The organism is Streptomyces sp. WM6378 (genome assembly GCF_001279695.1).
Lineage (GTDB): Bacteria > Actinomycetota > Actinomycetes > Streptomycetales > Streptomycetaceae > Streptomyces.
This window is the reverse complement of record NZ_LGDD01000306.1, coordinates 1-57,671: the sequence shown is the minus strand read 5'-3', so window position 1 is coordinate 57,671 and position 57,671 is coordinate 1. Positions and strand designations below refer to the sequence as shown.

The 57,671-nt window shown below is 71.6% G+C and carries 41 protein-coding genes and 1 pseudogene (1 of these 42 running past the window's edge); 28 read left to right on the top strand and 14 right to left on the bottom strand.

The genetic code is table 11. The annotated features are described in order from the left end of the window. Positions 1-150: the 5' end (the start) of a class II aldolase/adducin family protein gene (locus ADK54_RS28010; RefSeq protein ID WP_078966691.1), read on the bottom strand. It extends 675 nt beyond the left edge of the window; the window shows 150 of its 825 coding nt (coding positions 1-150); its start codon is at positions 148-150; its stop codon lies beyond the left edge, outside the window. 138 nt (positions 151-288) lie between these two features. Between ADK54_RS28010 and ADK54_RS28005 the strand changes: the two genes are divergently transcribed. From ADK54_RS28005 to ADK54_RS27985, 5 genes are all read left to right on the top strand, one after another. Next, on the top strand, positions 289-897 hold the full coding sequence (locus ADK54_RS28005; protein WP_053728511.1) for a TetR/AcrR family transcriptional regulator: 609 nt from the start codon (positions 289-291) through the stop codon (positions 895-897). Positions 898-986: 89 nt separating this feature from the next. Then, entirely contained in the window at positions 987-2,075 is a 1,089-nt protein-coding gene (locus tag ADK54_RS28000) for a WD40/YVTN/BNR-like repeat-containing protein (RefSeq protein ID WP_053728510.1), read from the top strand. A gap of 45 nt (positions 2,076-2,120) precedes the next feature. Beyond that, positions 2,121-2,798, top strand: coding sequence for a uracil-DNA glycosylase (locus tag ADK54_RS27995; RefSeq protein WP_053728668.1), 678 nt, complete (start codon positions 2,121-2,123; stop codon positions 2,796-2,798). Beyond that, on the top strand, positions 2,795-3,778 hold the full coding sequence (locus ADK54_RS27990; RefSeq protein ID WP_107090636.1) for an N-acetylglucosamine kinase: 984 nt from the start codon (positions 2,795-2,797) through the stop codon (positions 3,776-3,778). Before ADK54_RS27995 ends, ADK54_RS27990 begins: the two co-directional genes overlap by 4 nt. A 131-nt stretch (positions 3,779-3,909) precedes the next feature. Beyond that, on the top strand, positions 3,910-4,839 hold the full coding sequence (locus tag ADK54_RS27985; protein ID WP_078966690.1) for a sirohydrochlorin chelatase: 930 nt from the start codon (positions 3,910-3,912) through the stop codon (positions 4,837-4,839). Positions 4,840-4,906: 67 nt separating this feature from the next. Here the strand turns inward: ADK54_RS27985 and ADK54_RS27980 are convergent, their stop codons facing one another. Together ADK54_RS27980 and ADK54_RS27975 are read right to left on the bottom strand one after the other, a co-directional pair. Continuing rightward, entirely contained in the window at positions 4,907-5,950 is a 1,044-nt protein-coding gene (locus ADK54_RS27980) for a lactonase family protein (protein WP_053728508.1), read from the bottom strand. 117 nt (positions 5,951-6,067) lie between these two features. After that, on the bottom strand, positions 6,068-6,289 hold the full coding sequence (locus tag ADK54_RS27975; protein ID WP_053728507.1) for a hypothetical protein: 222 nt from the start codon (positions 6,287-6,289) through the stop codon (positions 6,068-6,070). Positions 6,290-6,618: 329 nt separating this feature from the next. On the opposite strand from ADK54_RS27975, the gene ADK54_RS27970 reads away from it, so the two are divergent. Continuing rightward, positions 6,619-7,206, top strand: coding sequence for a DNA-binding protein (locus ADK54_RS27970; RefSeq protein WP_053728666.1), 588 nt, complete (start codon positions 6,619-6,621; stop codon positions 7,204-7,206). A 40-nt stretch (positions 7,207-7,246) separates the two neighbouring features. Here the strand turns inward: ADK54_RS27970 and ADK54_RS27965 are convergent, their stop codons facing one another. Next, on the bottom strand, positions 7,247-8,752 hold the full coding sequence (locus ADK54_RS27965) for an FUSC family protein (protein WP_053728506.1): 1,506 nt from the start codon (positions 8,750-8,752) through the stop codon (positions 7,247-7,249). A 236-nt stretch (positions 8,753-8,988) separates the two neighbouring features. On the opposite strand from ADK54_RS27965, the gene ADK54_RS27960 reads away from it, so the two are divergent. The 3 genes from ADK54_RS27960 to ADK54_RS27950 all read left to right on the top strand — a co-directional run bounded on the left by ADK54_RS27960 (position 8,989) and on the right by ADK54_RS27950 (position 11,476). Then, the gene (locus ADK54_RS27960) at positions 8,989-9,465 is read left to right on the top strand and encodes an Lrp/AsnC family transcriptional regulator (protein ID WP_053728505.1); all 477 of its coding nucleotides are present in this window, start codon (positions 8,989-8,991) and stop codon (positions 9,463-9,465) included. 28 nt (positions 9,466-9,493) lie between these two features. Continuing rightward, complete coding sequence (locus ADK54_RS27955) at positions 9,494-10,192, top strand: HAD family hydrolase (RefSeq protein WP_053728504.1); 699 nt, start codon at positions 9,494-9,496, stop codon at positions 10,190-10,192. Positions 10,193-10,423: 231 nt separating this feature from the next. Continuing rightward, complete coding sequence (locus ADK54_RS27950; protein WP_053728503.1) at positions 10,424-11,476, top strand: chitinase; 1,053 nt, start codon at positions 10,424-10,426, stop codon at positions 11,474-11,476. A gap of 86 nt (positions 11,477-11,562) precedes the next feature. On the opposite strand, the gene ADK54_RS46275 is transcribed toward ADK54_RS27950, so the two are convergent. Further along, on the bottom strand, positions 11,563-12,015 hold the full coding sequence (locus ADK54_RS46275) for a luciferase family protein (RefSeq protein ID WP_234392237.1): 453 nt from the start codon (positions 12,013-12,015) through the stop codon (positions 11,563-11,565). Positions 12,016-12,150: 135 nt separating this feature from the next. Beyond that, the gene (locus ADK54_RS27940; protein ID WP_078966689.1) at positions 12,151-15,267 is read right to left on the bottom strand and encodes a non-ribosomal peptide synthetase; all 3,117 of its coding nucleotides are present in this window, start codon (positions 15,265-15,267) and stop codon (positions 12,151-12,153) included. A gap of 596 nt (positions 15,268-15,863) precedes the next feature. On the opposite strand from ADK54_RS27940, the gene ADK54_RS27935 reads away from it, so the two are divergent. The 5 genes from ADK54_RS27935 to ADK54_RS27915 are packed head-to-tail and all read left to right on the top strand — an operon-like array spanning position 15,864 to position 31,527. After that, positions 15,864-19,784 (top strand): non-ribosomal peptide synthetase, encoded by a 3,921-nt coding sequence (locus ADK54_RS27935; protein WP_063802069.1) that lies wholly within the window; start codon positions 15,864-15,866, stop codon positions 19,782-19,784. Continuing rightward, complete coding sequence (locus tag ADK54_RS27930) at positions 19,781-28,906, top strand: non-ribosomal peptide synthetase (protein ID WP_078966687.1); 9,126 nt, start codon at positions 19,781-19,783, stop codon at positions 28,904-28,906. The genes ADK54_RS27935 and ADK54_RS27930 overlap by 4 nt, the downstream gene beginning before the upstream one ends. Then, entirely contained in the window at positions 28,903-29,946 is a 1,044-nt protein-coding gene (locus ADK54_RS27925) for a GSCFA domain-containing protein (protein WP_053728502.1), read from the top strand. The genes ADK54_RS27930 and ADK54_RS27925 overlap by 4 nt, the downstream gene beginning before the upstream one ends. Beyond that, positions 29,912-30,622 carry a hypothetical protein gene (locus ADK54_RS27920; protein ID WP_199827040.1) on the top strand — a complete coding sequence of 237 codons (711 nt, stop codon included), beginning with the start codon at positions 29,912-29,914 and terminating at the stop codon, positions 30,620-30,622. Before ADK54_RS27925 ends, ADK54_RS27920 begins: the two co-directional genes overlap by 35 nt. Positions 30,623-30,654: 32 nt before the next feature. Beyond that, positions 30,655-31,527 (top strand): TauD/TfdA dioxygenase family protein, encoded by an 873-nt coding sequence (locus tag ADK54_RS27915; protein ID WP_053728501.1) that lies wholly within the window; start codon positions 30,655-30,657, stop codon positions 31,525-31,527. A gap of 48 nt (positions 31,528-31,575) precedes the next feature. Here the strand turns inward: ADK54_RS27915 and ADK54_RS27910 are convergent, their stop codons facing one another. Next, positions 31,576-32,310, bottom strand: coding sequence for a hypothetical protein (locus ADK54_RS27910; protein ID WP_053728500.1), 735 nt, complete (start codon positions 32,308-32,310; stop codon positions 31,576-31,578). Between the two features lie 499 nt (positions 32,311-32,809). Here ADK54_RS27910 and ADK54_RS27905 point away from each other — a divergent pair, with 499 nt between their 5' ends. From ADK54_RS27905 to ADK54_RS27875, 7 genes are all read left to right on the top strand, one after another. Then, the gene (locus ADK54_RS27905; protein ID WP_053728499.1) at positions 32,810-33,037 is read left to right on the top strand and encodes a hypothetical protein; all 228 of its coding nucleotides are present in this window, start codon (positions 32,810-32,812) and stop codon (positions 33,035-33,037) included. A gap of 84 nt (positions 33,038-33,121) precedes the next feature. Then, entirely contained in the window at positions 33,122-33,928 is an 807-nt protein-coding gene (locus ADK54_RS27900) for an HlyD family efflux transporter periplasmic adaptor subunit (RefSeq protein WP_053728498.1), read from the top strand. Next, positions 33,925-36,204, top strand: coding sequence for an NHLP family bacteriocin export ABC transporter peptidase/permease/ATPase subunit (locus ADK54_RS27895; RefSeq protein WP_053728497.1), 2,280 nt, complete (start codon positions 33,925-33,927; stop codon positions 36,202-36,204). Before ADK54_RS27900 ends, ADK54_RS27895 begins: the two co-directional genes overlap by 4 nt. 1 nt (position 36,205) lies before the next feature. Next, positions 36,206-39,046, top strand: a complete 2,841-nt coding sequence (locus ADK54_RS27890) for an NHLP bacteriocin export ABC transporter permease/ATPase subunit (RefSeq protein ID WP_053728496.1) — start codon at positions 36,206-36,208, stop codon at positions 39,044-39,046. A gap of 161 nt (positions 39,047-39,207) precedes the next feature. Continuing rightward, positions 39,208-40,113, top strand: a complete 906-nt coding sequence (gene htpX, locus ADK54_RS27885; protein ID WP_053728664.1) for a zinc metalloprotease HtpX — start codon at positions 39,208-39,210, stop codon at positions 40,111-40,113. A 28-nt stretch (positions 40,114-40,141) separates the two neighbouring features. Then, positions 40,142-40,720, top strand: a complete 579-nt coding sequence (gene pspAB, locus ADK54_RS27880) for a PspA-associated protein PspAB (protein ID WP_053728495.1) — start codon at positions 40,142-40,144, stop codon at positions 40,718-40,720. Between the two features lie 104 nt (positions 40,721-40,824). Then, positions 40,825-41,379, top strand: a complete 555-nt coding sequence (locus ADK54_RS27875) for a phospholipase domain-containing protein (RefSeq protein WP_159047917.1) — start codon at positions 40,825-40,827, stop codon at positions 41,377-41,379. 33 nt (positions 41,380-41,412) lie between these two features. Here ADK54_RS27875 and ADK54_RS27870 read toward each other — a convergent pair whose 3' ends face one another. The 5 genes from ADK54_RS27870 to ADK54_RS27850 all read right to left on the bottom strand — a co-directional run bounded on the left by ADK54_RS27870 (position 41,413) and on the right by ADK54_RS27850 (position 45,260). After that, positions 41,413-41,886, bottom strand: a complete 474-nt coding sequence (locus ADK54_RS27870) for a DUF3574 domain-containing protein (RefSeq protein WP_053728493.1) — start codon at positions 41,884-41,886, stop codon at positions 41,413-41,415. A gap of 56 nt (positions 41,887-41,942) precedes the next feature. Next, positions 41,943-42,896: a DNA-binding protein gene (locus ADK54_RS27865; protein WP_234392228.1), complete on the bottom strand. Its 954-nt coding sequence runs from the start codon at positions 42,894-42,896 to the stop codon at positions 41,943-41,945. Next, entirely contained in the window at positions 42,893-44,107 is a 1,215-nt protein-coding gene (locus tag ADK54_RS27860; protein ID WP_053728492.1) for an MAB_1171c family putative transporter, read from the bottom strand. Before ADK54_RS27860 ends, ADK54_RS27865 begins: the two co-directional genes overlap by 4 nt. Continuing rightward, positions 44,104-44,679 (bottom strand): hypothetical protein, encoded by a 576-nt coding sequence (locus ADK54_RS27855; protein WP_159047916.1) that lies wholly within the window; start codon positions 44,677-44,679, stop codon positions 44,104-44,106. Before ADK54_RS27855 ends, ADK54_RS27860 begins: the two co-directional genes overlap by 4 nt. A 158-nt stretch (positions 44,680-44,837) precedes the next feature. Next, positions 44,838-45,260 carry a secondary thiamine-phosphate synthase enzyme YjbQ gene (locus ADK54_RS27850; RefSeq protein ID WP_053728490.1) on the bottom strand — a complete coding sequence of 141 codons (423 nt, stop codon included), beginning with the start codon at positions 45,258-45,260 and terminating at the stop codon, positions 44,838-44,840. 539 nt (positions 45,261-45,799) lie between these two features. On the opposite strand from ADK54_RS27850, the gene ADK54_RS27845 reads away from it, so the two are divergent. From ADK54_RS27845 to ADK54_RS27825, 5 genes are read left to right on the top strand one after another with little or no spacing between them, the layout of a single operon-like run. Continuing rightward, a complete protein-coding gene (locus ADK54_RS27845) occupies positions 45,800-46,690 on the top strand; it encodes an ABC transporter permease (protein ID WP_078966686.1) in 891 nt (296 codons plus the stop codon). After that, positions 46,663-47,418 (top strand): ABC transporter ATP-binding protein, encoded by a 756-nt coding sequence (locus ADK54_RS27840; RefSeq protein WP_053728488.1) that lies wholly within the window; start codon positions 46,663-46,665, stop codon positions 47,416-47,418. The genes ADK54_RS27845 and ADK54_RS27840 overlap by 28 nt, the downstream gene beginning before the upstream one ends. 38 nt (positions 47,419-47,456) lie before the next feature. Next, the gene (locus ADK54_RS27835; protein ID WP_053728487.1) at positions 47,457-48,488 is read left to right on the top strand and encodes an ABC transporter substrate-binding protein; all 1,032 of its coding nucleotides are present in this window, start codon (positions 47,457-47,459) and stop codon (positions 48,486-48,488) included. Next, entirely contained in the window at positions 48,488-49,696 is a 1,209-nt protein-coding gene (locus ADK54_RS27830) for an LLM class flavin-dependent oxidoreductase (protein ID WP_053728486.1), read from the top strand. The genes ADK54_RS27835 and ADK54_RS27830 overlap by 1 nt, the downstream gene beginning before the upstream one ends. A gap of 48 nt (positions 49,697-49,744) precedes the next feature. Then, complete coding sequence (locus ADK54_RS27825) at positions 49,745-50,827, top strand: NAD(P)-binding domain-containing protein (protein WP_053728485.1); 1,083 nt, start codon at positions 49,745-49,747, stop codon at positions 50,825-50,827. A gap of 54 nt (positions 50,828-50,881) precedes the next feature. Here ADK54_RS27825 and mltG read toward each other — a convergent pair whose 3' ends face one another. After that, positions 50,882-51,712 (bottom strand): endolytic transglycosylase MltG, encoded by an 831-nt coding sequence (mltG, locus tag ADK54_RS27820; protein WP_053728484.1) that lies wholly within the window; start codon positions 51,710-51,712, stop codon positions 50,882-50,884. A gap of 390 nt (positions 51,713-52,102) precedes the next feature. After that, positions 52,103-53,914 (bottom strand): ABC transporter ATP-binding protein, encoded by a 1,812-nt coding sequence (locus tag ADK54_RS27815; RefSeq protein WP_053728483.1) that lies wholly within the window; start codon positions 53,912-53,914, stop codon positions 52,103-52,105. Between the two features lie 116 nt (positions 53,915-54,030). On the opposite strand from ADK54_RS27815, the gene ADK54_RS27810 reads away from it, so the two are divergent. Both ADK54_RS27810 and ADK54_RS27805 read left to right on the top strand, forming a co-directional pair. Beyond that, positions 54,031-54,489: a MarR family winged helix-turn-helix transcriptional regulator gene (locus tag ADK54_RS27810; RefSeq protein ID WP_053728482.1), complete on the top strand. Its 459-nt coding sequence runs from the start codon at positions 54,031-54,033 to the stop codon at positions 54,487-54,489. A gap of 22 nt (positions 54,490-54,511) precedes the next feature. Then, positions 54,512-57,459 (top strand): annotated as a pseudogene (locus ADK54_RS27805) (FAD-binding and (Fe-S)-binding domain-containing protein). The last annotated feature ends 212 nt before the right edge of the window (positions 57,460-57,671 follow it).

The following is a 57,671-nucleotide window of genomic DNA, read 5'->3' as shown; positions in this document are numbered from 1 at the left end:
TCCGGCGGCGAGTTGCTCCTTGCGGTAGCGGCGCTCCTCCTCGACGTCCTCGAAGACGGGCGGCAGGGGAATGGTGACCCCTTCGGGCATGGGGCCCGCCGCGCCCGCGATCAGCTCGGCGGGGGCGGGGGCCGCGCCTTCGTCACTCATGTGCGTTCCTCCTGGCGGGACTTGCGGGTGGGCTGAAAGGAGTTGCCGGGGAGCCCGTATCGGATACATTCACGTATCCGATACGCGTTCGGATGCTTTCCGAGCGCGTACGCGCTGTCAAGGGTCCGGGAGTGACGAGTGCCCAAGGGAACGACGAAGCGCCGGCCGCAGACGCTGGCCCGGCTGCTCGACGCCGCGCTGGAGGTGTTCGCCGAGTCGGGGTTCGGGGCGGCCAGGATCGAGGACGTCTGCCGGCGCGCGGGCTACACCCGGGGCGCCTTCTACTCCAACTTCTCCTCCAAGGAGGAGCTGTTCTTCGCCCTCTTCGACGCGCACGCGGCACGCGAGCTGGAGCGGATCACCAGGCTGGCCGACGAGACGGACGACCGGGACCTGTCAGCGGCGCGGATCGCCGCTCTGCTCGCGCACGTCGAGCCCGACGAGCGCACCTGGTTCCTGGTGACCACCGAGTTCACGCTGTACGCGATCCGCAAGCCGGAGGCGGCCGCCCGGCTCGCCGATCATGACGCACGCCTGCGCGAGGAGGCGGCGGCCCTGCTCGGCGGCCTCCTCACGAGGGCCGGGCTCCGGCCGCGCGGCGATCTGGCGGAACTCGTGCGGGTCGTGGTCGCGCTGCGTGAGGGGGCGCTCGGCCAGAGTTACGTGGAGCCGGATGTCCTGGCCCCCGGCACCCTTGCCGAACGGTTCCTGCCCTACCTCGTGGAAGCGGTGACGAGACCCCTCTGAGCTGCCGCTTTCCCGCCATGTGGGCCGTTGTCAGTGGCCGGGTGCACACTGGCCACTATCCGGAACAACGGCGTTTTGGAGGGACCGGCATGACCGAGGTATTGCTCACGGTGGGTACGCGCAAGGGGCTCTTCGTCGGCCGCAGGCGCGGCGGGACCTGGGAGTTCGAGGGGCCGCACTTCAACGCCCAGGCGGTGTACTCCGTCGCCATCGACACGCGGTACGAGCCGTCGCCCCGGCTCCTGGTCGGCGGGGACAGCGCGCACTGGGGGCCGTCCGTGTTCCACTCCGACGACCTGGGCCGCACCTGGACCGAGCCGAAGCAACCGGCGGTGAAATTCCCGGAGTTCACGGGCGCTTCGCTGGAGCGGGTGTGGCAGCTGCGCCCGGCGGGGCCCGAGGCGCCGGGTGTGGTGTACGCGGGGACGGAGCCGGCCGCGCTGTTCCGCTCGGCGGACGGCGGGGAGAGCTTCGAGCTCGTACGGCCCCTGTGGGAGCATCCGACGCGCTCGCGGTGGGTGCCCGGCGGCGGGGGCGAGGGACTGCACACCATCGTCACGGACCCGCGCGACACCCGGGCGCTGACGGTCGCCGTGTCGACGGCGGGGGTGTTCCGCACCAAGGACGGCGGGGAGAGCTGGGCCCCGGCGAACAAGGGCGTCTCGGCGGTGTTCTTGCCGGACCCGAACCCGGAGTTCGGCCAGTGCGTCCACAAGATCGCCCAGGACCCGGCCGACCCGGACCGGCTCTATCTGCAGAACCACTGGGGCGTCTACCGCAGCGACGACGCCGGTGAGCAGTGGACGGACATCGGCGCGGGCCTGCCCTCCACCTTCGGCTTCGCGGCCGCCACCCACCCGCGCCGCTCCGGCACCGCCTACGTCTTTCCGATCACGGCCGACTCCGACCGGGTTCCGGCGGACAACAAGTGCCGGGTCTTCCGCACCGAGGACGCGGGCAAGAACTGGGAGCCGCTCTCGGCGGGCCTGCCGCAGGACGCCCACTACGGCACGGTGCTGCGCGACGCGCTGTGCACCGACGACGCCGATCCGGCCGGGGTGTACTTCGGCAACCGCAACGGCGAGGTGTACGCGAGCGCCGATGACGGCGACAGCTGGAGCCTGCTCGCCTCGCACCTGCCGGACGTGCTGTGCGTACGGGCGGCGGTGATCGGTTGACGGGGGCGGGAATGCGGCGGGTGCTGCGCCAGTAGAGTGACGGCCGTGGCAGCACGACCGTTGAAAGAGATCGTCGAGCCCGGCTGGGCGGACGCACTGGAACCCGTGGCCGGAAGGGTCGCCGCGATGGGCGACTTCCTCCGGGAAGAGATCGCGGCAGGACGCACTTATTTGCCGTCAGGACCGAATGTGCTGCGCGCTTTCCAGCAGCCGTTCCACGAGGTGCGGGTGCTGATCGTCGGCCAGGACCCCTATCCGACGCCGGGGCACGCGGTGGGCCTGTCGTTCTCGGTGGCGCCCGAAGTGCGGCCGCTGCCGGGCAGTTTGGAGAACATCTTCCGCGAGCTGAACTCCGACCTGGGCGCGCCGAGGCCGGCCAACGGCGACCTGACGCCCTGGACGAAACAGGGGGTGCTGCTGCTCAACAGGGCGCTCACGACGGCACCCCGCAAGCCCGCCGCCCACCGGGGCAAGGGCTGGGAAGAGGTCACCGAACAGGCCATCCGGGCGCTGGTCGCCCGCGGCACCCCGCTGGTGTCGGTGCTGTGGGGCCGCGACGCCCGCAATCTGCGCCCGCTGCTCGGCGACCTCCCGGCGATCGAGTCCGCGCACCCCTCCCCCATGTCGGCGGACCGCGGCTTCTTCGGCTCGCGCCCCTTCAGCCGTACGAACGAACTTCTTCAGCGGCAGGGCGCGCAGCCTGTCGACTGGCGCCTTCCGTGACGGACGCCGGCGCGCCCTGGGTGCTGGGGGTCGACTCCGGGGGATCCGGTGTTCGGTTCGCGCTGCGCCGTGCCGAGCCGGGCTCCCCGGCCGAGGTCATCACCTCGAAGGAGCCGGTACGGACCGGTCCCGGCGGGATCGACGCCGGGCACCTTCTCGGTCAACTGCTCCCCGCCGTCGAGGAGTTGAGGGTGCGCGCCGGGGCGGACCGGATCGCGGCAGTGGCGGTGGGAGCTGCCGGGATGGCCACGCTCGGTGACGAGTTGCGGGCCGAACTGCCCGGCGCCCTGGCCCGTTCGCTCGGCGTTCGCACGCTCGCCCTGGCCGCCGATGCGGTCACCGCGTACGCGGGCGCGCTCGGCCAGCGGGCCGGGGCGGTCGTCGCCGCGGGGACGGGGATGATCGCGCTCGGCACGGATCTCGCAGCATGGCGGCGGGCCGACGGCTGGGGGCATCTGCTCGGCGACTGCGGCAGCGGCGCCTGGATCGGCCGGGCCGGTCTGGAAGCGGCGCTGCGCGGCCACGACGGGCGACGGGGCGGTTCGGCGGCGCTGCTCGACCGCCTCACGGCGGTGTTCGGTGCGCCCGGGGACCTTCCGGGACTGCTGTATCCGCGCAGCGACCGGCCCGCCGTGCTCGCCTCGTTCGCGCCCGAGGTCGCGGGCTGCGCCGAGGCCGACCCGGTGGCCGCGGGCATCCTGCGGGACGCGGCCCGGCACATCGTCGAGGCGGCCGCCGCGGTCTGCCCGGCGGGCACCGGCGAGGAGCCCCAAGTGGCGCTCACCGGCGGCCTGTTCAAACTGGGCGAGCCTCTTCTCGTACCGCTGCGGCGGGAGTTGCGCCGCCAACTCCCGCAGGCCCGGACGGCCGAGGCGGCCGGCGATCCCCTCGACGGCTCGTTGCTCATCGCGGCGGGCCTCGCGGGCGGGGGGCTGCGACTGCCGCGGGACCCGCGCATGTTGTGGATCGCGACCGAGTGAGCGCGAGTGAGTGCCGAGACAGATCAGGACAGTTGATCTTTATGCCACTCTCCGGGAAAAACGGGACAGATACCGCTCAGCTGTCCCCTCCCCGAACAGCCGCCCACGCAAAACCAGTAGCATGCGACGCCATGAGCACCCCCACTGGGCCAGCATCCGGCCTGCCCGTACGAATGCCGCGACCCCGCCAGTCCGGCCGGCACCGCCGCCCGGAACCGGTGGTTGCTCCGGAGGGCGCGCCCGCGCTCGTTCTCGCCGTTCCCGGCGCTCCCGGCCCCGCTGTGCGCAGCCTGGCCGAAGAAGTCATCAGCATCGCCCGCTCCGAGCTGCCCGGCCTGCACGCCCGTATCGGCTACCTGGACAGCACCGAAGCCGAATCCGCCGAGTACCCCACGCTCGACGCCGTTCTCGCCCACACCGCCGCCGAGCGCAGCGCGCGCGTCGAGCAGGCGCGTGCCGCGGGCCGCGAGGTCGCCGAGCCCGAGGGCCCGGCCGCCGTGGTCGTCCCGCTGCTCGCGGGCCCCGACAGCGCCCTGATCCGCCGGATACGGCAGGCGGTCATGGACAGCCGCGCGGCCGCCGAGCTGACCGATGTGCTCGGCCCGCACCCGCTGCTCGCCGAGGGCCTGCACGTGCGGCTCTCCGAGGCCGGTCTGGCCCGCGCCGACCGCGCCCGGCTCTTCACGGTCGCGACCGCCGCCGACGGGATCATCCTGGCGACGGTGGGCGGCGAGGAGGCCGTCCAGGCCGCCGGGATCACCGGCATGCTGCTCGCCGCGCGCCTCGCCGTGCCGGTGATGGCCGCGGCCCTCGACCAGGAGGGCGCGATCGCGGCGATGGCCGCACAGCTGCGCGGCTCGGGTTCGGTGCAGCTCGCCGTCGCCCCGTACCTGATCGGCCCGGAAGTGGCCGAGGGGCTGCTCGACGCCGCCGCCAAGGAAGCCGAGTGCGCCGTCGCCGAGGCGCTCGGCGCCTACCCGGCGATCGGCAAGCTGGTCCTGTCGCAGTACGCGGCCGCGCTGGGCATCACCCCGCAGCCGCAGGGATCGCCGGTCCACTGACCGTACGTACGACCTGAGAGGCGGGGCCCGCACCGGACGTCCGGTGCGGGCCCCGTCGCGTCACCGGTCAGCGGAAGACGACGCACGAGGCGGCGGGCGCCTCGATGGAACCGGCCCGGGCGGGGATGCCGGTGGCCGGGTCGATGTCGAACCAGGTCACGTCGCCAGAGCGCTCGTTGGCGGCGTACAGGCGGCGCCCGGACGGGTCCAGGGTGAGATCGCGCGGCCAGCGCCCGCCGCAGTCCACGGTGGTGACGAGGCGGGCCTGCTCGCCCGTCGCGTCCAGCGCGAGAACGGCGATCGAGTCGTGCCCGCGGTTGGCCGCCCAGACGAAGCGCCCGTCGTGCGCGACGACGACCTCCGAGGGGTACGTCGCCGTACTCACGCCGTCCTCGACGACGGGCACCTCGTGGAGGGCTTCGAGGCTGCCGCCCTCCGCGTCCCAGCGGCACACGGTGAGCGTCGGCACGAGCTCGTTGAGGACGTACGCGTGGCGGCCACCGGGGTGGAAGGCGAGGTGGCGGGGACCGGTTCCGGGCCGCAGCGCGGTCTCGGCGTGCAGCCGCAGGGCGCCGGTCCCTGGGTCGAGCGCACAGACGCGTACGGAGTCGGTGCCGAGGTCGACGCTCACGACCCAGCGGCCGCTCGGATCGGCCAGCACCTGGTGGGCGTGCGGCCCCTGCTGGCGGTCGGGGTGCGGGCCGGAGCCGTGGTGCGCGAGCACGGACGCGGCCGGGCCCGGGCTGCCGTCGGGACGGACCGGGAGCGCGGTGACGCTGCCGGAGTCGTAGTTGGCGGTGACGAGATGCCCGGCGGCGAGGGCGAGATGGGTGGGCCCGGCGCCGCGTACGGGCACGGGCTCGCCGAGGAGCAGGGGAACGTCTTCGCCGACATCGAAGGCGGCGGCCGTCCCGACGGCGTTCTCCCCCACGGCGTACAGGAGGGCTCCGTCCACGGAGGGCACCATGAACGAAGGATTGGCGAGGGCGTCCGTGGACCCGAGCGGGGTGAGCGCCCCGGTTGCCTCGTCCACGGCGACCGCGGTCACCCCGTGCCCGCCCGCCGTGGTGAACGACCCGATGAATGCCCGCGCGACCCTGTCCGTGCCCACCCTGCAGCCCCTCTCCACCGTGACCGCCCCGCACTCCGGGACCCGGCCCGCACACCGCTGTGCTCCGGCGACGGTAGCAGGGGGGGTCTAGACCAGCTGGGAGTTGTGCTCGGCCGCTCAGCCCGCGAAGAACGGGATCTCCGTGCCGTGCACTTGGCGCATGTGACGCCTGATCTTCACCCGCGCGTCCACCTCGGCCGAGGCATTGCCGCCCTGCACCGCGTGGCGAAGCTCGGCGAGGAGGAGGGAGCACGGTCCGCACCCTTGCACTCCGTGGATCGGCGGGGCCGAGGGCGGCATCTCGTAGTCGCCGTTGCCCGGCGGATGGCTGGCATACATGGGTTGCTCCCTTGGATCGGGCCGGCCCGCTGTAGGCGGCTAGGAGATCGTCGCTCGCCCTCTCGGACGTATCTCTCCCCGAACCAACACCAGTTGGGACACCTCGGCGGTAGCTTCGGAGAAGGCCCAAACGTCTGCACCAAGGGGGTTGACAGGTGAATATGGGACTGCGCTCAGCCCTGGACGACGCGGGCATGACCCCCCGCAGGCTGGCCAACCTGGTGGGGGTGTCGGCGAAGCAGGTGGAACGATGGCTCGGTGACGCCGAGTTGACACCGCACGCGAGGAACAGGGCCGATGCCTGCCGGGCGCTGGGAGTGGATGAAGAGATGGTGTGGCCGCAAGCCGTGAAGGACCGGATCAAGACGGGCAACGACCGCGAGCTCGTGCACTCGTACCCGTATCGCTCCGCCTGCCCGTCCACCGTGTGGGCCGAGCTGGTGGAAGGGGCCGAGGAAGAGCTGTTCCTCGCGGGGTACACGAACTACTTCTTCTTCACGCAGGTCCCGGCGTTCCCCGAGACGCTTCGCCGGAAGGTGAAGTCAGGGTGCCGGGTGCGGTTCCTGCTGGGCGACCCCGGAGGCGAGGTGACACGGCAGCGGGAGGCCGTCGAGGACGTGGCCCTGAGCGTGTCCACCCGGATCCGGATCACGCTGGAGCACCTGGACCGTCTCGCCGTGGAAGGGCTGGAGGCTCGCTTCAGCGCCGCTCTGGATGCCATCAACCATGTGTCGCTGTCCGTGTTCCGGTTCGACCACGACGCGCTGGTCACCCCGCACCTCGCGAGGCTGGTCGGCCACGATTCGCCCTTGATGCACCTGCGGCGCCATGGCGACGGCGGCATGTTCGACCGGTTCGCGGAGCACGCCGAGGAGCTCTGGAGCAGGGGCGTACCGGTCGGGGAGCGCCGGGCCTGACGCGGCCCCGCCATCCACTCGGTGACGGGGCCGGCCCGGCTCAGGCCACCGCCAAGGCCGCCCGAGGCGAGGACCGCAGTGGTGCGGCCAGCTCTCCCAGGGCCCGCTCCAAGCCGTGCAGGTGGGTGAGGGCGGCTTCCGCGCCCGGGTGGTGGTGGGGGGCCGGGAGCGCGGTGAGGGCGGTCCACGGGGACGGGTCCGGCGACGGGGAGACCAGGGTCGCCACCGCCGCTTCCACGCGCTGGCACGCCGCGGTGAGGCGGGCGTCGTGGGAGGCGGCCGGGTCGGCGGCCACCGCGGCGAGGCCCCGCACCTCGCGGGCACAGTCGTCGAGCAGGACGAGGACCTGGTGGGCGCGGGCCCTGCGGGCGCGCAGCGGGCTCAGGGGGTGGACGAGCGGGGCCAGCGAGAGGCGTACGCGGCCGAGCAGGATCTCCAGTTCGGCGGCGCGGGGCGCGGGGTCGGCGCTCTCGTCCCCGGCGAGCCGGTGCGCGGCCGCCGCGGTGCAGCGGTGTACGCAGTGCAGGGCCCGCTGGATCCACGCGTCGGTGGCGGCGTGCGTGCTGACCGGCAGGACCAGGGCGACGCCGACGACCGCGCCAAGGGCGCCCACCGCCGTCTCCTGGACGCGGAGCACGAGCAGCCCGGGGTGCAGCACGCCGAGCAGGCCGTAGAGCAGGCCCGCCATGACGGTGACGAAGAACATCATCCAGCTGTAGCTGGGCGCGGCCGTGTAGAAGATGCCGAAGACGCACACCGCGACCAGCACCGCGGTGGGGGCCGGGGCTCCGTGCAGCGGGATCGCGATGAGCAGCCCGGCGGCGATGCCGGTGACCGTGCCGAGCACCCGGCGGAAGCCGCGTACCAGGGTCTCGCCACGCGACGCGGTGTTCACGAAGATCCACCAGGCGGCGCCGACGGCCCAGTACCAGCGGGCCTCGGAGAGCACCTGGCCCACGCCGAGCGCGATGGCGCAGGCCACCGTCGCCTGGAAGGCCTGGCGGGTGGTGGGGCGGGCGAGTCCGCGACCGGTGAGCGCAGCCGGGGCGGCGGGCGGGGCGGTGCGCCGCTCGATGCACCACACCCCGAACCTGACGCCCGCCGAGGCCGCGATCGCGAGTGCAACTGCCCCGTAGAGTTCGGGTAGTTGAGAGGGAACCGCGTGCAGGAACTGGGTCGTGAAGAACATCATGAAGGCGAAGATCCCGAGCGCCTGGCCGCGCGGGCCCCAGCGCCGGGCGTACACCCCTGCGAAGATCACCGCGAGCCAGCAGGCGTCGCGCGGCAGCGGGGTGCCGTGCAGCGCGGCCGCCAGGGCGAGCACAGGAAAACCGACGGCGGGGAGCAGCGCGGTGGTGGTCGCCTGGGCGCGGACGGTGGCGTCGCCGACCGTGAACAGGGCGAGCAGCGAGGCTAGGCCCGCGGTGATCGACGCGGGCAGGGGGAGCCCGCAGAGTTCCGCGGCGGTCACCGACAGGCTCACGCCGACAACGGCTCGCAGCGAAACACGCAGTCGCAAAAGCCCCGGGTCCGGAGCCACAAACATCCTCTTCACGGCGATTGCCGCGCCCCCTTTACGTGAACTACGCGAACATTCGCTTCAGGCATGACAAAGGCGCCGCTGGGCCAGGACCGGCATCGTCACCGTCCCGCGCGCTGCGCGGCGCCATCTACCCCAGAGGAAAACATCCGGAGTGACACTGGCTCAACCGAGCTCCGGATCACTGCGCCATTGGTACAGTCGATGCCCTGTTGACAGGACCAGAAGGGAGCCATCGGGACGTGACGGTGGACACACTCGACACCCGGATCCTGCGGTTGCTCATCGAGCAGCCGCGCACCAGCATCCGCGAGTACGCGCGCATCCTCGGCGTCGCCCGCGGCACGCTCCAGGCCCGCCTCGACCGGATGGAGCGGGACGGCGTGATCACCGGCACCGGCCCCGCGCTCTCCCCCGCGGCCCTCGGCCACCCGGTGCTCGCCTTCGTCCACATCGAGGTGACCCAGGGCCACCTGGACGAGGTCGGCGACGCGCTCGCCGCCGTGCCCGAGATCATCGAGGCGTTCTCGATCACCGGCGGCGGCGATCTCCTGACCCGGGTCGCGGCCCGCGACAACGCCCACCTCGAAGACGTCATCCAGCGCCTCATCCAACTCCCCGGCGTCGTCCGCACGCGTACGGAAGTGGCGCTGCGCGAGCGGGTGGCGCACCGGCTGCTGCCGCTGGTCGAGTCGGTGGGGCGCGCCTCCGCGAAGTGACCGACGCGCGACGCCCCCACCCCTTGGCATGCTGGGACGCATGCGCACATCACATACCACTTCGGTCATCTTCGATCTCGACGGCACACTCGTGGACAGCGAGCCGAACTATTACGAGGCCGCGCGTCAGGTGCTCGCGCGCTACGGCCTGCCCGACTTCACCTGGGAGCAGCACGCCCGCTTCATCGGCATCGGAACCCGCGAGACGCTGGAGATCCTGGACCGGCAGCACACGCTGACCGGGCCGATCGAGGAGATGCTGGCGGCGAAGAACGCCGCCTATCTGGAGCTGGCGCGCGCCTCCACCGAGGTCTTCCCCGAGATGCGCAAGTTCGTGGAGCGGCTGCATGCGGAGGGCGTACGGATGGCGGTGGCCTCGGGTTCCTCGCGCTCGGCGATCGACGCGATCCTGGCGGGCACCGGCCTCGATTCCTTCATGGAGCTCGTCGTGTCGGCCGAAGAGGTCGAGCACGGGAAGCCCGAGCCCGACGTCTTCCTGGAGGCCGCCCGCCGTCTCGGCGCGGCCCCCGCCGACTGCGTGATCCTGGAGGACGCTCCGCCCGGAGCGGCAGCGGCGCACGCCGCCGGGATGCGCTGCATCGCCGTCCCCTATCTGCCGCAGAGCGCCGACGACCCGGCGTTCGCGACGGCGAGCCTGCTCTTCCCGGGCGGCCAGGGGGAGTTCAGCACCGAGCGTGCCTACGACTGGATGAGGGCGTCGGCGTAACCCCCCAACACCCGCTGTGCGTAAGCCGCCTGATGGTCCGACAGACCCGTCATCACCTCTCTGATCTGATGGTCCAACAGGTCCAGGATCTGGTGCGTCCGATGCGATTGACGGCAGGTCTGGACCAATCTACGGTGTGGGTCGCCACCCCTCGCACCTCCTCAGGTCCCCCCACGGTCCAGGAGTCGCCGCGCCCCCACCGCGGCCGCTCCCGGAGGCAAGGAGCACAGCATGATCGGTCGTACGTTACGTCTGCTGGGAGCCGGACTGGTGCTGGCTCTCGCCGCGCAGGCCCCGGTGGCCGCGGCGCCGAGCGCGCCTCGGGCCGACACCTGCGCGGTCAAGTCGAGACCCTCGGGCAAGGTGCTCCAGGGGTACTGGGAGAACTGGGACGGCGCGGCCAACGGCGTTCATCCGCCGCTGGGTTGGATCCCGGTGACCGATTCCCGTATCGGCGGCCACGGCTACAACGTCATCAACGCCGCCTTCCCGGTGATCCGTTCGGACGGCACCGTGTTGTGGGAGGACGGCATGGACTCGACGGTGAAGGTGCCCACGCCCGCCGAGATGTGCCGGGCGAAGGCCGACGGCCAGACGATCCTCATGTCCATCGGCGGGGCCGCGGCCGGCATCGACCTCAGTTCGAGCGCTGTCGCCGACCGGTTCGTGGCGACCATCGTGCCGATCCTCAAGCAGTACAACTTCGACGGCATCGACATCGACATCGAGACCGGCCTGGTGGGCAGCGGGAACATCAACACCCTGTCCGCCTCGCAGGCCAACCTCATCCGCATCATCGACGGTGTGCTCGCCCAGATGCCCTCGAACTTCGGCCTGACGATGGCCCCGGAGACGGCGTACGTCACCGGGGGCAGCGTGACATACGGCTCGATCTGGGGCGCGTACCTGCCCGTCGTGAAGAAGTACGCGGACAACGGCCGGCTGTGGTGGCTCAACATGCAGTACTACAACGGCAGCATGTACGGCTGCTCCGGCGATTCGTACGAGGCCGGTACGGTCGCCGGGTTCACCGCGCAGACCACCTGCCTCGACAAGGGCCTCATCGTCCAGGGCGCCACGATCAAGGTGCCGTACGACAAGCAGGTGCCGGGCCTGCCCGCCCAACCAGGCGCCGGTGGCGGCTACATGACACCAAGCCAGGTGTCCCAAGCCTGGAACACCTACAGTGGTGCGCTCAAGGGCCTGATGACGTGGTCCATCAACTGGGACGGCTCGAAGAACTGGACGTTCGGCGACAACGTCAAGGCGCTGCAAGGTCGTTGATTCCCGCACATGGCTGCGCCGCACATAGCGGGCCCGCACATGTTCGTGGGCCCGCACATGTCGGCGGGCCCCACTGCAGGCAGTCCTCACACGGCCCGGGGGCCATGCGGCAGGAACCGGCCGACCGCCCGCCTCGCCGCGGGGAACACGCCCGCGGCCGGGAGCTCCAGAACGGTCTGCTCCGGCACCCGCTGGAGCACGGCGGCGGGGCGGTACCAGGTGCACGGCGAGGGAAGGGGGTGCGGCGGGCTGCCGGTGTGGGCCTTGAGGGCGACGCTGACCAGCGTGAGCAGCAGGTCCACATCCGAGTCGCAGTCGAGCAGTATGGTCACCCACGCCGACCCGGGCTTCAGCCGGATCGCCGTGCTGTGCCGCAGCTCGGGACGCAGCCGCTCGATCGCCATGTGGGTGAGATGCAGGTCGGCCGCGAATCCGGAATGGAAATGCACCACTTCGTATTCCGCCGCGAAAAGAGCCTCCCCAACTGCGCAGCGAGGTGGGCCACTTACCAGGTTCGGCCATGATTGCAATTGGTCCATGGCGCGATGAGCCGCGGTCATGGCGCCATCCTCGCGCACACTTCACCCGGAGGACCACCCCCAGCCACCCATTGATGAGTTTCATGGCCGATCCATGTCCGGCCGCCTGCGGACGAAGCCAATGCCCGGCGGTATTCACCTCTGATTCATCTTCTGTACAGGTGACCAATTCTGGCGGGTGAGCTCGGCCACGACCACCGCGATCCCCCGCACGGTCGGGTCCTCGAAGTACGCGTCCAGGGGGACGTCGACGCCGAGCCGGTCGAGGAGCCGCGCCGAGATCTGGGTCATCGTGATCGAGTGGCCCCCGAGGTCGAACAGGTCCTCGGTGTCGCCGACGTCGGGCAGCCGCAGCACCTCGCACCACACCTCCCGTACCGCCTCCAGCGGGGTGTCCCCCACCGCGGCTGCGGGGGCGGGCACATCGGGCGGGGCGGGCAGCGCTCGCCTGTCGAGCTTTCCGTTCGGTGTGAGCGGCAGGGCGTCGAGCGCGACGAGGACTTCCGGAACCATGTATGCCGCGAGCTCCGCCGCCAGCGCCCGGCGTACGGCACCCGGCTCCGCGCCGCCGACGTGGTAGGCGACGAGGCGCCCGTCCCGTACGGCCGCCGCCGCCCGGTCCACGCCGGGCACGGCGAGGAGCCGCGATTCGATCTCGCCGAGTTCGATCCGGTAGCCCCGGAGCTTGATCTGGTCGTCGTTCCTGCCCAGGAATTCAAGGCGCCCGTCGTCCCGGTACCGCGCCCGGTCGCCGGTGCGGTAGATCCGGCTGCCGGGCGGCCCGAACGGGTCGGGCAGGAAGCGCTCCCGGTCCAGGTCGGGCCGACCGAGGTAGCCGCGGGCGAGCCCGGTCCCCGCGATGTACAGGTCGCCCGCCACACCCACAGGGACCGGCGACAGGTGTGCGTCGAGCACATAGGTACGGGTGTTGGCCAACGGCCGGCCGATCGCCACTCGGTCCGGTTCCCTGGCGACCTCGCCCTCGGTGACCTCGTCAGCGGTCGACCAGATGGTGGTCTCCGTCGGCCCGTACACATTGACCAGCCGTCCGACCATGGGCCGCAGCCGGCGCGCGAGCGCGGGCGGGAGCGCCTCGCCGCCGGTCAGCGCGGTGACGGTGGTGTCGTCGAAGCCCGCGTCCAGGAGCATCGCCCAGCCGGTCGGGGTGGCCTGGATGTGGGTGATGCCGTGCCGGGCCACGAGTTCACCCAGCGCCCCACCGTCGCGCGTCTGACTCTGGCCCGCCACCACCACCGTGGCGCCGGTGACGAGCGGAAGGAACAGTTCAAGGCCTGAGATGTCGAACGACACCGAGGTCAGCGCGAGCCACCTGTCGGCGGGCCGGGCGTCGAGCAGGTCACGCAGCGACAGCAGCAGATTGGTCAGCGAACGGTGCTCGATCTGCACGCCTTTGGGGCGGCCGGTAGAACCGGAGGTGTAGATGACGTACGCGAGATCGGCGGGAGCGGCCTGCCGGGGGCGCCGCCCGGCATTCACGGGCGCCGTATTTGACACTGCATCAGATATTGCGGTGTCGGCGCATGCGACGAGATCGGCGTCGCCGAGTTCCAGAGCGGCCTTCGAATCCGCCGCGATGAACTCCAGGCGTTGTGCGGGGTATTCGGGATCCAGCGGAATGTACGCCGCCCCCGACTTGAGCACCCCCAGCAGCGCCACCACAAGCCGCTCCGAGCGCTTCGCCCGTACGGTGACGCGGTCCCCGGGGCCGATGCCTCTGCCCCGCAACCGGTGTGCGAGGCGTTCGGCCGCGGCGTCCAGCTCGGCGTAGCTGAGCCGGCGGTCGGCGTGCACGACGGCCACCGCGTCAGGCGTGCGAGTCACCTGTTCCGCGAACAGCTCCGGGAGCGTTTTCCCAGGCTGTTCCGCAGCGGTGTCGTTCCACTCGACGAGCAGGCGCTCGCGCTCATCGGCATCGAGCAGCGGCAGGTGCGTGAGCGCGGTGTCCGGGTCGGCGACGACCCGGGTGAGCAGCGTCAGCCAGTGACGGGCGATGCTCCGCGGCGCCTCGCGCCACGCATCCCGCTTCGGGCACTGGAGGAGCACGCTCAACTCCCCTGGAGCGTCGGCGACTTCGATGCGCAGGGCGTTGCGAGCCGTGTGGCTGGAGGGCGACCAGTCGGCCCGCGCCGTGAGCCCGCGGAAGTGGGGTACGGCCTCCGGGCGGCGGTAGGACATCGAGACCTGCGCCAGCGCGACGCCCGGCTTCACCCCGACACCGACCCGCCCGAGCGGCACATCACGCACCGGGTACAGCTCGCGCAGCCCCGCCCGCACCGCGCGGGCGAACTCCTCGAACGTGGCGTCGGCCTCCGGCGCGGAGGAGAACGGCAGCTCATTCACGTACACGCCGATACGGTCCTGCTGCTCGGGGGTGCGCGTGCCGAGGTCGATCGCGGTGACCGGCGTGCGGTTTCCGTACCGGAACAGGAGGGCGTGCAGGGACGCGACGATCAGCTCGAAGCGGGTCACGCCGATCCGGCGCGCCACCGGGCCGAGCCCCTCGCGCAGCTCATCGGGGAAGCGGAACTCCACCGATTCCCCCTCGGTCACCCCGTGGGCGGGGCGGTCGAGCCCGGGCAGCATCAACTCGTCGTCAGCAAGCGGATGGCAGGCCCAATAGGCTTGTGCCAAGGGCAAGTCGGCGGCGATCCGATCCTCCTCGGCGCCCGGCGGTTCGGCCGGGAGGAGTTCCGGAACCCCTGCGTCGGCCCCCGTCGCCTCGGCCCGGTAGAAGGCCGCGAGGTCGGCGAGGAGCAGGCCCATCGACTGCCCGTCGAAGACGAGGTGGTGGGCGACGACGAGCAGCCGGTGCTCGCGCGGGCCGGCGCTCAGCAGCACCAGCCTGCAGAGCGGCCCGCGGGCGAGGTCGAAGGGCGCGACGACGTGCCGCCGCACCGCACCCGGGCCGTGCCGCTCGACGACAAGCTCGGGCAGCCGGGCAGCCGGGACCAGGAAGGGCGCGCCCGCCCGGTCCTCGACCGCGCTCGTCAGGGCCTCGTGCCTGCGCACGGTGGCGGCGACGGCCCGCCGCAGCGCGGCCACGTCCAGATCGCCCTCGAAGCGTACGGAGAAGGGCAGATGATGGACAGTCAGACAATCGTCGAGCCGCTCGTTGAACCAGATGCCGCTCTGCGCGGCGGAGGCGGGGCGCGGCGAAGCGGGATGTGGTCGAGTGCGGAGGGCGGGGGCCGAGGGCGGCTCGGGGTCGGACTCGGCAGGGGCAGCGGACATCGAACACGTCCTGTCACCGTCGATGCGGTCTCGGTAGCAAAGGCACATCCCCCGGGTACCGCGGCGGGAACAAGCCCCTCCGATCGGCTGACTCAATCTGCCTGATGCCGATGCGAATACGCAATACCTTGATCAATGTCCTTAACTTCTCGCTACATCCGACCGGCCGGACCGGACCGCCCCAGGAATGCCAGGCATGACAGCCGAGTTGGGGCGGATGCGAACAGCCGACCATTGACAGGTTCGGCGGCACTGATCAATCATCGCGGTCAGACCAGACCGGCCGACGGTGCGAGTGCGGCCCTCGATCGCATGCCCCGACGGCGGCGGGAACTTCCCCCTCAGCTCCCCTGCGCCGGGCTACGCCTTTCCCGCCCCGCCGCATCACCCTGACCGAAATTCAGCAACCCCTGCGATCCCCCGCGCCCCCTTGAACAAGCCTCCCGCAGAGGGGAAGAACCGCTGTGCCCGCGAACCGAACGACCTCCCATTCCCTTACCGAGCAGCCACCTGCGGAGCCGAAGCAGAACACCCTGAACCAGAACGCCCACCACGCGCCGAACGCGCGGAATTCACAGAACTCGGCAGTAACAAAGGTGGACCGCGCCGCACCGCTGGTCCCGTCCTTCGCGCAGCAGAGGCTGTGGTTCCTGTCGCAATTGCGGGGCGCGAGCGAGGCGTACCACATGCCGCTCGCGCTGATGCTCCAAGGCGCCCTGGACCAGGGGGCGTTGGGCCGAGCGCTCGACGCGCTCGTCGCCCGGCACGAAGTGCTGCGGACCCGCCTGGTCGCGGTGGCGGGCGAGGCCTTCCAGCGAGTCGACCCACCCGAATCGGGCTTCGCCCTGCGGCGCCACGACCTCACCGGCCTGCCCGACGCGGACGAACAGCTCGCCGCGCTTCAGCGCGAGGAAGCGGCCGCCCCCTTCGACCTGGAGCGGGGACCTCTGATCCGGGGGCTCCTGGTCACCCTGGGACCACACAGACACGCCTTACTTCTGACAGTGCATCACATCAGTTCGGACGGCTGGTCCATGGGCGTGTTCACCCGTGAACTGGGCACGCTGTACGCCGCGTTCACCCAGGGCGTCCCCGACCCGCTGCCACCGCTCGACGTGCAGTACGCGGACTATGCCGCCTGGCAGCGTCGACTGTTGTCCGAGGGCGCGCTGACCGTGCAGGCCGGCTATTGGCAGGAGGCCCTGAAGGGTGCTCCCGCGCTGCTGGAACTTCCCGTAGACCGACCGCGTCCGGCAGAGCAGAACTACACCGGCGGACAGGTTCGGATCGCCTTCGGCGAGGAATTGACCGCCGCACTTGTCGCTTTCAGCCGACGTCAACGCAGCACTCTGTTCATGACCGTGCTGACCGGCTGGTCCCTGGTTCTCTCCCGGCTTTCCGGACAACGCGACTTGGTGATAGGCACGCCCGTCGCCAATCGCCGCCGCGTCGAACTCGAAGGCCTCATGGGCCTCTTCGTCAACACCCTTGCTCTGCGCATCGACCTTTCCGGCGCCCCTTCGGTCGCCGAGCTGCTCGGCCGCGTACGCGGCGTGGCGCTCTCGGCCCTCAAGCACCAGGATCTGCCGTTCGAGCAGGTCGTCGAACTCGTCAATCCGCCCCGCACACTCGCCCACACTCCCCTCTTCCAGACCATGTTCGCCTGGCAGAACAATGAAGAAGGCGAGTTGAAACTGCCGGGCATCGACGTGGCTCGGCTGGATTCTCCGGCCACCGCCGCGAAATTCGACCTGGCACTGTCCTTGGGAGAAAAGGACGGGCGGGTGGTCGGCACGCTGGATTACGCCGAGGCACTCTTCGACGCCGAAACCGCCGAACGTTATGCCCGTCATTTGAAGCGTGTTCTTCAGCAGATGGTCGAGGCCCCCGAGCGGGAAGCGGCCACGCTGTCCCTGCTCGACGAGCGGGAGCGCCGGCGACTCGTCGTGGACTGGAACGACACGGCCCGTCCGGTGTCCCGGACGAGTCTGATCGAACGCTTCGAGGATCAAGTAAGGCTCAGACCCGGGCAGTTGGCCGTGCGGAGCGGCGGCGAGCGGCTCGACTACGCGAGCCTCGACCGCCGCGCCAACCGGCTGGCACACGCGCTGATCGCCCGTGGTGTCCGTACGGATCAGCTGATCGGCCTGCACACCGGGCGCTCGGCCGAGCTGGTGGTGGGCGTCCTCGGGATCCTCAAGGCCGGCGCCGCCTACCTGCCGCTCGACCCGGGGCTGCCTGCCGGACGCCTGGCCCACCTGGTCGCCGACGCCGCCCCGGCCCTGGTGTTGAGCGACGCGGCGGCGCCCCCGGACGGCTGGCAGTCGCTGCCTGCGGTCGAAGCCGAAGGCCTCGGCGACGTCCCGCCCCGCGTCCCGGTCGCCCCGGACGACCTCGCGTACGTCATCTACACCTCGGGCTCGACCGGCAGACCCAAAGGCGTCGCGGTGACGCACGGCAACGTTGTCAACCTCTTCGACCACTGGCTGGACCGGATGGGCGCCGCCCCCGGCGAAGCGGCATCCATGTGGTCGAGCATCGGCTTCGACGCCTCGGTGCACGAGATCCTGCTGCCGCTGACCACCGGGGCCGCCCTGCACCTGGTGCCCGAGGAGCTGCGCGGCGATCCCGAGGCGCTCATGGACTGGCTGCGCACCCACCGCATCACGCAGGCCTTCCTGCCGCCCGCCTTCGTCAAGTGGATCGACGAGGTTCCGGGTACCCGGCTCGCCGGCCTCGCGCTGCGCCGGCTCCTGACCGGCGTAGAGTCCCTGCCCGAGCGGGCCCTGCACCGCATGACGCAGGCGCTGCCGGGGCTGCGCGTCCTGTACGGGTACGGGCCGACCGAGGCCACGCTCTACAGCACCGCCTACTTCGACCCGCAGCCCCTGGCCCGGCAGTGCCCCATCGGCAAGCCGCTGGCGAACACCCGGGTGTACCTGCTCGACGAGCACCTCGAACCGGTACCTATCGGCGTGCCGGGCGAGCTCTACATCGGCGGCGCGGGCCTGGCCCGCGGCTACCTCGGCCGGCCCGGACTGACCGAGGAGCGCTTCCTGCCGGACCCCTTCGTCCCCGGAGCGCGCGTCTACCGCACGGGCGACCTGGCGCGCTGGCTGCCGGACGGCAACGCCGAGTACGTCGGCCGCGGCGACGAGCAGCTCAAGCTGCGCGGCTTCCGCATCGAACCGGCCGAGATCGAGACCGCGCTACTTGAGGAGCCCGGCGTGTACGAGGCCGCGGTGTTCGCCGACCGGGTCGCGACCGGCGAACAGCGCCTGGTCGCCGCCGTCGGCCGCAGCGGGGGCGAGCCGCGCCTGCCCGCCGAATGGCGCGCCGCCCTGTCGCGACGGCTCCCGGACTACATGATCCCGGCGCTCTTCATCGAACTGCCTCGGCTGCCGCAGACCCCGAACGGCAAGCTCGACCGCACGGCCCTGCTCGAACTCGCCCACGCCGGCGGCCCCACCCAGGTCAATGGGGCGAGCCCGCGCGACCACATCGAGCTGACGCTCTATCGCATATGGCAACGCCTGCTGCTGCAGGACGAGATCGGAATCGGTGACAACTTCTTTGACATCGGCGGGAGTTCGATCTCAGCGATCAAGCTGGCGCACGCGATCCGCGAGGCGTTCGGCGAGACCCTGCCGGTGCGTGACATCCTCCAGCACCCCACCATCGAGGCGCTCGGCGGACGGCTGCGTGAGGGCGTCACAGGTCCGCCGCCGAGCAACTTGATCGAGTTCCGCGCTGGCGACGGCGCCGGGCGGGTGGTCTGCGTCCATCCGGCGGGCGGCACCGCCTTCTGCTACCTCTCGCTGGCCAAGTCGCTGCCGGGCTCGTACGGCGCGTACGGAATCCAGTCGCCCGGGGTCAACCCGGGCGAAGCCTTCCTGCCCACGGTCGAGGCGATGGCCGAGGAGTATCTCCGCCTCATCGAGCCCCTCACCGACGGGCCGCTCGTCCTGACCGGCCTCTCCTACGGCGGCCTGATCGCCCACGAGATGGGCCGCCGACTCGCGCTCGCCGGGCACACCGAGCTGAGCGTCGTCCTGCTCGACACGCAGGCCACGGACGATCCGGTGGCGCAGGCGCTGGTGGAGCCGGTGGAGATGGCCGAGTTCCGCGACAAGCTCGTCAAGTTCAACGGGATGTACCCCGGCATCGAGGACCGCCAGATCGACCAGTACTTCCACCTCTACAACCACAACCGACTGACCGCCCGCGACCACCGGCCCGCGCCGACCACCGCCCGAGTGGTGCTGATGCAGGCCCTGGGCGGCACTCAGGATCCCCAATCACCCTGCCGAGTACGGGAGTTCTGGGCGGGCCGCACACGGGGCGGCCTCGTCGTGGAGCCGCTGGACTGCGACCACTGGGAGGTCCTGGAGCACCCCGCACTGCCCCGAGTGGCAGCGCTCATCGACGCCGAGCTGATGCGAATGCGTACCGGCACGGCTCCCCCACCCCCCTCTGCCACCCGGCAGTCCGCCTCGGCCAGCGCCCAGGAGTCATGATGGCAGCCAGACCGGACGACGCCCCGTCCCCCTCCCTGAGCCTCGCTGAAAGCGTGCTCGCACAGGCGCGCCGCACCCCGGACGCGGTCGCCGTCGTCGATGGCGAGCGGTCCCTCACCTACGCGGAGCTCGACACCGCGAGCGCGTCCCTCGCGCGGGCCCTCCACCGTCGCGGGCTGCGACCGGGCCAGGCCGTGGCCGTGCGCCTGCCGCGCTCCTGGCAGCTGGTCTGCGTCATGCTCGGCATCCGGCGGCTGGGCGCGGTGGTGGTACCGCTCGACGCACAGAGCCCGCCGGAGCGCCGCGACCACATCCTCGCCGATTCGGCGAGCGTGGCGGTGATTCACAGCGACGGAGAGCAACTACCCGATGGCGTGCGCCAGTTGAGCGTCGACGTTCTGCTGAACGAGAGCGACGGACGCAGACCCGACGGCCTGCCGCACGATCCGAACCCGGAGTCGCCCTCCCCCTCCTTCCTCTTCTACACCTCCGGCACCACCGGTCGCCCCAAGGGCGTCGAGGTGCGAGATGCCGGGATCCTTCGCCTCGCACGCCCCGGCTACATCGAGCTCGGCGCCGACGCGCGCTACGCCTGCCTCTCCAACCCCGCCTTCGACGCGCTGAGTTTCGAGGTGTGGGTCCCGCTCCTGACCGGCGGCCGCTGTGTGATCCTCGACGACGAGACCTGCCAGACGCCGCACCTTCTCGCGGCAGCCCTTGAGGCACAGGCCATCGACACGGCGTTCATCACCGTCGCGCTGTTCAACGCGGTGGTCGACCGGATGCCGCACTGCTTCGCCGGGGTGGGTCAGGTACTGGTCGGCGGCGAGCAGCTCAACGCGGGGCTGATCCGGCGCTGGTACCGCGACAACGCCGACAGCACGACCCGGCTCTACAACGTGTACGGCCCCACCGAGTCCACCACCTTCGCCCTCATCCACCCGATCCCCCGCGACTTCCACGACCAGGTGGTGCCGATCGGGCGCGCCCTGCCCGGCACCTCCGCGGTGGCGGTGGTCGACGGAACCAGGCCGGCGGAGCCCGGTCAGGTGGCCGAACTCCTCCTGTCCGGGGAGGGGTTGGCCGTCGGATACCGCAACCTTCCCGACGAGACCGCCCGCCGTTTCGTCCGGCTGCCGTGGCTCGGCGGCGTCCGCCACTACCGCACCGGCGATCTGGTGCGCCCGCACGCCGACGGCAGCTTCAGCTATGTCGGACGCGCCGACCGGCAGGTCAAGGTGCGCGGCTTCCGCATCGAACCCGGCGAGCTGGAACGGCGGATCGTCGGCCCCCCCGCCGTACGCCGGGCCTACGTCTGCACGCGCCGCGACGCCGACCACGGCGCGAACGAGCTCCTCGCCTATGTGGTGCTCGGAGCCGACCTGTCGTACGCCGAGTTCACCCGGCACCTCGCCGACGGCCTGCCGTCCTACATGCGACCGCACCGGGTCCATCTGGTGGACGAGCTGCCCCTCAACGCCAACGGCAAGGTCGACCAGGCCGCACTTCTGTCCGCCGGAACCCCACCCTGGCGTGCCGAGGCAGCGCCGGTACCGGCAACTCCCCATCAGCAAGCGGTACTTGACATCGCTTCGCGCATCCTTGACGTGCCCGGGCTGCGGCTCGGCGACAGCTGGATCGCCAACGGCGGGGACTCCCTCAAGGCGCTGCGCCTTCGCTTCGAGATCCGGCACCGGTGGGGCTGCGAACTGCCCCCGTCCGTGGTTCTGCGAGGCGACTTCGCGGAACTGGCCGCCGCGATCAGCCCGGGCCGCCCGCAGGAGTCGCCGTATCCGGTGCCCGCCGCTCCCGCGGGTGCGCGTTCGGCTCCGGCCACCTCCGAGCAACAGCGGCTCTGGCTGCTGCAACAGCGGGACCCACGCTCCACCGCGTACAACGTCGGCCTCGCCTTCCGTCTGGACGGCGTGCTCGACACCGCCGCGCTACGGCGGGCACTGTGCCGGCTCGTGGCCCGCCATCCCGCCCTGCGCACCGCCTTCGCGCCCACGCCCGAGGGGCTGACGCAGCAGGTCTCGGAGGCGTACGACCCGTGGCTGGAGCCGGATGTCGGCGCGGCCCCCGACTGGCGCGCCCTCGCCGACCAGCTCTTCTCCACCGCGTTCGACCTGTCGGATCCGCGCCTCATGCGGGCGTGCCTGCTGCCGGAGGGCGACGGCCGTGTCCTGCTGCTCCAGCTGCACCACATCGCGGTCGACGGCTGGTCGCTCAATGTGCTCTTCCGCGAGCTGTCGGCCGACTACGCGGCCGCGCTGACCGGGGAGCCGATGCCGAACGAGGAGGCTCCCCCCACACCCCTCGACTACGCCGTCTGGCAGTCCGACTGGTTCGCGAGCCCCGCCTATGCGGCCCAACGCGCCGCGATGGCAGGGCAGTTCAGTGGCGACGGCCCGAAGGACGCGCCGCTGGAACCACCGCGCCCCCACTCCGCCGGCCGACTGCTGCACTCCTCGCTCGATCCCGGGCGTCGTGCCACCCTCGACCGGCTGAGCGCCGAGCTGGGGCTCACGCGCTTCCAGATCCTGCTCAGCGTCTTCTCGTGGAGCCTGTACGGGGTGACGGGGAGCACTCGCCCGAGGATCGCGGGGCCGGTGGCCAACAGGCCGGTGCGGGAGTTCGAGGACAGTGTGGGAATGTTCGCCAACACCGTTCTCCTGCCCGCCAGTTCGGCGCCGCGTGCAACCCTGCGCCGGCAGCTCACCCGGCAGGCCGCCGACATTCAGGCCGTGCTCGACCGGCAGGACGTGGCGCTCGCCGACGTCCTGACCGACCGTGGCGCACGCCCCGACGACCCGCCCTTCGACTTCATGTTCGTACTCGAAAACACGGACTTCGGCGCGCTGGCACTGCCCGGCTGCGAGGCCCGACCGCAGTGGGTCGCCCCGGCCGATGCCAAGTGCCCCCTGACCCTGTCCGTGATCGAGCACGAGAGCGGCCTCGACTGCTTGTGGGAGTACGCCGACGGCCACTTCGAGGAGGCCGAAGTGCGCGCGATGGCCCAGCTGTTGGGGTGGGGCCTCGACGCCCTGGCCGCCGATCGCGGCGATCCGACCCTGGCGGAGTTGGTGGCCCCCTACCGGCGCGGCCTGCCGGACCCCGGCACCGGTCCCGCGACACCCCTCTCCTTCACCACGATCGCCGAGGGCTTCGCCCGCCAGGCCCGGCTCGCACCCGACGCGACCGCACTCGTCACCGGAGAACGCACCGTCAGTTATCGCCAACTCGACGTATATGCGGCCGCGTTGGCGTCGGAATTGCAGGCCCGGTTCCCGCTGCCCCCACCGTCCAGCAGTGTCGCGCTGCACTTCGAGCCGTCGGTCGAGCACGTCGTCGCGCTGCTCGCGCTCGCGAGGCTCAACCTCACGATCGTGCCCCTCGACCCGGCCTATCCCCCGGCGCTGCTGCGGCAGGTCCTCGACCAGGTGCGGCCGCTGTGCGTCCTGGTCGCGCCGGCCGGCGAGGCCGCCGTCGACGCGGTCGCGCCCGCCGGACTCCTACGGCACGCCGTCACGCTGTCGACCGCTCCGGCTCCCGCGCCGCCGTCGCACGACGGGGTCCGGCCGCTGTACACCTTGTTCACCTCGGGGTCCACCGGCACGCCCAAGGGCGTCCAGGTACCCGACCGCACCCTGTGCAACCTGCTGCACTGGCAGAGCGAGGCGGGCGGGCTCGCCGGGGGCGCCGTCACGCAGCAGTTCTCCATGCTGTCCTTCGACGTGTCGTTCCAGGAGGTCTTCACCACCCTGTGCGGCGGCGGCACCCTGCACCTGGTCCGGCCGGGCCTGCGGCAGGACGCGCCGGCCCTGCTCCACCAGCTCGACTCGGCCGGCGTCGAGCGGATCTTCCTGCCCTATGTCGCCCTGCAACTCCTCGCCGAACACGGCGTCCGGCTCGGCCAGTACCCGTCGCGGCTGCGTGAAGTGGTCACCGCAGGTGAGCAGTTGCTGTGCACCGACGCCATGCGCCGATGGTTCGCCGGGATGCCCGGCGCGCGGCTCTTCAACCACTACGGGCCGACCGAGACGCATGTGGTCAGCACCCTGTGCCTCGACGGCGACCCCGAGCAGTGGCCGGCCCGTCCCGCCATCGGCCGTCCCGTGGCCGGGGCCCGGCTGCGCGTGGTGGACGAGGACGACGAGGCCGTGCCGCCCGGCGCGCCCGGCCGTCTCCTCATCGGCGGACCGATGGCCGCGCCCTGCTACCTGGGCGACCCCGCGCTCAACGAGTCCCGCTTCGTCGAGCTGCCGGGCCTCGGCCGCTTCTACCGCAGCGGCGACCTGGCCCGCTTCGACCGCCAGGGCCTACTCCACTACCTGGGCCGCGACGACCAGCAGATCAAACTCAGCGGCCACCGCCTTGAGTTGGGCCAGATCGAGTCGGCGCTCCTTCGCCATCCGGGCATCGTCAACGCGGTGGTGGTGCACGACGGCGAACGCCTCGTGGCCTGCTTGCAGTGCCGAGGCGAGTCGCCCACGCCGGAGAGCCTCGCGAGCCATGTGGCGTCGCTGCTCCCCCCGTACGTACGCATCGACCGCTTTCGGCGGCTCGACGCGCTGCCGCTGACGCCGAGCGGAAAGCTCGACCGGCGTACGGCCCTGTCCGCGCCCGGCGAGGAGCTGCGCCCGCGCGCCGCCTCGGCACCTGCCCGGTCGGCGCGCGAGGCACGGCTCAGCGAGCTGTTCCAGGAGGTGACCGGCAGGCCGGTCGGCCCCGAGCAGCGGTTCTTCGAAGCGGGCGCGTCCAGCCTGGACCTGATGCGCTTCCAGCTGCGCTGCACCGCCGAGCCCGGCCCGCAGTTCACCATCGCGGACCTGTTCGAGCACGTGACCATACGGAACCTCGCGGGCTTCCTCGACGGGCGCGCGGAACCTGCCGCGCCGGGCCGGCCTGGGATCGCGCGGCGCTGCGACCGCAGGGACCCGGGCGACGAACCCGTCGCCGTCGTCGGCATGGCGGTGCGGCTGCCCGGCGCCGAACACCTGGGCGCCTTCTGGGAGTTGGTGACGTCGGGTGGGCGCGGCATCGAGCACTTCGACGCCGCCGAGGGGCTGGTCGGAGCCCGCAGCCAGATGGCGGGGCTGCTCGATTTCGATCCGGAGCACTTCGGCATCAGCCCTCACGACGCCCGCCTGATGGATCCGCAGCAGCGGCACCTCCTGATGAGCTCCGTGCAGGCGCTGGCCCACGCCGGGATCGCCGATCCGGGCGAGCGGCGCATCGGAATCGTCGCGGGCTGCGGCGAGAACACGTACTTCCAGTCCCTGCTCCGCGAGGCCGATCCCGAGCGGCTGCCCGACGGATTCCAGCTGGCCCTGCACCACGACAAGGACTTCCTAGCGACCAAGGTGGCCTACCACCTCGACCTGTCGGGCCCGGCCTTCACCGTGCTGGCGGCCTGCGCGAGTTCACTCGTCGCGGTGCACGTCGCCGCCGGTCTGCTGCGCCAGGGAGAGGCCGAACTCATGCTGGCGGGAGGGGTGTTGGTCGACACGCTGCTCGGCGACGGCTACCCGTACCGGCCGCAGCACATCTTCTCCCCCGACGGCCACTGCCGCCCGTTCAGCGACGACGCCGACGGCACCGTCGGTGCGAGCGGGGTCGGCGTCGTGGTGCTGAAACCGCTGCGGCTCGCGCGGCGCGACGGCGACACGGTGTACGCGGTGATCACCGGCTCGGCGCTCAACAACGACGGTGCGGGGAAGCTCAGTTACAGCGCGCCCTCGCTCGCGGGGCAGCGCGGGGTGATCCGTGACGCGCTGCGCCGCAGCGGCCGTACCGGCGCCGACCTCGGCTACGTCGAAGCGCACGGCACCGGCACCCGGCTCGGCGACCCGGTCGAGGTCGGCGCGTTGCGCCAGGCGTACGACCTCGACCCCGCCGAAGGGGCTCGCTGCGCACTCTCGTCGGTGAAGAGCCAGATCGGGCATCTGGGCGCGGCGGCGGGCGTGGTGGGCCTCGTGCGGGCCGCGCTCGCGGTCCACCACGGCGTGATCCCGCCGACCGCCGACTTCCGGCGGATCAATCCGCGGATCGGTGCCGAGGCCGCCCCGTTCCACATCCCGACGCAGGCCGGGCCCTGGCCCGCCGACCGGCCCCGGGTGGCGGCGGTGAGCAGTTTCGGCATCGGCGGCACCAATGCGCACCTGATCCTCGAACACGCCGAACCAGCAAGGGAGTTGAGTACCCGCGGGCATGATGTCCTCCTCCTCTCCGGCCGCAGTGAGGCGGCGCTGCGCATCGATGCCGAGCGCATCGCCGACTACCTTCAATCCCGACCCGAGGCATACCGGCAGGTGCTGCGCCACCTTCAGGCCGGGCGGCCGGCACATCGGTACCGGGCGGGGGCGCTGTGCACGGATGCGGCCGCCGCGGTGACCTGGCTGCGAACGGCCGCCGCGGTCGACCCGGTGCCGAGCGGGCGGACCCGCCGGGCCGAGGAATCGGCACCCTCGGAACTGGTGGCCGCCTGGCTCGGCGGTGACGCCCTCGCGTGGCCGTCCGGGCCGGCCCAGGCGCCCTGGGACTTCCCGCCGCCCGCCTTCGATCTGGCAGAGTACGACTTCCGCCGGGCGGCGCCCGAGTCCGGGCCGCAGCAGCCTCGGGCGGCGGCCGAGCCCGCGCCCTGGCCGCAGCGGTTGCCCGAGGACGCGTGGCTGCACCAGCCGCACTGGGTGCGACGCCGCCGCGCGGTACCCGAGCCGGGGACACCCGGGCTGCTCGTGGTGGTGGCCGCCGGCCCGCTGGCGGCCGAGGCGCTGCGCGGCCTGAATACCGGCGGCGGCCGGGTCGTACGGGTCGAGGCGGCCGGTGCGTTCGCGCGGCTGGCCGACGACCGCTTCGGCGTCGACCCGACCGACCCCGTGTCGCTGCGGCGGCTGCTCGACGCGCTGCCGGACGCCGGCGGGGAGCGTATCGACTGGCTGCACGCACTGCCGCTGGCCGTCGACGGGGAGGTCGGCGCGGACACGATGGAGCGCGCCCGCCGGGCCTGCCTCGACGCGCCCGCCGCCCTCCTCCAGGCACTGGCGGGCTTCCCCGGCGCCGACCGCGTGCGGCTCTGGTGGCTCTCCCACCAGGCCCAGCCCGTCGAAATGGACGTACGGCGGCCGGAGTTGGGGCTGCTCGCCGGGGCGTGCGAGGTCGGGTCACAGGAGTACGGGGTGGACTGCCACTGGCTCGATCTGCCGAACGGCGATCTCGCCGAGTGGGCGGCGCTGCTTGTGGCGGTGCTCGCCGAGGACCGGGTTGCACTGCCGCGACGGCTGGCGCTGCGGCAGGGCTACTGGTGGCAGCAGGCGCTCCTGGGGGTGACCGCCACCGAGACGTCCCCCGCGCCGTTGGCGGCCCACGGGGTCCACCTCGTCCTCGGCGGCACCGGGGGCATCGGCGCGGGCATCGCGGCCTGGCTGCTTTCGCAGTCCGACGCCCGGGTGGTCCTGCTGGCCAGGCGGCCCCGGCTGCCCGCCGACCTCGCACCGTGGGCGGACCGCGTCGAGCTCATCGCCGCCGACCTCGCCGAGGAGGACACCCGGACGATCCTGGCCCGCATCGACCGGCTCGGCCATCGCATCGACGGAGTGGTCCATGCGGCGGGTGTACCGGGCGGCGGTCTCATCGGCGGGCGGGACGGCGCCGCGATGCGGGCCGCCACCGCAGCCAAGCTGGGTGGCGCGCTCCTCGTCGAGCGGCTGATCGCGCGGCACCGGCCGCGCTTCGCGGCGTACTGCTCGTCGATGTCGGCTCTGTTCGGCGGTGTCGGCCAGTTCGACTACGCGGCGGCGAACGGCCTCCTCGACGGCTTCGCACGCCATCGGGGCGACGCCTCGGAGAGCACCGTACGGATCGGCATCGGCTGGGACATCTGGAACGAGGTCGGCATGGCGCGGGGCGCCCTGGCCACCGACCGGCGGCATCAGGCCCACCTCGCGGTCGGCCTGACCCTGAAGGAGGGACAGCGCCTCTTCGCCCGGGCCCTGCGCCTCCAGCTCCCCCAACTCCTCATCTCCACCACGGCAGTTGAGGAAGCTCGGGCCTTCTATGAGGCGCCCGCCGACGAAGCCCCGGGGGCAACCGCGTCCATTGCCGAGCTGCTCGCAGACTGGCTGCGCGAGTGGCTGGGCCTGGACGATCTCGATCCGGAGGTCTCCCTCTACGACTACGGCGCCGACTCCCTCACCATGCTCGACCTGATCGCCAAGGTGAAGCGGCACTGCGGGATCGACCTCGAACTGTCCCAACTCACCCATGAAGCGAGCCTGTCCGAGATCCTCGGCCTGCTCGATCAGGACGGGCCGGACAGCGACCCGGTGCCGGTGGAGGTCTGGCAGCACGGCACCGGACGCGAGGTGGTGTGTCTGGTGCATCCGGTCGGCGGCGACATCCAGGCCTACCGGGCGCTGGTCTCCGCGTTGGATCCGCGCTTCACCGTCTGCCTGATCGCGGACCCGGCGCTGCGCGCGGCCGAACCGTCGCCCTGGTCCCTCGCCGACCGGGCCCGGCACTACCACGCCGCCCTCCAGGCCCGCTTCCCGCACGGCCCCTGGCGCTGGCGGCTCGCGGGCTGGTCCTTCGGCGCCTGGGTCGCGCACGCGATGGCCGCCGAGGCGGAGGCTGCCGGGTGGCCCGTCGCAGGGCTCTGTCTGCTCGACCCGCCGCCGCCCGACGCCGGCCCACGCTTCGCGGCGTACGACGGCAGCCAACTGGAGGCGGTCTTCGCCCACGAGCTGGGCCAGGGCAGCCCCGGGGCTCCCGCGGGCGAGGAGGCGCTGACGTACGCCGAGCGGCTCGCGCGCTGCTGCCGGGCCAATCTGGCGAGTATGGCGCGGCACGAACTGCCGCCCCTGCCCACCACCCCGACCAGGCTGTGGCTGGCGAGCAGACCGGTGCCCGGCCTCCCGGACCTCCGCGCCATCGACCACCAACTGGCCCTGTGGCACGACCAGTTGGCGAACCTCGGCGACCACGAGTGTCTCGACACCACCCACTACGGCCTCATGAGGTCGCCGCATGTGCGAGCCATCGCTCGCGCGATCAACGCAGAGCCCCCGCCCCCTCCCCTGTCTCCTTTGTCTCCTTCGTCCGACGAGTCGAGGCCCACCCCATGAACCCGTACTCTTCGCTGCCCGCCCGCTCGTTCTGGCGCACCGCCGTCGCCGAGCCGGACCCGCTGGACATCGACGGGCTGTGGAGCCCGAAGTTCGCCGTGGGCCAGGACGACGTCGTCCTCACCGCCGGGTCGTGCTTCGCCCGGCACATCGGGCGCGCCCTGGTCGAGCGGGGCATGAACTGGCGCGAGGCGGAGCCCGCGCCGCCGGGGCTCAGCGAGGCCGAACGGCAGGCCCGGCACTACGGGGTGTTCTCGTTCCGCACGGGCCATGTCTACACCGCCGCGATGCTGCGGCAGTGGCTCAGCTGGGCGTACGGCGAGACCGAGGCGCCCGAGGGGGTCTGGCACGAGGACGGCCGCTTCTTCGACGCGTTCCGGCCGAGCGTCGAACCCAACGGTCACGCCTCGGCCGACGAGGTGCTTTCGGCGCGCGAGGCGACGCTCGCCGCGATCCGTGCCGCCGTCGCCGAGGCGAGCTGTCTCGTCTTCACGCTCGGTCTGACCGAGGCATGGCGGGACCGCACACACGGCACGGTCCATCCAGTGTGCCCCGGCACCATACGCGGCACGTTCGACCCCGAACGGCATGTGTTCCACAACTACACCTTCGCCCAGGTCCACCACGATCTGTCCGCGGCGATCGGGCTGGCTCGCGCCGCCAATCCTGGACTGCGCGTCCTGCTCACCGTGTCACCCGTGCCGCTGACGGCGACGGCCACCGGGGGCCACGCGCTCACCGCGACGACGTACTCCAAGTCGGTACTGCGGGCCGTGGCCGGACAGCTGGCCGAGGAGTGCGCGTACGTCGACTACTTCCCGGCGTACGAGATCGTCACCGGCTTCCCGTTCAAGGCGGCCTTCTTCGAGCCGAACCTGCGCACCGTCACCCCCGGGGGCGTCGCCTTCGTCATGGGCCGCTTCTTCGACGCGCTCGCCCGGCGCCCCACCGAGCCCCGCCCGGGCCGCGCCGCCCGGCCCCGAGCGGGAGAGGACCTCTGGTGCGATGACGCCGTACTCGACTACTACAGCCCCCGATAGGCCATCAACTCCCTGCAGATTCCTCCTACTTGGCGATTCACACGCCGGGCCGGTCGGCCGGGCCGCCAAGGGGGCCGGAATCCCCTTCCAGGGCGGTCCGATCGGTGCCGGGCGGGAGTTCAACGCGGACTTCTTCGACGTGCGCGGGGACGATGTCGTCTTCCGCAAGGCGGAGGCGGACGCGCTCTACCGCAGGTTCCTGGCCGGGCTGGGTGTCACCGGCCTCGGCCGTATCGGGATCCCGCTGGTGTGCACCTTCGGGTTCAGCGCACACTTCCTCGCGACCACCGAGAACTGGCGGATCTACCGGGTCCCCTGCGGCGGCTTCCCTCCGGGCTTCCTGGCGAGCGGCCTCTTCGACGCCGTCATCCGCGCCACGGTGCGCGACGCGCTCGCCTTCTACGGCCATGCGCGCTCCCTGGGGCTCAAGGTCCTGGCGGTGATGCCGCCGCAGCGCGTCCCCGGCCTGTCCGACCCGGCCGTCTTCATGGCGGCCCAGGAAACCGTCCGCCGGGCTCTCGTCGAGCTCGGCGTGGACATCGTGGATCTGCGGTCTCGCGTCGCGGACGAGCAGGGGGTGCAGCGGGCCGAGTTCTGCGAGCCCGACGACACCATCCACGGCAACCTCGCCTTCGGCCGGCTGATCCTGGCGGATCTGCTTGCGCGGGGGCTTTGAGCGACGCCCCCACCCCCCCATCAGGAGGACACATGGAACAGTTCGCGCTGGACGCCATCGAGCGCATCACCACCCGCCCGCCGGAGGCTCACCACACCCTCTCCCTCGACCCGTTGACACCATTGATCGGTGCCGAGGTGTCCGGGCTCGACCTGTCCAAGGCACTCACCGACGATCAACTCGGCGAGCTGAGACGGGCGTTCCTCGCTCACCACGTTCTCGTGTTCCGCGACCAGAAGCTGTCGGACGCGGACCACAAGCGGCTCGCCTCGTACTTCGGCGAGCTCCACCCGGTGACGCTGCCCGCCGAGGGCTCCGATCCCTACGTTCTCGAAATCAGCACCACCAAGGACTCGCGCGCGGTGGCCGGCAACGGGTGGCACGCCGACGGGACGGCCGACGCCGAGCCCTCCCTCGGCTCCTTGCTCTACCTCACCCGAACCCCCGAGTCGGGCAGCGGCGGCGACACCCTGTTCGCCAACATGCATCTGGCGTACGAGATGTTGTCGCCCCACATGAAGTCCCTGCTCGACGGGCTCACCGCCGTGCACGACGGGCTGCTGCCCTGGCAGGGCGCGACACCGCCCGAGGGATACGTCGCCCCCAGGACCGAACACCCCGTGGTGGTGCGCCACCCGGACACCGGCCGCAAGCTGCTGTTCGTGAACAGCGCCTACACCTCGCACATCGTGCAGCTGTCGCGCGCCGAGAGCAGGGCGCTGCTCGCCATGCTGTACGACCAGATCGCCCGCACCCCGTTCCTGAACTGCCGGGTGCGGTGGACCCCGAACACGCTGGTGTTCTGGGACAACCGCTGCGTACAGCACCATGCGACCTGGGACTACTACCCGCACTCGCGCTACGGCCGCCGCGTCGCCATCAACGGGCAGCGTCCGCTGGCCTGAGGGCGGCCGGGGCCTGTCTCGGACGCGAGCGGGCCGGGCTCGGGCCGGTCAGACACGGGCGAGGCTGTCGGCGAAGCCGTCGGCCAGCCGCCCGAAAGCCACCCGCCGCCCCTCGCTCTCTTCCTCGCCCTCCCCTGCGTCCGGGCCGGCGAGCGCGAAGGCACACGCGTTGACGCGGGCGTAGGGGTAGGTCGCCGCGTAGGCCCGCCCGTCGGCGTCCGCGTAGGCGAGCGCGACGGCCCGCGCGTTGGCGAGGGCGTTCGCCACGGCGCAGGAGCGGGCGTTGGCCGTGGTGTTGAGCTCCGCGTAGCCGGCCGCGAACCGCGTCGCCTCGGCCGCGCCGTAGTCGTTGGCCATCGCGTACGCATGGGCGTTCGCGGAAGCGGTGGCGTGTGCCTCGGTATAGGGGTAGGCGGCGCGGTACAGCTCGCGCAGCGCCGGTTCGAGGGTGGCCGTCCATTCGGCCGCCTCGATCCGCTCGCCCGCCAGGGCCCGGGTGTGCAGCTGCCCGGCGGCCGCCAGGACGCCGGTGTCCTCGCCGCGCCGGGTGGCCGCCTCCACCAGCATCGGCACGACCGTGGACGCGTGCCAGTCGTGCACAACGCGGAACGGAACCCGGCCCTCCAGGCGCGCCAGTTCAGCCGTTGCCCGGCCCACCCCCTGCGACTCCCCGGCCCCCTCGCTCAGCGCCGTGGCGAGCTGAACCGGCCACGGCTCCATGCCCTCGCCGGACGGCCCGTCTTCGGGCGTGGCATCCACATCGCTGGACTCCTCGGCACGCATGGGCCCGTCTCCTGTCTCGGCCGGTCCACCCCAACTCGGGCGCTGGGAAGGGAGATGTCCCGAACCGTACCTCTATGGATCATGAAGCGCAGGTGGCTTGAGCCGCTTGTTCTGCGCGGCCCGGCGCCGGGCGCATGCCTCACAGGCAAACGGAGGGCCGCCTTCCGAAAACCTGCACACCCCATGCGCAACCCCGTCACCGAGGTCACGGACCGGCCTCGGGTCCGGACCGGCGGCAGGGGCTTTGGGGCGGGAGTGTCCCAGTTGAGAAAAGTGAACACCGGGCGCCAGGAATTCATCTCGTGAAGCTCGTGAAGAATCTGACCCCAAATCATGAACACACCTGCACGCGACCGCAATTCAGGGCGCCCACCAACCCCTGATCAGTCCCTCGGCGATTGGCTGTGAAAGCTCTCGGCGTGTTTTGATCCTGGCCACTGCGGGAGCCCCGGCAAGGAGTTCCCGATAGGAAATGTCCCCATGAAAGGCAGTACTCACCATGAACAACGCTCCCCAGGTTGAGACCCTTGAGATCTCCGACGCCGACCTCGACAACGTGTCCGGCGGCCTCGTCGGCACCGCGCTCGGCAACGTGACCGGCACCGCCGACTCGATCCTCCCGGTCTCCGGCATCGTCGGCTCCGTCACGGGCCTCGTCGGCTCGGTCACCGGCGTGAACACCGGCGCCGTCACCGGCCTGGCCACGGGCCTCGTCGCCGGTCTCTGAGATCGCGCGTGAGCCCCGGAACCCCCTCGGTTCCGGGGCTTTGCGGATGATTTGCGGATGGTTCACGGTTAAGGAAAGAGTTTCTTGCAGTTTCGCCAACAGGCCCTTTCCAAACTGCAGTCACCGGAGGAACTCGACCTGCCGGTGCGTTTCGCGCGCCCGCAGGGCAGGCTCGTCCTTCTTGTCACTGTGGTGGTCATGGCCGCGGCCTGTTTCTGGGCCGTGACGGGTTCCGTTTCCGCCACGATCGACGCACCCGGCATCCTCACGCACGCGCAGGGCAGCTACGTCCTGCAGAGCCCGGTCGCGGGCCAGATCACCGGCGTGTTCGCCAAGGAGGGCCAGACCCTCGCCGCCGACGCCCCGCTCCTCAAGGTCCGTACGGCGCAGGGCGACCGGACCGTCCGGGCGATCGCAGCCGGCCGCCTCACCAGCCTCTCCGCCACCATCGGCTCGGTCGTCGCCACCGGCGCGAACGTGGCCAGCGTGGAGCGGACCGGCGGCGCCGACGACCCTCTGGTGGTGATGCTGTACCTGCCCGGCGACAGCGTCGCGAGCGTCCCCGTGGGCGCCTCGGTCGACCTCACCGTGCAGTCCGTGCCGGCCGAACAGTACGGGGTGCTGCGCGGCCGGGTGGCCGCGGTCGGCAGGGCTCCGCAGACCGAGCAGCAGATCGCCGCGTTCCTCGGCGACACCCAGCTCGCCGAGCAGTTCTCGCAGCACGGCAGGCCCGTCGGGGTCCAGGTAGTGCTCGATGCCGCGCCCGGCACGAAGTCCGGCTACCGCTGGTCGTCGGCCGGGGGCCCGCCGTTCGCCGTCGACTCCATGACCCTGGCCACCGGCACCGTCCACCTGGCCGACCGGCGTCCCATCGATTGGCTGCTCCCGTGACCGCACCGCACGCATCACCCGCCGCCCCACAGCTCCCGCCCACCGGTCACGGCCGCCGACGACCAGCCAACTCCCCCGATCGCAGCCGCCGTTCACGCGGCCGACAGGAACCCAGGGCCGGGCGGACCAAGACCGTGCGCAGCCCCACGGTCCTCCAGATGGAGGCCTTGGAGTGCGGCGCCGCCTCCCTCGCCATGGTGCTCGCCCACCACGGCCGCCACGTGCCCCTCGAAGAGCTGCGCATCGCGTGCGGCGTCTCGCGCGACGGCTCGCGGGCCAGCAACGTCCTGAAGGCGGCGCGCAGTTACGGGCTCACGGCCAAGGGCATGCAGATGGAGCCGGCCGCGCTCGCCGAAGTCCAGGCGCCCGCGATCCTGTTCTGGGAGTTCAACCACTACGTCGTCTACGACGGCGTGGGACGGCGCCTGGGCCGGCGGGGCGTGCACATCAACGACCCCGACAAGGGCCGCCGGTTCGTGCCGACGGAGGACTTCGACACCAGCTTCACCGGTGTCGTCCTGGCCCTGGAACCCGGCCCCGACTTCCGGCGCGGCGGCCGCAAGCCCGGCGTCATGGGCGCGCTGCCCGCGCGCCTTCGCGGCACCACGGGCACCATGCTGGCCTCGCTGCTCGCCAGCCTGCTCCTCGTGGCGGTCGGCGCGACGCTGCCCGCCCTGAGCCGTACGTACATCGACCTGTTCCTGATGGGTCATCAGACCTCGCTGCTCGGCGTGCTGTTCGCGGCGATGGGCACCATGGTGGCGCTCACCGTGGTGCTGACCTGGCTCCAGCAGGCGAACCTGCTGCGGGGGCGCATCATCTCCTCCACGCTCAGCAGCGCCCGCTTCTTCCGGCATCTGCTGCGTCTCCCGGTCACCTTCTTCGCTCAGCGCAGCCCCGCCGACCTCGTGCAGCGGCTCCAGTCCAACGACGCGGTCGCCGAGACGCTGGCGCGCGACCTGACGGCGGCGGCCGTGGACGGCATCGTCGTGCTTCTCTACGCCTTCCTGCTGTGGACCTACGATCCGCAGCTCACCGTCATCGGGGTGGGCATCGCGCTGCTCAACGTGGTGGCGATGCGCATCGTCGTACGGCTTCGGGCCACCCGCACGCAGAAGCTGCGCGCCGACAGCGCCCGGCTCACCAACACCTCGTACACCGGGCTCCAGCTCATCGAGACGATGAAGGCCACCGGCGGCGAGAACGGGTACTTCCGGCGTTGGGCCGGGCAGCACGCCACGACCCTGGAGGAGCAGCAGCGCCTGGGTGTGCCGAGCGCCTGGCTGGGGGTCGTCGCTCCCGCGCTCGCCACGCTGAACAGTGCGCTGATCCTGTGGATCGGCGGGCTGCGGGCGGTGGAGGGGCACATCTCGATCGGTCTGCTCGTCGCGTTCCAGGCCCTGGTGACCCGCTTCACCGCGCCGGTCACCCGGCTCAACGGCGTGGCGGGCCGCATCCAGGACTTCGCGGCCGACGTGGCCCGCCTCAAGGACGTGGAGAACTTCCCCGTCGACGCGCTGCACAGCCGCCCCGAGCCGGCCGCGAGCACGCGCCGCCTCACGGGCCATGTGACGCTCGAAGACATCACCTTCGGCTACAGCCCGCTCGACAAACCCCTGCTCACCGGGTTCTCGCTGACCGTCGGCCCGGGTCAGCAGGTGGCCCTCGTCGGTGGCTCCGGGAGCGGCAAGTCGACGGTGTCCAGGCTCATTTCGGGCCTGTACGCGCCCTGGGAGGGCACCATCCGCATCGACGGGCAGCGCCTGGAGGACATTCCGCGCGGGGCGCTCGCCGCCTCGGTCTCCTTCGTCGACCAGGACGTCTTCCTCTTCGAGGGCACGGTCCGCGACAACGTCGCGCTGTGGGACCCCTCGATCCCGGACGACGCGGTCGTGGCCGCGTTGCGGGACGCGGCCCTGTACGAGGTCGTCGCGCGCCGGGCCGGCGGCATCCACAGCCGGGTCGAGCAGGACGGGCGCAACTTCTCCGGCGGCCAGCGTCAGCGTCTGGAGATCGCGCGGGCGCTGGTGCGGCGGCCGAGCATCCTGGTCCTGGACGAGGTGACGAGCGCCCTGGACGCCGAGACCGAGCACGTCATCATCGACAATCTGCGCCGCCGCGGCTGCGCCTGCGTCGTCATCGCCCACCGGCTCAGCACGGTCCGCGACAGCGACGAGATCGTGGTGCTCGACCACGGGACCGTCGTGGAGCGCGGCCGGCACGAGGACCTCGTCGCCGCCGCGGGACCGTACGCCGAGCTGGTCAGGGAGCACTGAGGTGACCTCCGTACACCCCGTCGCCGAGCCCGGCGCCGACCCGGTCGTGGGCGCGCTCGGCGGGCTCGGGCAGCACATCGACTGCGCCGGCCTGCGCAGCTTCTCGCTGGACGGGCCGCAGGTGCTGTGGCTCGTGGTCAGCGGCGCGCTCGACCTGTTCGCGGTCGACGCGGTGGCCCAGGGGCACTGGCACTTCCTCGGCCGGCTCGAACCGGGCACGCTGCTGCTCGGCCCGGTCGAGGGCCCGCAGCACACGCTGGTCGGCCGCCCGCTGCGGGAGTGCGTGCTGCGCCGCATCCCGCTGCGCGAGCTGTACCGGTACCCGGACGCCGGCGGGTACGAGGGGCAGCACCTCAGCCAGTACGACACCGGGGACGCGGCGCTGAGCCTCCTGGAGCACGCCTTCTCGCTCGGGGTCGGTCGGGGTCAACGCGTCCTGTTCGAGGCCCCGTTGGACGGCCGCACCGCCCTCGACGAGGCGGTGGCCGACGACGACATCCTGTGGCTCCCGGTGTCGCCGGGCAGTGTGCAGTACGGGGCGGCGTTCAGCGCGGAGGCGGCCGGTGATCTGCTCGTCGACGGCGCGCTGTGGCAGGGCATGGTCAACCAGCAGTACCGGCTGCTCTCCGCCCTCGACCGCTGGATCGAGCGCCTGGAGCGCGCCCACGAGGACCGCACCGCGGCCGGCATCAAGGCGGGCGAGACCGTCCGCGAGGAAGCCGACCGGGCGCTGCTCACCTCGATCGGACGCACCCGCAAGGCGCCTTCGCGTGCGGCGGCTTCGAGCGATGACGCCACGTACGCGGCGTGCCGCCTCGTCGCGGACGCGGCCGGGATCACGCTCGCGGACCCGGCGCTCGGCGGCGCGGTCAGCGACCGGATCGACGCGGTGGAGCGGGTCGCGGTCGCCTCCCGGATCCGCACCCGGCCGGTGCGGCTGGAGGGGCGCTGGTGGCGCGAGGACTCCGGCCCGCTGGTGGGCCACCGCACCAGCGGCACCGCGGTCGCCCTGCTGTGGCGGCGCGGCGGCTACGAGGCGGTGCATCCGGTGTCCGGGCGACGCAGCCGCGTGGACGCGGACAACGCGGAGGAGTTCGAGCGGCGTGCCGTCATGTTCTACCGGCCGCTGCCGGAGCGGGTGCCCGGCAAGTGGGGGCTGCTGCGGTTCAGCCTGCGCGGCACCCGCGCCGACGTACGCAATCTACTGCTCGCCGGTCTGGTGACGGTGGCGCTCGGCGCGCTCGTGCCGATCGCGACCGGGCAGGTGCTCGGCGTCTACGTGCCGCGCGCCGAAAACAGCCTCATCGTGCAGGTCTCGCTCGCCGTGATCGTCTCCGGCGTCGTGTCGGCCGCGTTCACGCTGCTCCAGAACCTCACCATCCTGCGCATGGAAGGACGGATCGAGAGCACCCTTCAACCCGCCGTGTGGGACCGGCTGTTGAGGCTGCCCACGAAGTTCTTCGCCGAGCGCTCCACCGGCGAGCTGGCGAGTGCGGCGATGGGGGTCAGCGCGATCCGGCGGGTCCTGTCGGGCATCGGCCCGGTCGCCGTGCAGGCCGGCACGGTCGGGGTGATGAACCTCGTCCTGCTGCTCTGCTTCAGCGTGCCCCTCGCGCTGGTGGCGATCGCCCTGCTGATCGTCATCGCCGCGGTGTTCCTCACGATGGGCATGTGGGAGCTGCGCTGGCAGCGCCGCCTGGTCGAGCTCGGCAACAAGCTCAACAACCAGGCGTTCCAGACCCTGCGCGGACTGCCCAAGCTGCGGGTCGCGGCGGCGGAGAGCTTCGCGTACGGGGCGTGGGCGGGCGAGTTCGCGCGCAGCCGGGAGCTGCAGAAGCGGGCGGGCCGGATCAAGAACCTGACGACGGTCCTCAACGCCGTCTATCTGCCGCTGTGTTCACTGCTCCTGTTCGTCCTGCTCGCGGGCCCGGCCCGCGGCTCGCTGTCGGCCAGCGCCTTCCTGACCTTCAACACCGCGATGACGATGCTGCTCACCGCGGTCACGCAGCTCACCGGCGCGTTCATCTCGGCCGCCGCCGTCCTGCCCATGTTCGAGCAGATCAAGCCGGTGCTCGACGAGGCGCCCGAGGTGCGCGGGGCGAGCACGCAGCCCGGCGCGCTGTCCGGTGAGATCGAGGCGCGGGGCCTGTCCTTCCGCTACACCGACGACGGGCCGCTGGTCCTGGACGACGTGTCCCTGAAGGTGGCGCCGGGCGAGTTCGTGGCGGTCGTCGGCCCGAGCGGCTGCGGCAAGTCGACGCTGCTGCGGCTGCTCATCGGCTTCGACGACCCGGTCTCGGGCAGTGTGCTGTACGACGGCCAGGACCTGTCGGCCCTCGACCGGGCGGCCGTGCGCCGCCAGTGCGGGGTCGTGCTGCAGAACGCCCAGCCGCTCACCGGGTCGATCCTGGACTGCATCTGCGGGGCGGAGGTGTTCACGCAGGAGGAGGCGTGGGAGGCGGCCGCGATGGCGGGCCTCGCCGAGGACATCAAGCGGATGCCGATGGGCCTGCACACGATGATCTCCGGCGGCGGTGCCATCTCGGGCGGCCAGCGCCAGCGCCTCATGATCGCCCAGGCGCTGGTCCGGCGGCCCCGCGTCCTCTTCTTCGACGAGGCCACCAGCGCCCTCGACAACGAGACCCAGCGCATCGTGATCGAGAGCACCCGGAGCCTGCTGGCCACCCGCGTCGTGATCGCCCACCGGCTCTCCACCGTCCTGGACGCCGACCGCGTGATCGTCATGTCGGAGGGCCGGATCGTGCAGCAGGGCCCGCCCGGCGAGCTCCTCGCCGACCCCCGTGGACGCCTGCACGAACTGGTCCGGCGGCAGCTGCGCTGAACGGTCGGCGCGGTGGCATTGTGGAGAGTGAGCACCACTTCACCGGTCCTGGAGAACGCCATGATCAAGAGGAATGTGCCGCCCCTCCTCCGACCCCCGGCCCCGGCCGCGCGGTCCCGCATGCGGACGGCCCGTATCGCTGCGGCGAGGGTGTGAAGGCCGTGCACAGTCGCTTCGAGCCCGACCGGCAGCTGACCGCCCGCATGCTGGTCACCCTGTTCCTGCTCGGCCTGCTGTACGTGGCGTTCGTCGGGGCCCTCCTGGTCCTGCTGAAGTCGACGCTTGTGGTCGTCGTGGTGGCGGCGGCCGTCCTCGTGTCGCAGTACTGGTTCTCCGACCGGATCGCCCTGTACGCGATGCACGGCCGCGTCGTGACCCGCGAGGAGCAGCCGCAGCTGCACGGCATCGTGGACCGGCTCTGCGCGACCGCGGACATGCCGAGGCCTCAGGTCGCGGTCTCCGACACCGACCTGCCCAATGCGTTCGCCACCGGCCGCAACGCCGATCACGCGGTGCTCTGCGTCACCACCGGGCTGATGCGCCGCCTGGAGCCCGACGAGCTGGAGGGCGTCCTGGCGCACGAGCTGTCGCACGTCGCGCACCGCGATGTCGCGGTGATCACCGTCGCCTCGTTCCTGGGCGTCATCGCGGGGCTCATCGTCCGCTTCGCCTTCTACTCCCAGATGTACGGGGGCCGCGGGCGGCGCGACCAGAACACCATGGTCGTACTGCTCGGCGTGATGGCGGTCTCGGCAGCGGTGTACTCGATCAGCTTCCTCCTCATCCGGGCGCTGTCCCGCTACCGGGAACTGGCCGCCGACCGGGCCGGGGCGCTGCTGACCGGGCACCCCTCGGCCCTCGCATCGGCGCTGACCAAGCTCGACGGGGACATCGCCCGCATCCCCAGCAAGGACCTGCGCACGGCGAGCGCGTTCAACGCGTTCTACTTCGTCCCGGCCTTCGGCAAGGGCAGCAACCTGTCCCGCCTCTTCAACACCCACCCGACTCTTGAGCAGCGCCTCGACAGCCTGGCGAAGATCTCCGCGGAGCTCGGCCGCCCGGCATGACCGCCACCCCCGACCGAGGACGGAGCACATGGGCTTCCTGGACATCCTGCTCGGCCGCACCCGGCCCGCGGCCCCCGACCTGGACCGGCTGTTCGGGCTCCCGTCGGCAGCGGTCACGTTGCAGGCCGCCGCCGGGTTCACGCCGACCGGGCGGGGCTCGGTGTGCTTCACCACGGTGGAGGGCTCGGCGTTCGCCCGGATCCGCCAGGACGTGACGGATCTGCTCAACGCGGACACCGAACGGGACGCGGCCTCGGTGGAGTTCAGCCGCGACTCCTACGGATACTCGTGGCTCCTTTCCCGTCGCGGCCCCGACGACCTGGCCTCGCTCGTCGGCGATCTGCACGCCGTGAACACCGCGCTTGAGGGATCCGGCTTCGGCCCTCAACTCCTGTGTTCCCTGGTCGGGTTCACTGACGCGGAGGGCCGGACGTTCGCGTTGGTGTACCTCTACAAGCGGGGCACGTTCTACCCGTTCGCGCCGCTGTCCGGGGAGAAGCGGGACAACGCGCTTGAGCTGCGGATCAGGGCGGTCGTCGCGGACGACCTGCGCATCGAGGCCGACCTGTCCCGCTGGTTCCCGGTCTGGGGCGCGCCGGGGCTGTGAGGAGCGGGGGGGCCTCAACAGCCGTTCCGCTGACGCCTGTTGAACGTCGTGCCAGCCGTTTCCGTACTGGAGGGCGTCCCTGCCCTCGGCGCGAAGGGCCTTTCGTGAGGCACGCATCGAAGCGGAGTGCGGCCCGCTGGGCCGTGCTGTTCGCGACCGTGAGCGCGGTCGCGGGTACCGCCGCGGCCCTGCCCGCGAGGGGGCCCCAGCCATCCGTCGCCGCGGTGGACGACTGCGCCCGGGGCGGCGTGGACGTCACGGCGAGCAACGGGGGCGACGCACCGTTCACCTTCCAACTGGCCGGTGTCTCGGCCGCCGTGGCGCCGGGCCGGTCGCGGACCATCCTGGTTCCGGTCGCCGACCGCCAGAGCTATCGCTTCACGGTCCTCGGCCCGGGCGGCTTCCGTCAGGACGTGAGCGGCGTACTGAACTGTGCGACGGCTTCCCCCTCGCCTTCGCCGACGCCGTCGCCGTCACCCGCGACCGGCGCGGACCGGGCGGCCGGTGCCGTGCCCGTCACCGTCACGCCCCGCGAGGCCGCCGCGGACGGGCGACGGCTCGCGATCGCCGGGGCCACCGACCTCGACTCTCTGATCACGGGGACGGTTCTGGTCCTGCTGGGCGCGATGCTCTTCGTCGTACGGCGGCTCAGGCTGTGAGCACCGCGCGCCGGGCAGCGGGGCCGGTCCTGCTCAGAAGTCGGCCTGGGCCTTCACGTCGGCCCGGCCCACCGACTCCAGGCCGTACGTCGCGCAGTACAGGTTGCGGATGTACTCGATGTCGGGGTCGTGGGTGTGGGCCTCGCGGGCGGGATAGAGCACCGTCAGCTCGTATGAGATCTCGCGGTTGATGGATCCGGTCTTGTCGCGCCACTGGCCGCGGCCCTGCTGGACGGTCAGCCCGGACGGGAAGCGGGGGGTGATCACATCGGCGACGAACTTCATGAACTGGTCGTCGGTTATGGGTGGTTCACCGTTGTGGCGGCCTGTGCCGAAGTAGAGATGGGTCGCCAGATAGGGGCTGCCGGAGGCGGCCGCCTGCGTTTGCGTCGACGCGGTGGCGGACGTGCCGTAGGCGACTTCGGACACCGGTCCTCCGGTGGCGAAGAGGAGGACGACCGCCACGAATGCGGCGGCCGCGGGCGTGGACACCCGGATCTGAAGCATGTTGTCCCTGTCTGTCGGCTTGAGGTGGGGATTGTTCCTGGCGGTGCCAGGAGGTCCTAGCGGGAAGGAGCGTCCTGGCCGTAGGAGGGCGAGGGGACGCACGCGAGCAGGAAGGCCGCCGCGTCCCGCAGGTTCACGGGCGCCGCCGGGCAGCCGCGTAAGCGGGCGGCGGTGCGGGCGAGGGTCTCGGTCGTCCGTACGGAGCCGATGCTCGCGGCGCGCGGGGCGAGGTCCGCGATGAGGTCCTCGGCGTCGCTCCAGGCCCCGGCGCCGGCCAGGGCCGCGAGGAGTTCCGCGGTGAAGAGGTGGCGGTAGGAGGGGCCGGGGGCGGTGGCGGCCTCGTACAGCAGGGGGATGGCCCGGTCCCAGTCGTGCAGCCTGGCGAGCACCCAGCCGTGGTGGCCGGTGAGTTCGGCCTGGTCGATCCACCAGGCCCAGGGCGGGTCCTGGCGCGAGGCGCCGTCGAGGAACCGGCTCCGGGCACGCGAGATGAGCTCGTCGGCGTCCCGGCGGCCGCCCAGCATGGCGGTCGCGTGCGCCCGGCGGACCAGGACGAGCGTGCCGACCAGGGTCGGCAGCGGGCGGGGTCCGGACACGCGGGCGGCGGATTCCAGGGCGGCCCTCGGGTGTCCGGTGCGGGCGTGCAGCATGCTGTCGTTGAGCAGCACCAGGCGGGCGGTGGCGCGGTCGCCGCAGAGTTCCGCGAGGGCCAGGGCGCGGGTGTTCATGCGGTGGGCCGTGCGGTTCAGGCCCGCGTCGAAGAGGATCCAGCCGATCACTTCGCAGAGTTCGGCGAGGGCGGCGAGCAGGTCGCTGTCCTCGTCGCGCAGGGCGGCGGGTTCGGCCGACAGCTCCGGGACGCCGTGCAGCAGGTCGCGTACGGCGGGCACCGCGGCCGTCGCGCCGTACTCGGCGTCGAGGGCGACGAGGCGCTCAACCGACCGCAGTGCGAAGGGAGTCAGGTGCTCACGGCCGTTCGCGTCGCGTCTTGGGGGGCCCGCCTGCGTCATGAGGGGATTCTGTCGGCCGCGCGCACCGCCCGGCCCTGGGTGAGGGCGGTGAACGAGGACGCGACCTGGGTCAGCCACTCCACCTCGTCGCGGAAGTCGTCGTACGGCGGCCGGGCCGGAATGTCGGCGGCGTCGGCCTGTTCGTCCCGTTCCTCGGCCGGGCGGTTCAGGACGGCGCGCACCTGGAGCGCCTCGCCGAGCGGCGAGGTGGGGTCCTCGGGGAGGTCGAGGGAGCGGGCCACCCGGGAGAAGTCGGCCAGCGAGAGCGAGGTGCGCAGCATCAGCTGTCCGTCGCGTATCTCGATGACGCGCCGGTACAGGCTGTAGTGCGGATCGCGCGGCGGGACGAGGTCCCGCGCCCAGGACCGGGGCGGGTCGAGCGCGATGTCCGGCGAGGCCTGGTACAGCGCCCACCACAGGGGGCGCAGCCGCAGGTAGGAGCGGTAGCTGCGCAGCCAGCCCGCGGCGCGGGTGAGGTGGATGCCCCAGGACGGAATGGTCCAGCCGGTGATCTGGAGGAGGGCGCCGATGGTGCCGCACGACCACTGGATGGGGTCGAGGGCCGAGGCGTCGAAGTGCAGCCTGGTGCCGGCGATCTGAATGCTGCGGGTGACGCAGTAGACCAGGATCAGGCTCGCGCCGACGGTCACGGTGCGCATGCCGACTTTGAGCCATTGCCGGTTGGCCATCTTCGTGAAGCGCAGCGAGAGCCGGACGGTCTCGAATTGCCCGATGCCGCAGATGACGAGATAGAACGACATGTACAGCGCGTAGCGGCCGTCTTGAATGCTGAGAAGGATCGTCGACGTGGCTGTTTTCGCGCTGGCGACCGGGCTGACCGCGAGCGAGGCCACCACCAGGACGCACAGCGCGGCGCCGAAGAACAGCACCCGGCGCCTTGCCCTGAGCCGGGCCTCTTCGGGCGGTGACGACCAGTAGACGAGGACGACCTGCTGAGCCGCGGTGAGGACGACGACGGCGACCTGGACGATCAGCGACGTGATGTTGGGCAGGCCGAACAAGTCGGAGATGTGCACCCGCAGCGCGTCCAGGTCGACCAGGAAACTGATCCCGGAACACAGGAAGTAGACGCACAGCGCCCACAGGGCGACGTCATGCTTTCTGCGCAGCAGATCCGGCAGCCGGTAACCGAACGCCGCGAGGCCGCCGAGGGAACAGACCCAGGTGAGAACGAGGTTGACGGTATTCATGACTGATCCGGATTGCCGACGCCGTTCTCGATGCGGGCGACGATCTCCGCGGCCTCCTCCGGCACGCCCCAGGCGGGTTCCAGCCACCTCTTGGTGGCGCGGGCCAGGATGAGCGACGCCATCGTCTCGGCCTCCTGCTCCTCGTCGTCGCTGTAGCGAGAACGCATCAACATGCTCTGGACCACCGCCGGTTCGACATCCGTGAACAACTGACTCGTATCACTGTGGTCGAATTCCACGGACCCTCGGTGCGCGAAGGCGATATGAGACAGTTCATGGGCAATGATGTGTTCCTTGTGTGACGGCGAGGCGGCCTTCTCGTAGGCGATGATGTCGAAGTCGTCGAGTTTCAGCCAAAGGCCGAAGAGATGACGTTCCGGGAAGGGCATCGGAATGAGATGGATCGGCCGCTGATTCTGCGCGCTGAGATAGTGGTGCAGTTCATCGATGCCGCAGCCGTGCTCCATGCCCCAGTCCGCGAGCAGCGCCTCACAGGTTTGACGAACCTTTTTGAGACGGCGCCTGAGCCGACGGTCCTCCGGCGACGGTAACGCAGAGCCAGACACCTTCATCCTTTAGCCTTCCACGCCTTCCACGCTGGAGAAGCAGGCCGTTGCAATGCCGATTTCAGCGGTGCCGGGGATTCAGCCCGCCGAATCCCCGGGCAGACAACGCGGCCATGATGCCACACCCCTCAACTCGCCTACTGTTGAAGTGCCTTTCGCCGGACTCAGCCGAGAAAACTCAGCCGCACCTGCCGGTTCGGATTGTCCTTGTTCGTGTCCACCAGGCACACCGACTGCCAAGTGCCGAGCGCGAGCCGCCCGCCGATCACCGGCAGCGTGGCGTGCGGCGGCACCAGGGCGGGCAGGACGTGGTCGCGACCGTGGCCGGGGCTGCCGTGCCGGTGCTGCCAGCGGTCGTCGGCGGGGAGCAGCGTGTGCAGGGCGGCGAGCAGGTCGTCGTCGCTGCCCGCGCCGGTCTCCAGGACGGCGATGCCGGCCGTGGCGTGCGGCACGAAAACATTGAGCAGGCCGTCCCGGCCGGCCGCTCGCTGTGTCAGGAACTCCTCGCAGTCCTCGGTCAGATCGGTGACCGTCTCGCGGGAGCCGGTCGCGATGTTCAGGATGCGGGTGGTGAAGGCGTCGGACATGGCCCCATCTTCCCGCCCGGGCGCCGGGTACGCGCGGCAGCCGCACCGGGGCCGTGCCCAACGGGCAAGATCGCGCATCCGATGGGCGAGACACCGTTGACCCCGTCCGGAAGGGGTCGCTACGTTCACGCCATGTTGCGTACAGCCCTGCTCACCACGCGCGGTCACATCGACCTGCTGCGGGTGGCGTCCGCCGCCTGTTGTCGCGGCTGCTGACGTCCTTTTCAGGCGGGCACCTCTGTGACGTGCTGACGTTTCTTTCCGCCGGTCACGGCTGCTGAGGCCTTCTTCCCCGGCCCGTCGCGACCCGTGACGTCGTACGCCTCTCCTCTTTTCCAGAGCCTTCCCGAGCCTTCCTGCGCCTCGCCGTCGCCCGCCGACGCGTGCGGCCGGACGCACACGCCCCGCACCACCGCCCGGCGAGGGCGTGCGTCCACGCAGGTCCGCGCCGTGGCGGCGGCCGCCGCTGCCCCCGAGGCCCACCCTCCTCCTCGCTCTCTCCATCCCCACCAGCCTCTTCGCCCGACCGTGGAGTCCCCATGACCGTCGACCATGCCCCGCCGGATATTTCGGCTGAATCGGATTCGGATGAGGCCGCCGTGGCCGCACGGCCCGGCCCCGCTCTCGAACCGGTCGTTCCCGCTGCTTCCCGGCGCGGCCGGCTGCGCTCCGTGCCGCGCTGGCTGCGGCGTACCGTCGGGCCGCTGACGCTGCTCATCCTGTGGCAAGTCCTCAGCGCCACCGGCGTGTTGAGCGCCGACACCCTCGCCTCGCCCGGCACCGTCGCCCGCGCCGGGGCCGATCTGATCGGGGACGGAACGCTGCCGTCGGCGATGGCCATCTCGCTCCAGCGGGTGGCCGTCGGCCTGCTCATCGGCGGCGCGGCCGGGATCACGCTGGCCCTGGCCTCCGGGCTCTCCCGGCTCGGCGAGGACCTGATCGACGCCACCGTACAGATGCTGCGCACCGTGCCCTGGGTGGGCCTGATCCCGCTGTTCATCATCTGGCTCGGCATCGGCGAGGCCCCCAAGGTGGCCCTGATCGCGCTCGGCGTGGCCTTCCACCTCTATCTGAACGTGTACGCCGGGATCCGGGGCGTCGATGCCCAACTCGTCGAGGCGGGGCAGGCGTTGGGGCTGGGGCGCTGGGGTCTTGTACGCCATGTCGTGCTGCCGGGCGCCCTGCCCGGCGCGATGACCGGGCTGCGCTACTCGCTCGCCACCGCCTGGCTGGCCCTGGTGTTCGGCGAGTCGATCAACGCGGACGCCGGGATCGGCTTCCTGATGAACCAGGCCCGCGAGTTCTTCCGCACCGACGTGATCGTCGTCTGCCTGGTCGTGTACGCCTTCCTCGGCCTGCTCGCCGACGCCGTCGTCCGCACTCTCGAAAGGCTGCTGCTGCAATGGCGACCGACCTTCACGGGCCAGTGACCACCACCACGGCCACCTCCGATGCCGTACGGGTCGAGGGGCTGACCCGCGCTTTCGACGGGCGGCCCGTCATCGACCGGCTCGATCTCACCCTGCGGGCAGGCGAGTTCACCGCGCTGCTCGGGCGCAGCGGCTGCGGCAAGTCGACGCTGCTGCGGGTCCTCGCCGGGCTGGACCGGGAGATCGAGGGCACGGTGCTGGTGCCCAAGCGGCGGGCCGTCGCCTTCCAGGCACCCCGGCTGATGCCGTGGAAGCGGGTGTGGCGCAACGTACTCCTCGGCCTTCCGGGAAAGCCCCGACGCGCAGTCGCCGAGAGCGCGTTGGAGGAGGTGGGGCTCGGGCACCGGTCGGGGGCCTGGCCCAAGACGCTGTCCGGCGGGGAGGCCCAGCGCGCCTCGCTGGCCCGGGCGCTGGTGCGGGAGCCCGATCTGCTGCTGCTCGACGAACCGTTCGGCGCGCTGGACGCGCTGACCCGGATCAAGGCACAGCAGTTGGTTGCCGAGCTGTGGCAGCGGCGCGGCTGCGCCGTCCTGCTCGTCACGCACGACGTGGACGAGGCGCTGCTCCTTGCGGACCGCGTCCTCCTCATGCGGGACGGCGGCATCGCCCATGACACGCCCGTCGATCTCGACCGGCCCCGCACGGTCGGGGCGCCCGGATTCGCGACGCTGCGATCCCGGCTCCTCACCGAACTGGGCGTGGAACAGCCCGCCGTCCCCTCCCTCTGAAGCCCCTGCTCAACCCCCTGCGAAGGAAGCACGTAGTCATGCGACGCCACACCCTGCCCGTTCTGCTCCTGCCGCTCACCCTGCTCGTCGCCGCCTGCGGCGGGAACTCGGCCGCCGACACCAAGACCGGGTCCGGTTCGGGCTCCGGCGGGGTCACGCTCAACGTCGGTGACCAGAAAGGCGGTTCCGAGGCCATCCTGAAGGCGGCCGGTGAGCTCGACCACCTCGGCTACAAGATCAAGTGGTCCACGTTCACCTCGGGGCCGCCCCTGCTCGAAGCGGTCAACGCCAAGGCCGTCGACATCGGAGCGGTCGGCAACACTCCGCCGGTGTTCGCCGCGGGAGCCGACTCGAAGATCAAGGTGGTGGCGGCCAGCCACGGCTCGTCCGCCGGTGAGGCGATCCTCGTGCCGGAGGACTCCCCGCTGAAACAGGCCTCGGACCTCAAGGGCAAGTCGATCGCCGTGGCCCAAGGCAGCTCCGCCCACTACCAGTTGCTGGCCACGCTGAAGAAGGCCGGGCTCGGCATCGGCGACGTCAAGCTCAACTACCTCCAGCCAGCCGACGCGCTCGCCGCGTTCAGCCGCGGCAAGGTGGACGCCTGGGCGGTGTGGGACCCGTACACCGCGCAGGTCCTCGGCTCGAAGAAGGGGCGTGTCCTGGCGACCGGCGAGGGGGTCGTCAACGGCCTCGGGTTCCAGGTCGCGGCGCCCGCCACGCTGGGCGACCCGGCGAAGGCGAAAGCCGTCGGGGACTACCTCCAGCGCCTCAACCGGGCCCAGGACTGGGTGTTCAAGCACCCCGAGGCCTGGGCCAAGGTCTGGTCGAAGGAGACCGGCCTTCCCTACTTCGTGGCGCTCGACTCGGTGAAGCGCAGCAACGGAACGCGGGTCGCGGTGGCCGTGGACCCGGCGGCGATCGCCTCGGAGCAGCAGATCGCCGACACCTTCGCCGATCTGCGGTTGATCCCGCGCCGCTTCTCCTTCAAGGACTACGTCGACACCCGGTTCAACGGCTCGCTGCCCCCTTCCACCACCGCGCCCCGCTCGTACGGAAAGGCCTCCTCCTGATGACCGTCCATCTGCACTGGTTCCTGCCCACCGGCGGTGACGGCCGGACCCTGGTCGACCGGCACGCCTACACCGACGGCGGCATCAAGCGCTCGCGGATCACCCCGGTCACCGGGGTGCGCGCGCCCGACATCGAGTATCTGGCCCAAATCGCCAAAGCGGCCGAACAGTTGGGGTTCGAGGCGGTCCTGACGCCGACGGGGACCTGGTGCGAGGACGCCTGGCTGACGACGGTGGCGCTCGCCCAGCACACCGAGCGGCTGAAGTTCCTGGTCGCCTTCCGGCCCGGCGTCATCTCCCCCGTCCTCGCCGCGCAGATGGCGGCCACCTACCAGCGCATCACGCGCGGCCGGCTGCTGCTCAACGTCGTGACCGGCGGTGACTCGACCGAGCAGCGCCGCTTCGGCGACCACCTCGACCACGACCGCCGCTATGCGCGGACCTCGGAGTTCCTGTCCGTCGTACGGGGTGCCTGGCGCGGGCAGCCGTACGACTTCGACGGCGAGCACTACCAGGTGGAGGGCGGTCTGACCGCGCTGCCGCCGGACCCGCTGCCGGAGATCTTCTTCGGGGGCTCCTCGCCGGCGGCCGGGCCGGTGGCCGCCGATCACGCGGATGTGTATCTGACCTGGGGCGAGCCGCCCGCGCAGGTGAAGCAGAAGATCGACTGGATCCGGGGGCTCGCCGAGGAGCGCGGGCGCACCGTCCGGTTCGGCATCCGCCTGCACACCATCTCGCGGGATTCGTCGCGCGAGGCGTGGGCGACGGCCGACCGGCTGCTCGGCGATCTCGACGCCGAGACGATCGCGGCAGCCCAACAGGCGCTCGGCAGGAGCGAGTCGGTGGGCCAGCAGCGGATGCTCGCCCTGCACGGCGGCTCGCGGGCCGATCTTGAGATCTCGCCGAACCTGTGGGCGGGCGTGGGTCTCGTGCGGGGTGGCGCGGGCACGGCGCTGGTCGGCAGCCATTTGGAGGTGGCCGACCGGATCGAGGAGTACCACGACCTCGGCATCGAGCACTTCGTGCTCTCCGGCTACCCGCACCTGGAGGAGGCGTACTGGTTCGGCGAGGGCGTGACGCCCGAGCTCGCCGCGCGCGGCCTGCTGCCGAGGCTCCCGGCCTCGCCGCTGCTCGGGGTGCCCGCCGCGAACGGCCGCCCGGCCTCCGCGCCGGGCGGGGCCCCGCTCCTGGTGGGCGGCGGGCGCTGATCTCGCTGCCCGGGGAAGATCCCCGCACCCCTCGCGGTTGGTAGAACCGTGAACGACTTCGGGGTGCGAGACGTGGACGTGGTGGTCGTGGGCGCCGGGCAGGCGGGCCTGTCCGGCGCCCACCACCTGCGGCGGGCGGGCCTGGAGCCCGACCGCGACTTCGTGGTGCTCGACCACGCGCCGCGCCCGGGCGGCGCCTGGCAGTTCCGCTGGCCCTCGCTCACGTACGCCAAGGTGCACGGCATGCACGCGCTGCCCGGCATGGAGCTGACGGGGGCCGCTGCGGACCGCCCCTCCTCCGAGGTCATCGGCGGGTACTTCGCCGCGTACGAGGACGCCTTCGACCTGCGGGTGCACCGGCCCGTCGAGGTGAGCGCCGTACGGGAGGGCGAAGGAGGGCGGCTGCTCGTCGAGACCTCCGAGGGGAGCTATGCCGCGCGTGCGCTGATCAACGCCACCGGGACCTGGGACCGGCCGTTCTGGCCGCGCTATCCGGGCCAGGAGACGTTCCGGGGGCGGCAGCTGCACACCGCGAACTATCCGGGGCCGGACGCGTTCGCGGGGCTGCGGGTCGTCGTGGTCGGCGGCGGGGCCTCGGGCACCCAGCATCTGATGGAGATCGCCGAGGTCGCGGCGGACACGACGTGGGTGACGCGCCGGCCACCGGTGTTCCGCGATGGCCCGTTCGACGAGGAGGCCGGGCGCGAGGCCGTGGCGATGGTCGAGGAGCGGGTGCGGCTCGGGCTGCCGCCGAGGAGCGTGGTCTCGGTGACGGGGCTGCCGCTGAACGACGCCGTCCGGGCGGCCCGGGCCAAGGGTGTCCTGGACCGGCTGCCGATGTTCGACCGGATCACCGAGCACGGGGTGGCCTGGGACGACGGGCGCAGCGTCGAGGCCGATGTCATCCTCTGGGCCACCGGTTTCCGCCCGGTCATCGACCATCTCGCCCCGCTGCGTCTGCGCGAGCCGGGCGGCGGCATCCGGGTGGAGGGCACCAGGGCGGTCCGGGACGAGCGCGTCCACCTGGTCGGCTACGGCCCGTCGGCGTCGACGATCGGCGCGAACCGGGCCGGGCGGGCGGCGGTGCGCGAGATCAAGCGACTGCTCGATCGGGAACCGGTCGGGGTGTAGCGGTCGGGGTGCGGCCTGGCCGCTCAGTCCCCGCCCAGGGGGCGGCTTACTGCCTCAGTCAGCCTTGGCAGTCTTCTTCTGGTTCTCGTTGAACTCCCTTACGTTCAGCCGCTGTTGGGCGTAGCTGTCGGTGAAGCGGGTGTCGCCGGGGGCCACCGTCACGAAATACAGCCAGTTCCCCGGGGTCGGGTTGAGCGCGGCGCTCATCGCCTGTCGCCCCGGGTTTCCGATGGGGGTCGGCGGCAGACCCTGGTGCTCGTAGGTGTTGTACGGGCTGTCGGTCCTGGTCTCGGCCGCCGTGGTGGTCAGCGTCGAGCGGTTGAGCGCGTAGTTCAGCGTCGAGTCCATCTGGAGCGGCATGCCACGGGCGAGTCGGTTGCGGATGACGCGCGAGACCTTGCCCATGTCGGCCGGGGAATCGGCCTCGGCCTGCACGATTCCGGCGATCGTCACCATCTGATACGCCGTCAGCCTGCCGCGCCGGACGCCCCTGGCGATCCGGTCCTGCTCGAACTGCTTGTTGGCGGTCTCGACCATGTAGGCGAGCAGCCCGCCGGGGGTCGTGTCGTCCGCGATCGGGTACGTCGCCGGGTACAGGTACCCCTCGGGGTTCCCCTTGGCCTCGGCGGGAAGCTTGAGGTGCGCCTTGGCTGCGGCCGCTTTCGTGGTGCCGGGCGGCAGATCGAGGCGCTTGTCGACGGCCGCGTACACCTGGCTCGCCCGCCATCCCTCCGGCACGACCAGCGTCCGGACCGGGGCGCCGGTCTCCCGCAGCAGCAGGAAGAGCACCACAGCGTTCACCACGAGCAGCGCGAGCGCCACCAGGAGGAGCAGTCGGCCACGGCGGGACAGCCGGACCCGTCGACGGTACGAGGTCTCACTCATGGCGGCACGCTACCCCCAGATATCAGATAAATCAGACATTCGCCAGTGGTCGACACGCGACGTGCCCAACCTTGGGGAACACACGAACAGGGGATCGGTTGTTCGCTGGTACGCGTGATCGTCACGGCATTCGTTGCTCAACTCCCTTGTGGCGACGGATGCTTGAGGGGCGCAAGCGCCGGTCTGCAGCCCGTCGTTGCGCAGTCCCACAGCGGCATCTGTCTGATGCCCACCGCACAAGGAGAAAGCACCACCATGAACCTCATCACTGGCCTGCTCGCCGGCGTCCTCCACTTCATCGGCTGGCTCGTCTGACGATCGTCACGTCCGGCGCCGTCGCTCCCCGTCCCACGGGAGCGGCGGCGTCGCCGTGTGCGGGGACACCGGGGCTCAGCTTTGGACCGGGGCCAGCTCGGCGTCCCTGCGGACCAGCGCCGCGTATCTGCCGTCCTGGTCGAGGAGTTCCTCGTGGGTGCCGCGCTCGGCGATCAGGCCGCCGTCGAGGACGACGATCTGGTCCGCGTCGCGCACGGTGGACAGGCGGTGGGCGATGGTGATGGTGGTGCGACCCTCGGAGAGCGCGTCGATGGCCTGCTGGACCGCGTGTTCGGTACGGGTGTCGAGCGCGCTGGTCGCCTCGTCGAGGATGAGGACGGGCGGGTCGCGCAGGATCGTACGGGCGATGGCCAGGCGCTGCTTCTCGCCGCCCGAGAACCGGTAGCCGCGCTCGCCGACCAGGGTGTCGTAGCCGTCGGGCAGCGAGGCGATGTGGTCGTGTATCTGGGCGGCGCGGGCGGCCTCCTCCAGCTCCTCGTCGGTGGCTTCCGGCTTGGCGAAGCGGAGGTTCTCGGCGACCGAGGCGTGGAAGAGGTACGTCTCCTGGGAGACCACGCCGACCGAGCGGGCCAGGCTGTCGAAGTCCAGCTCGCGCACATCGACGCCGTCGATGGTGACGCGGCCGCCGGTCACGTCGTACAGCCGGGGCACCAGATAGCTGAGCGTGGACTTGCCGGAGCCGGTGGGGCCGACGACGGCGAGGCTGCCGCCCGCGGGCACGGTCAGGTCGATACCGGCGAGGGTGGGCCGCTCCTGCTTGTCGTCGTAGTGGAAGTCGACGCCTTCGAAGCGGACCGCGCCGCGCGCCTTGGTCAGGCGTACCGGCTCGTCGGGCTCGGTGATGTCCACCGGCAGGTCGAGGTATTCGAAGATCCGCTGGAAGAGGGCGAGCGAGGTCTGCATCTGGACGCCCGTGGACAGCAGGCTCACGGCGGGCCGGAACAGGCCCTGCTGGAGCGAGACGAAGGCGACGAGGGTGCCGATGGAGACGGAGGGGCCGCCGGTCTGGAGCGCCAGGCCGGCCGCCCAGTAGATGACGGCGGGCATGGCGGCCATGACGATGCCGATGGTCGACATGCGCCAGCGGCCGGCCATGTTGGAGCGGACTTCGAGGTCGACGAGGCGCTCGGACTCGGCGGCGAAGGACTTGGTCAGCGAGTCGGAGCGGCCCATGGTGCGGCCGAGCAGGATGCCGCTGACCGAGAGCGATTCGGTGACCTCGGCGGCCATGGCGGCCATCTGCTTCTGGCGCTGGGTGGTGATCTTCTTGCGTTCGCGGCCGACCCTGCGGCTGATCCACACGAACACCGGCAGCAGGAGCAGCGAGACGGCGGTCAGGCGCCAGTCGAGCGCGAGCATCGCGACGACGGAGGCGACGACGGCCGTGAGGTTGGAGACCAGCGAGGTCGCGGTGGAGGTGACGGTCGCCTGCATGCCGCCGATGTCGTTGGCAATGCGGGACTGCACCTCGCCGGTGCGGGTCCGGGTGAAGAAGGCGAGCGGCATCCGCTGGAGCTGGGCGTAGACCGCGGTGCGCAGGTCGTGCATGACGCGCTGGCCGACGGTGGTGCTGATGAGGGTCTGCAGCACGCCGAACACGCTGTTGACGACGGCGGTGGCGATCATGCCGAGGGCGAGCAGGCTCAGCAGGCCCGTGCGGTTCTGCGGGATGGCCACGTCGAGGATTTCGCGCAGCAGGAACGGCGAGGCGACCGAGACGAGCGAGGACGCGGCGACGAGCAGGCCTACGATCGCGAGCCTGCCGCGATAGGGGCGGAACAGGCCGAGGATGCGGCTGACCTGGGCCGGCTCTTGCGGCTCGGTGCCGCGGGGCGGGGGTGTCCAGGTGGATTGTTCGGGGCGCATGGGCTCCTTCGAGGGGTGTGAGGGCCTCCGCCCGGGGGCGGAACGGCGATGACTTCGGGAGCATAGCTCATTGTTACCTATACTCACAATGAACGGCGTCCTGTTATTGTTCCCGTATGCAGCCACACATTTCCCGGGCCCCCGACGCCGACGGCCTGCTGGCCGAGCAGTTGCTGCGGCTGACCCGCCGACTGCACCGGATCCAGAAGCAGCACCTGGAGCCGGTCGGCATCACGCCCGCGCAGTCCCGGCTGCTGCGCACCGTCGCGCATTGGAACGAGCCGCCGCGCATGGCCGATCTCGCCGCGCGCCTCGAAGTGGTCCCGCGCGCCGTGACCACGCTGGTGGACGCGCTGGAGGAGAGCGGGGACGTGCGCCGGGTGCCGGATCCGACCAACCGCCGGGTGATCCGCATCGAGCTCACGGACGCGGGCCGCGCCACGCTGCGCGCCCTGCGCAGCGCGCGCCGGGGCGCCGCGGAGGAGATCCTGGCTCCATTGACCGCCGACCAGCGCGAGGTGCTCGGCGGACTGCTGACGGCTCTGGTGGACGGATCTCCGGAGCGCCGCTGCTGACGGACCCGAGGAGGCCGTGGTCATGCCGCTGCTTGAGCCAGATCCGCGAAGCCTCCGCCCCGCGGGACGCCGCGAGCCCTCCCCCGACCGCGTCCCCGACCGCCTCGCGGGCGGCACCCCCGAGCCGCTGCGCTCGGAGCTGATCGCGCTGCTCGGCGCGGACAAGGTGTACTGGAAGGTCTCCGACCTCGTGCGGTACTCCTCGGACGCCAGCCCGTACCGCTTCGTCCCGCAGGTCGTGGTCGTCGCCGAGGACATCGACGACGTCTCCACGGTCCTGTCGTACGCGCACGGCAGGGGCCGCGAAGTCGTCTTCCGGGCGGCGGGCACCAGCCTGAACGGGCAGGCGCAGGGCGAGGACATCCTGGTCGACGTACGCCGGCACTGGGCGGGCACCGAGGTGCTCGACGACGGGCTGCGGGCGCGGGTGCTGCCCGGGACCACCGTCGTCCGCGCCAATGCCGCGCTCGCCCGGCACGGCCGGGTGCTCGGGCCCGATCCGGCGAGTGCGATCGCCTGCACGATCGGCGGGGTCGTCGCCAACAACGCCTCGGGCATGACCGCGGGCACCACCCGCAACTCGTACCGGACCGTCTCCTCGCTCACCTTCGTGCTGCCCGGCGGCACGGTCGTCGACACGGGTGACCCGGCGGCCGACGAGGACCTCGCGCATGCCGAACCCCGGCTCTGCGAGGGCCTGTTGGCGCTCAAGGCGGAGATCGAGGCGGACGCGGAGCTGACCGCCCGGATCCGCGCCAAGTACGAGATCAAGAACACCAACGGCTACCGCCTGGACGCGTTCCTCGACGGGTCGACGCCGGTCGAGATCCTGCGCGGGCTCATGGTCGGCTCCGAGGGCACCTTCGGCTTCATCTCGGAGGTCGTCTTCGACACGCTGCCACTGGACCGCCTGGTCTCCACGGCGCTGCTCTTCTTCCCCTCGCTGCCCGCCGCGGCGGCGGCAGTGCCGCTGTTCAACGAGGCGGGCGCGATCGCCGTCGAGCTGATGGACGGCAATACGCTGCGGGCCTCCGTCAGCGTCAAGGGGGTGCCCGCCGACTGGGCCGGGCTGCCCAAGGACACCACCGCGCTCCTGGTGGAGTTCCGGGCGCCCGACGAGGCGGCCCAGGAGGCGTACGAGCGGGCCGCGACCGAGGTGATGGCCGGGCTCGAACTCGTCACGCCGGTCGCCTCGGTGACCAACGAACTCACCCGGGACGCGCGGACGATCGCCGGGTACTGGAAGGCCCGCAAGGCCTTCGTGACGGCGGTCGGCGGCTCCCGCCCCTCCGGTACGACGCTGATCACGGAGGATTTCGCGGTGCCGCCGTCCAGCCTCTCCGAGGCCTGTGCGGCGCTGCTCGAACTCCAGGCCCGGCACGGCTTCGACGCCGCCGTCGCCGGTCATGCCGCGCACGGGAACCTGCACTTCTGCTGGCCTTCGACGCGTCGAAGCCGTCCGACGTCGAGCGGTACGCGGCGTTCATGGACGAGTTCTGCCGCCTCACGGTGGAGCGCTTCGACGGATCGCTCAAGGCCGAGCACGCCACGGGCCGCAACATCGCGCCGTTCCTGGAGCTGGAGTGGGGGCCGAAGGCGACCGAGCTGATGTGGCGCACCAAGCAAGTCATCGACCCCGATGGGGTGTTGGCGCCGCGCATCGTGCTCGACCGCGATCCGCAGGCCCACCTTCGGGGGCTCAAGACGATCCCGAAGGTGGAGCCGATCGCCGATCCGTGCATCGAGTGCGGCTTCTGCGAGCCGACCTGCCCCAGCCGCGATCTGACCGCCACGCCCCGCCAACGGATCGTGCTGCTAAGGGAGTTGACGCGCCAGCCGCACGGTTCAGCGGTCGAGTCCGGGCTGCTCTACGCGTACGGCCATGACGCGGTCGACACCTGCGCCGGTGACTCCACCTGCGCCCTCGACTGTCCGGTGGGCATCGACACGGGCGCCCTGATGAGAGAGTTCCGGCACCGGCGGCACAGCCCGCGCGAGGAGCGGGTCGCGGCGCTCGCCGCCCGGAATTTCAAGGCGGTCGAAGCCTCGGCGCGGCTCGCCGTGGCGGCGGCTGACAAGATCGGTGACCGGCTCCTGGAGCGGGTCACCGGGCTCGCCCGCCGAGCCGTGCGCCCCGATCTCGTACCGCAGTGGCTGCCCCAGATCCCGGGCGCGGCCACCGCCACGCTCCCCCGCACCGAACGCGTCGGCGCCTCGGCCGTCTATTACCCGGCCTGCGTCAACCGCATCTTCGGCGAACCCGAGGGCTTCCGGGGGCCCTCGCTCCTTCAGGCGCTGGTGGCGGTCTCCGAGCGGGCCGGGCGGCCGGTGTGGATCCCGGACGACGTGTCGGGCACCTGCTGCGCCACGATCTGGCACTCCAAGGGGTACGTCGAGGGCAACGCGGTCATGGCCAACCGCATCGTCGAGGCCGCGTGGGGCTGGACCGCCGGGGGCCGGCTTCCCCTGGTCGCCGACGCGTCGTCGTGCACGCTCGGCATCGGGCACGAGGTGGTGCCGTATCTCACCGACGACAACCGGGAGTTGCACCGCGAGCTGAAGGTGGTCGACTCGGTGGTGTGGGCCGCGGAGGAGTTGCTTCCGCGCCTCACGATTCTGCGCACGGCACGGTCCGCCGTCCTCCATCCCACGTGCTCCATGCGCCACTTGGGCGACGAGGCGGAGCTGCTGGCCGTCGCCTCGGCCTGCGCGGAGGAAGTGGTCGTGCCGGACGATGCGGGGTGCTGCGGGTTCGCCGGGGACCGGGGGATGTTGCATCCGGAGCTCACGGCTTCGGCTACGGCCCGGGAGGCGGCGGAGGTCTGTTCGCGCCCGTACGAGGCGCACTTGTCGGCCAACCGGATGTGCGAGGTGGGGTTGGAGCGGGGTACGGGGCGGCGGTACTACTCCGTGATTCTGGAGCTTGAGCGGGCGACTCGGCCCGGGCCGGAGTACCTCAGGCGGAGTTAGCGGAGTTGGGCGCGTAGTCGACTGCGGACCGTGCGTGGCTGAGCGCTCCCCCAAGTTCTCGGCTTCTCCCCCCATCACGGCGGAGCCGCACGATGCCAGTTCCCCGCGCCCCTGGGGGCTTGTACGTGAATAGCTGTCAGCGACGGGTTTGGGTGGGAGTCACTCGGGCGTGTAGCTGTTCCCATGTGCGGGCGGCCGATCCGGGTATAGGT

Excerpts from the sequence above, each read along its gene's own strand:
- ADK54_RS28000 (WP_053728510.1), top strand. The coding sequence starts at position 987 with ATGACCGAGGTATTGCTCACGGTGGGTACGCGCAAGGGGCTCTTCGTC.
- ADK54_RS27985 (WP_078966690.1), top strand. The coding sequence starts at position 3,910 with ATGAGCACCCCCACTGGGCCAGCATCCGGCCTGCCCGTACGAATGCCG.
- ADK54_RS27975 (WP_053728507.1), bottom strand. The coding sequence starts at position 6,289 with ATGTATGCCAGCCATCCGCCGGGCAACGGCGACTACGAGATGCCGCCC.
- ADK54_RS27970 (WP_053728666.1), top strand. The coding sequence starts at position 6,619 with ATGGTGTGGCCGCAAGCCGTGAAGGACCGGATCAAGACGGGCAACGAC.
- ADK54_RS27965 (WP_053728506.1), bottom strand. The coding sequence starts at position 8,752 with ATGTTTGTGGCTCCGGACCCGGGGCTTTTGCGACTGCGTGTTTCGCTG.
- ADK54_RS27955 (WP_053728504.1), top strand. The coding sequence starts at position 9,494 with ATGCTGGGACGCATGCGCACATCACATACCACTTCGGTCATCTTCGAT.
- ADK54_RS27950 (WP_053728503.1), top strand. The coding sequence starts at position 10,424 with ATGATCGGTCGTACGTTACGTCTGCTGGGAGCCGGACTGGTGCTGGCT.
- ADK54_RS46275 (WP_234392237.1), bottom strand. The coding sequence starts at position 12,015 with ATGGACCAATTGCAATCATGGCCGAACCTGGTAAGTGGCCCACCTCGC.
- ADK54_RS27940 (WP_078966689.1), bottom strand. The coding sequence starts at position 15,267 with ATGTCCGCTGCCCCTGCCGAGTCCGACCCCGAGCCGCCCTCGGCCCCC.
- ADK54_RS27930 (WP_078966687.1), top strand. The coding sequence starts at position 19,781 with ATGATGGCAGCCAGACCGGACGACGCCCCGTCCCCCTCCCTGAGCCTC.
- ADK54_RS27925 (WP_053728502.1), top strand. The coding sequence starts at position 28,903 with ATGAACCCGTACTCTTCGCTGCCCGCCCGCTCGTTCTGGCGCACCGCC.
- ADK54_RS27920 (WP_199827040.1), top strand. The coding sequence starts at position 29,912 with ATGACGCCGTACTCGACTACTACAGCCCCCGATAGGCCATCAACTCCC.
- ADK54_RS27915 (WP_053728501.1), top strand. The coding sequence starts at position 30,655 with ATGGAACAGTTCGCGCTGGACGCCATCGAGCGCATCACCACCCGCCCG.
- ADK54_RS27910 (WP_053728500.1), bottom strand. The coding sequence starts at position 32,310 with ATGCGTGCCGAGGAGTCCAGCGATGTGGATGCCACGCCCGAAGACGGG.
- ADK54_RS27905 (WP_053728499.1), top strand. The coding sequence starts at position 32,810 with ATGAACAACGCTCCCCAGGTTGAGACCCTTGAGATCTCCGACGCCGAC.
- pspAB (WP_053728495.1), top strand. The coding sequence starts at position 40,142 with ATGGGCTTCCTGGACATCCTGCTCGGCCGCACCCGGCCCGCGGCCCCC.
- ADK54_RS27870 (WP_053728493.1), bottom strand. The coding sequence starts at position 41,886 with ATGCTTCAGATCCGGGTGTCCACGCCCGCGGCCGCCGCATTCGTGGCG.
- ADK54_RS27865 (WP_234392228.1), bottom strand. The coding sequence starts at position 42,896 with ATGACGCAGGCGGGCCCCCCAAGACGCGACGCGAACGGCCGTGAGCAC.
- ADK54_RS27860 (WP_053728492.1), bottom strand. The coding sequence starts at position 44,107 with ATGAATACCGTCAACCTCGTTCTCACCTGGGTCTGTTCCCTCGGCGGC.
- ADK54_RS27855 (WP_159047916.1), bottom strand. The coding sequence starts at position 44,679 with ATGAAGGTGTCTGGCTCTGCGTTACCGTCGCCGGAGGACCGTCGGCTC.
- ADK54_RS27850 (WP_053728490.1), bottom strand. The coding sequence starts at position 45,260 with ATGTCCGACGCCTTCACCACCCGCATCCTGAACATCGCGACCGGCTCC.
- ADK54_RS27845 (WP_078966686.1), top strand. The coding sequence starts at position 45,800 with ATGACCGTCGACCATGCCCCGCCGGATATTTCGGCTGAATCGGATTCG.
- ADK54_RS27840 (WP_053728488.1), top strand. The coding sequence starts at position 46,663 with ATGGCGACCGACCTTCACGGGCCAGTGACCACCACCACGGCCACCTCC.
- ADK54_RS27835 (WP_053728487.1), top strand. The coding sequence starts at position 47,457 with ATGCGACGCCACACCCTGCCCGTTCTGCTCCTGCCGCTCACCCTGCTC.
- ADK54_RS27830 (WP_053728486.1), top strand. The coding sequence starts at position 48,488 with ATGACCGTCCATCTGCACTGGTTCCTGCCCACCGGCGGTGACGGCCGG.
- mltG (WP_053728484.1), bottom strand. The coding sequence starts at position 51,712 with ATGAGTGAGACCTCGTACCGTCGACGGGTCCGGCTGTCCCGCCGTGGC.
- ADK54_RS27815 (WP_053728483.1), bottom strand. The coding sequence starts at position 53,914 with ATGCGCCCCGAACAATCCACCTGGACACCCCCGCCCCGCGGCACCGAG.
- ADK54_RS27810 (WP_053728482.1), top strand. The coding sequence starts at position 54,031 with ATGCAGCCACACATTTCCCGGGCCCCCGACGCCGACGGCCTGCTGGCC.